The organism is Cupriavidus sp. 01L415, from assembly GCF_056400065.1.
This window is the reverse complement of the sequence record NZ_JBFTSP010000005.1, coordinates 1-57471: the sequence shown is the minus strand read 5'-3', so window position 1 is coordinate 57471 and position 57471 is coordinate 1. Positions and strand designations below refer to the sequence as shown.

47 protein-coding genes and 1 pseudogene (1 of these 48 only partly in view) are annotated in these 57471 nt (G+C 64.1%); 24 read left to right on the top strand and 24 right to left on the bottom strand.

Annotation, left to right across the window (positions count from 1 at the left end; all coding sequences use genetic code 11):
• The 9 genes from AC1DOX_RS11710 to AC1DOX_RS11670 form a co-directional block, all read left to right on the top strand.
• On the top strand, positions 1-623 hold the 3' portion of the coding sequence (locus AC1DOX_RS11710) for a D-2-hydroxyacid dehydrogenase family protein (protein ID WP_441621335.1). It extends 391 nt beyond the left edge of the window; only the last 623 of its 1014 coding nucleotides appear in the window; the start codon falls outside the window, past its left edge; it ends in the stop codon at positions 621-623.
• Between the two features lie 133 nt (positions 624-756).
• On the top strand, positions 757-1935 hold the full coding sequence (locus AC1DOX_RS11705) for an MFS transporter (protein ID WP_441621333.1): 1179 nt from the start codon (positions 757-759) through the stop codon (positions 1933-1935).
• Positions 1936-1993: 58 nt separating this feature from the next.
• Entirely contained in the window at positions 1994-2638 is a 645-nt protein-coding gene (locus AC1DOX_RS11700) for an MOSC domain-containing protein (protein WP_441621331.1), read from the top strand.
• Positions 2639-2875: 237 nt separating this feature from the next.
• Positions 2876-4108, top strand: coding sequence for an efflux RND transporter periplasmic adaptor subunit (locus AC1DOX_RS11695; RefSeq protein ID WP_441621329.1), 1233 nt, complete (start codon positions 2876-2878; stop codon positions 4106-4108).
• Between the two features lie 4 nt (positions 4109-4112).
• Positions 4113-7313, top strand: a complete 3201-nt coding sequence (locus AC1DOX_RS11690) for an efflux RND transporter permease subunit (RefSeq protein ID WP_477114020.1) — start codon at positions 4113-4115, stop codon at positions 7311-7313.
• Between the two features lie 161 nt (positions 7314-7474).
• Positions 7475-7672 carry a hypothetical protein gene (locus AC1DOX_RS11685; protein ID WP_441621325.1) on the top strand — a complete coding sequence of 66 codons (198 nt, stop codon included), beginning with the start codon at positions 7475-7477 and terminating at the stop codon, positions 7670-7672.
• Positions 7673-7748: 76 nt separating this feature from the next.
• The gene (locus AC1DOX_RS11680) at positions 7749-8258 is read left to right on the top strand and encodes a MotA/TolQ/ExbB proton channel family protein (protein WP_092138385.1); all 510 of its coding nucleotides are present in this window, start codon (positions 7749-7751) and stop codon (positions 8256-8258) included.
• Positions 8255-8608 (top strand): DUF2149 domain-containing protein, encoded by a 354-nt coding sequence (locus tag AC1DOX_RS11675; protein ID WP_092138384.1) that lies wholly within the window; start codon positions 8255-8257, stop codon positions 8606-8608. The genes AC1DOX_RS11680 and AC1DOX_RS11675 overlap by 4 nt, the downstream gene beginning before the upstream one ends.
• Entirely contained in the window at positions 8605-9480 is an 876-nt protein-coding gene (locus AC1DOX_RS11670) for a ChaN family lipoprotein (protein WP_441621322.1), read from the top strand. The genes AC1DOX_RS11675 and AC1DOX_RS11670 overlap by 4 nt, the downstream gene beginning before the upstream one ends.
• 67 nt (positions 9481-9547) lie before the next feature.
• Here the strand turns inward: AC1DOX_RS11670 and AC1DOX_RS11665 are convergent, their stop codons facing one another.
• Together AC1DOX_RS11665 and AC1DOX_RS11660 are read right to left on the bottom strand one after the other, a co-directional pair.
• Entirely contained in the window at positions 9548-11038 is a 1491-nt protein-coding gene (locus AC1DOX_RS11665) for a sensor histidine kinase (RefSeq protein ID WP_441621320.1), read from the bottom strand.
• 1 nt (position 11039) lies between these two features.
• Positions 11040-11714 carry a response regulator gene (locus AC1DOX_RS11660; protein ID WP_092138381.1) on the bottom strand — a complete coding sequence of 225 codons (675 nt, stop codon included), beginning with the start codon at positions 11712-11714 and terminating at the stop codon, positions 11040-11042.
• A 218-nt stretch (positions 11715-11932) separates the two neighbouring features.
• Here AC1DOX_RS11660 and AC1DOX_RS11655 point away from each other — a divergent pair, with 218 nt between their 5' ends.
• Complete coding sequence (locus AC1DOX_RS11655; protein ID WP_441621318.1) at positions 11933-13132, top strand: ABC transporter substrate-binding protein; 1200 nt, start codon at positions 11933-11935, stop codon at positions 13130-13132.
• Positions 13133-13142: 10 nt separating this feature from the next.
• On the opposite strand, the gene AC1DOX_RS11650 is transcribed toward AC1DOX_RS11655, so the two are convergent.
• Positions 13143-13871 (bottom strand): TetR family transcriptional regulator, encoded by a 729-nt coding sequence (locus AC1DOX_RS11650; RefSeq protein WP_441621316.1) that lies wholly within the window; start codon positions 13869-13871, stop codon positions 13143-13145.
• A gap of 500 nt (positions 13872-14371) precedes the next feature.
• Between AC1DOX_RS11650 and AC1DOX_RS11645 the strand changes: the two genes are divergently transcribed.
• From AC1DOX_RS11645 to AC1DOX_RS11635, 3 genes are read left to right on the top strand one after another with little or no spacing between them, the layout of a single operon-like run.
• Positions 14372-15628, top strand: a complete 1257-nt coding sequence (locus AC1DOX_RS11645) for an efflux RND transporter periplasmic adaptor subunit (RefSeq protein ID WP_441621314.1) — start codon at positions 14372-14374, stop codon at positions 15626-15628.
• A 36-nt stretch (positions 15629-15664) separates the two neighbouring features.
• Positions 15665-18829 (top strand): efflux RND transporter permease subunit, encoded by a 3165-nt coding sequence (locus AC1DOX_RS11640; protein WP_441621312.1) that lies wholly within the window; start codon positions 15665-15667, stop codon positions 18827-18829.
• A 2-nt stretch (positions 18830-18831) separates the two neighbouring features.
• On the top strand, positions 18832-20307 hold the full coding sequence (locus AC1DOX_RS11635; protein ID WP_441621310.1) for an efflux transporter outer membrane subunit: 1476 nt from the start codon (positions 18832-18834) through the stop codon (positions 20305-20307).
• A 110-nt stretch (positions 20308-20417) separates the two neighbouring features.
• Here AC1DOX_RS11635 and AC1DOX_RS11630 read toward each other — a convergent pair whose 3' ends face one another.
• Positions 20418-21359, bottom strand: coding sequence for a TetR/AcrR family transcriptional regulator (locus AC1DOX_RS11630; RefSeq protein ID WP_441621308.1), 942 nt, complete (start codon positions 21357-21359; stop codon positions 20418-20420).
• 494 nt (positions 21360-21853) lie between these two features.
• On the opposite strand from AC1DOX_RS11630, the gene AC1DOX_RS11625 reads away from it, so the two are divergent.
• The 3 genes from AC1DOX_RS11625 (at position 21854) to AC1DOX_RS11615 (ending at position 24971) form a co-directional block, all read left to right on the top strand.
• Positions 21854-22798 carry a LysR family transcriptional regulator gene (locus AC1DOX_RS11625; RefSeq protein ID WP_441621306.1) on the top strand — a complete coding sequence of 315 codons (945 nt, stop codon included), beginning with the start codon at positions 21854-21856 and terminating at the stop codon, positions 22796-22798.
• Positions 22799-22995: 197 nt separating this feature from the next.
• Positions 22996-23967 (top strand): Bug family tripartite tricarboxylate transporter substrate binding protein, encoded by a 972-nt coding sequence (locus AC1DOX_RS11620; protein ID WP_441621304.1) that lies wholly within the window; start codon positions 22996-22998, stop codon positions 23965-23967.
• Positions 23968-23996: 29 nt separating this feature from the next.
• Positions 23997-24971 carry a M14 family metallopeptidase gene (locus AC1DOX_RS11615; protein WP_441621302.1) on the top strand — a complete coding sequence of 325 codons (975 nt, stop codon included), beginning with the start codon at positions 23997-23999 and terminating at the stop codon, positions 24969-24971.
• A gap of 8 nt (positions 24972-24979) precedes the next feature.
• Here the strand turns inward: AC1DOX_RS11615 and AC1DOX_RS11610 are convergent, their stop codons facing one another.
• A complete protein-coding gene (locus AC1DOX_RS11610) occupies positions 24980-25228 on the bottom strand; it encodes a hypothetical protein (protein WP_441621300.1) in 249 nt (82 codons plus the stop codon).
• A 72-nt stretch (positions 25229-25300) separates the two neighbouring features.
• Here AC1DOX_RS11610 and AC1DOX_RS11605 point away from each other — a divergent pair, with 72 nt between their 5' ends.
• Positions 25301-27253, top strand: a complete 1953-nt coding sequence (locus AC1DOX_RS11605; protein WP_477112360.1) for a methyl-accepting chemotaxis protein — start codon at positions 25301-25303, stop codon at positions 27251-27253.
• Positions 27254-27335: 82 nt separating this feature from the next.
• On the opposite strand, the gene AC1DOX_RS11600 is transcribed toward AC1DOX_RS11605, so the two are convergent.
• From AC1DOX_RS11600 to AC1DOX_RS11590, 3 genes are all read right to left on the bottom strand, one after another.
• Positions 27336-27926 carry an Sbal_3080 family lipoprotein gene (locus tag AC1DOX_RS11600; protein ID WP_441621351.1) on the bottom strand — a complete coding sequence of 197 codons (591 nt, stop codon included), beginning with the start codon at positions 27924-27926 and terminating at the stop codon, positions 27336-27338.
• A gap of 180 nt (positions 27927-28106) precedes the next feature.
• On the bottom strand, positions 28107-28676 hold the full coding sequence (locus tag AC1DOX_RS11595; protein ID WP_441621296.1) for an OB-fold putative lipoprotein: 570 nt from the start codon (positions 28674-28676) through the stop codon (positions 28107-28109).
• A gap of 113 nt (positions 28677-28789) precedes the next feature.
• Positions 28790-29386 carry a TetR/AcrR family transcriptional regulator gene (locus AC1DOX_RS11590; protein ID WP_441621294.1) on the bottom strand — a complete coding sequence of 199 codons (597 nt, stop codon included), beginning with the start codon at positions 29384-29386 and terminating at the stop codon, positions 28790-28792.
• 156 nt (positions 29387-29542) lie between these two features.
• On the opposite strand from AC1DOX_RS11590, the gene AC1DOX_RS11585 reads away from it, so the two are divergent.
• On the top strand, positions 29543-30469 hold the full coding sequence (locus tag AC1DOX_RS11585; protein ID WP_441621292.1) for a ketopantoate reductase family protein: 927 nt from the start codon (positions 29543-29545) through the stop codon (positions 30467-30469).
• 46 nt (positions 30470-30515) lie between these two features.
• Here AC1DOX_RS11585 and AC1DOX_RS11580 read toward each other — a convergent pair whose 3' ends face one another.
• Genes AC1DOX_RS11580 through AC1DOX_RS11570 form a run of 3 tightly spaced genes read right to left on the bottom strand, consistent with a single transcriptional unit; the run spans position 30516 to position 33239 of the window.
• On the bottom strand, positions 30516-31025 hold the full coding sequence (locus tag AC1DOX_RS11580) for a hypothetical protein (protein ID WP_441621349.1): 510 nt from the start codon (positions 31023-31025) through the stop codon (positions 30516-30518).
• The gene (gene mnmE / locus AC1DOX_RS11575; RefSeq protein ID WP_441621290.1) at positions 31025-32452 is read right to left on the bottom strand and encodes a tRNA uridine-5-carboxymethylaminomethyl(34) synthesis GTPase MnmE; all 1428 of its coding nucleotides are present in this window, start codon (positions 32450-32452) and stop codon (positions 31025-31027) included. The genes AC1DOX_RS11580 and mnmE overlap by 1 nt, the downstream gene beginning before the upstream one ends.
• A gap of 34 nt (positions 32453-32486) precedes the next feature.
• Complete coding sequence (locus AC1DOX_RS11570; RefSeq protein WP_441621288.1) at positions 32487-33239, bottom strand: CHAD domain-containing protein; 753 nt, start codon at positions 33237-33239, stop codon at positions 32487-32489.
• A gap of 213 nt (positions 33240-33452) precedes the next feature.
• On the opposite strand from AC1DOX_RS11570, the gene AC1DOX_RS11565 reads away from it, so the two are divergent.
• Positions 33453-33890 (top strand): PaaI family thioesterase, encoded by a 438-nt coding sequence (locus tag AC1DOX_RS11565; protein WP_441621286.1) that lies wholly within the window; start codon positions 33453-33455, stop codon positions 33888-33890.
• Positions 33891-33939: 49 nt separating this feature from the next.
• Positions 33940-34329 carry a VOC family protein gene (locus tag AC1DOX_RS11560; RefSeq protein WP_441621284.1) on the top strand — a complete coding sequence of 130 codons (390 nt, stop codon included), beginning with the start codon at positions 33940-33942 and terminating at the stop codon, positions 34327-34329.
• On the opposite strand, the gene tam is transcribed toward AC1DOX_RS11560, so the two are convergent.
• From tam to rpmH, 5 genes are all read right to left on the bottom strand, one after another.
• Positions 34319-35089, bottom strand: coding sequence for a trans-aconitate 2-methyltransferase (gene tam, locus AC1DOX_RS11555; protein WP_441621282.1), 771 nt, complete (start codon positions 35087-35089; stop codon positions 34319-34321). The two genes, AC1DOX_RS11560 and tam, sit on opposite strands and share 11 nt — an antisense overlap.
• A gap of 106 nt (positions 35090-35195) precedes the next feature.
• Positions 35196-36866: a membrane protein insertase YidC gene (yidC, locus tag AC1DOX_RS11550; RefSeq protein ID WP_441621280.1), complete on the bottom strand. Its 1671-nt coding sequence runs from the start codon at positions 36864-36866 to the stop codon at positions 35196-35198.
• Between the two features lie 22 nt (positions 36867-36888).
• Positions 36889-37188 carry a membrane protein insertion efficiency factor YidD gene (gene yidD / locus AC1DOX_RS11545; protein WP_092138363.1) on the bottom strand — a complete coding sequence of 100 codons (300 nt, stop codon included), beginning with the start codon at positions 37186-37188 and terminating at the stop codon, positions 36889-36891.
• Positions 37189-37197: 9 nt separating this feature from the next.
• Entirely contained in the window at positions 37198-37647 is a 450-nt protein-coding gene (gene rnpA, locus AC1DOX_RS11540) for a ribonuclease P protein component (RefSeq protein ID WP_441621278.1), read from the bottom strand.
• 146 nt (positions 37648-37793) lie between these two features.
• Positions 37794-37928 carry a 50S ribosomal protein L34 gene (rpmH, locus tag AC1DOX_RS11535; RefSeq protein WP_008650850.1) on the bottom strand — a complete coding sequence of 45 codons (135 nt, stop codon included), beginning with the start codon at positions 37926-37928 and terminating at the stop codon, positions 37794-37796.
• Between the two features lie 813 nt (positions 37929-38741).
• Here rpmH and dnaA point away from each other — a divergent pair.
• The 3 genes from dnaA (at position 38742) to gyrB (ending at position 44674) form a co-directional block, all read left to right on the top strand.
• Entirely contained in the window at positions 38742-40445 is a 1704-nt protein-coding gene (dnaA, locus tag AC1DOX_RS11530) for a chromosomal replication initiator protein DnaA (RefSeq protein WP_477101278.1), read from the top strand.
• A gap of 365 nt (positions 40446-40810) precedes the next feature.
• A complete protein-coding gene (gene dnaN / locus AC1DOX_RS11525; protein WP_092138360.1) occupies positions 40811-41926 on the top strand; it encodes a DNA polymerase III subunit beta in 1116 nt (371 codons plus the stop codon).
• Positions 41927-42148: 222 nt separating this feature from the next.
• On the top strand, positions 42149-44674 hold the full coding sequence (gene gyrB, locus AC1DOX_RS11520; protein ID WP_441621274.1) for a DNA topoisomerase (ATP-hydrolyzing) subunit B: 2526 nt from the start codon (positions 42149-42151) through the stop codon (positions 44672-44674).
• 223 nt (positions 44675-44897) lie between these two features.
• Here gyrB and AC1DOX_RS11515 read toward each other — a convergent pair whose 3' ends face one another.
• The 6 genes from AC1DOX_RS11515 to AC1DOX_RS11490 are packed head-to-tail and all read right to left on the bottom strand — an operon-like array spanning position 44898 to position 53632.
• Positions 44898-46358: a class I SAM-dependent DNA methyltransferase gene (locus AC1DOX_RS11515; RefSeq protein ID WP_441621230.1), complete on the bottom strand. Its 1461-nt coding sequence runs from the start codon at positions 46356-46358 to the stop codon at positions 44898-44900.
• A 1-nt stretch (position 46359) separates the two neighbouring features.
• On the bottom strand, positions 46360-47163 hold the full coding sequence (locus AC1DOX_RS11510) for a hypothetical protein (protein ID WP_441621228.1): 804 nt from the start codon (positions 47161-47163) through the stop codon (positions 46360-46362).
• Positions 47160-48914 (bottom strand): AAA family ATPase, encoded by a 1755-nt coding sequence (locus AC1DOX_RS11505; protein ID WP_477112356.1) that lies wholly within the window; start codon positions 48912-48914, stop codon positions 47160-47162. The genes AC1DOX_RS11510 and AC1DOX_RS11505 overlap by 4 nt, the downstream gene beginning before the upstream one ends.
• Before the next feature lie 2 nt (positions 48915-48916).
• A complete protein-coding gene (locus AC1DOX_RS11500; protein WP_477112355.1) occupies positions 48917-50626 on the bottom strand; it encodes a restriction endonuclease subunit S in 1710 nt (569 codons plus the stop codon).
• 5 nt (positions 50627-50631) lie between these two features.
• On the bottom strand, positions 50632-53421 hold the full coding sequence (locus AC1DOX_RS11495) for a type I restriction endonuclease subunit R (RefSeq protein ID WP_477112354.1): 2790 nt from the start codon (positions 53419-53421) through the stop codon (positions 50632-50634).
• A 19-nt stretch (positions 53422-53440) separates the two neighbouring features.
• Positions 53441-53632, bottom strand: coding sequence for a hypothetical protein (locus AC1DOX_RS11490; protein ID WP_477112353.1), 192 nt, complete (start codon positions 53630-53632; stop codon positions 53441-53443).
• A 711-nt stretch (positions 53633-54343) separates the two neighbouring features.
• Here AC1DOX_RS11490 and AC1DOX_RS11485 point away from each other — a divergent pair.
• Positions 54344-54706: pseudogene (locus AC1DOX_RS11485) on the top strand (helix-turn-helix domain-containing protein); the annotation flags it as partial.
• Positions 54707-54968: 262 nt separating this feature from the next.
• On the opposite strand, the gene AC1DOX_RS11480 reads toward AC1DOX_RS11485, so the two are convergent.
• Positions 54969-56027: a S8 family serine peptidase gene (locus tag AC1DOX_RS11480; RefSeq protein WP_477114019.1), complete on the bottom strand. Its 1059-nt coding sequence runs from the start codon at positions 56025-56027 to the stop codon at positions 54969-54971.
• Between the two features lie 18 nt (positions 56028-56045).
• Positions 56046-57412, bottom strand: a protein-coding gene (locus AC1DOX_RS11475) for an IS3 family transposase (RefSeq protein ID WP_441623964.1) whose coding sequence is annotated in 2 segments (ribosomal slippage) — positions 56046-56932 and positions 56932-57412 — 1368 coding nt in all. Because the reading frame shifts where the segments join, the coding sequence is not laid out codon by codon here.
• Positions 57413-57471: the final 59 nt, after the last annotated feature.

Genomic DNA, 57471 nt, shown 5'->3' with positions numbered 1-57471 from the left:
CCTGGCAGCAGTCCGGCCTGAAATCGACCACGATGCCGCCGAACTTCGGCCTGGGCCAGGTGCTGCGCGGCCAGACGCTGGGCATCTGGGGCTACGGCAAGATCGGGCGCCTGCTGGCTGGCTACGGCCGGGCCTTCGGCATGAATGTGCTGGTCTGGGGCCGCGAGGCCTCCCAGCAGGGGGCGCGCGAGGACGGCCTGAACGTGGCCGCGTCCGCCGAGCAGTTGTTTGCCGAGAGCGACGTGCTGTCCCTGCATCTGCGGCTGGCCGACGAGACCCGTGGCATCGTCAAGCTGGCCGACCTGCAGCGCATGAAGCCGACGGCCCTCTTCGTCAATACCAGCCGCGCGGAACTGATCGAGGAAAACGCGCTGGTGGCCGCGCTCAACCGCGGCCGGCCGGGCATGGCGGCGGTGGATGTGTTCGAATCCGAGCCGATCCTGCAGGGCCACGCGCTGCTGCGCATGGAAAACTGCATCTGCACCCCGCACCTCGGCTACGTGGAGCGCGACAGCTACGAGCTCTACTTCCGCACCGCGTTCCAGAACATCCTGGACGTGCTGGCCGGCAAGCACGACAGCATCGTCAATCCCAAGGCGCTCACGCCTGCGCTGTCGCGCTGATTCATCCAGGAGACGCCGAGTCTCATCGAGCGTCTCCTTCCCCACATTGCCGCAGGTCTGACGGGCGGCAAAACCGCTACACTCGGGGCAATCTTTCCGCCCCAATCTCCTTTTTCCTTCGGTTTCGGCCCTCATGGACCCCAGGCTACTGACGCTCTGCGTCGGCAATTTCGTCATCGGCACCGGCGCGATGATCGTCACCGGCATGCTGAACGATATTGCCGCCGACTTCGGCCTGGGCGTTGCCAGCGCGGGGCAGCTGATCTCCGTATTTGCCGTGGCGACGTGCGTCGGGGCGCCGCTGTTTGCCACGCTGGGCTCGCGGATCGACCGGCGGTTGCTGCTGTGCGCGGCGCTGCTGATCTATGGCGCCATGCACCTGGCCGCGGCGTTGGCCCCGAGCTTTGCCGCCCTGATGGCGATCCGCTTCATGACGGCCATCGGCGCCGCCATCTACACGCCGCAGGCCGCCGCCACGCTGCCGCTGCTAGTCGATGCCCGCACGCGCGGGCGGGCCATCAGCTTCGTCTTCCTGGGGTGGAGCGTGGCCAGCGTGGTCGGCATGCCGATGGGCACCCTGATCGCCAGCACGCTGGGCTGGCGCTTCAGCATGGGCATCGTGGGCGTGCTGGCGCTGGCCGTCGCCGTGGCGGTATGGCGGGCCATGCCGGGAGGACTGCAGGTGGCACCGGTCGGCCGCACGGCGTGGGCCGCGGTGCTGCGCCACAAGCCGATCATGCTGGTGGTCATGACCACGATGATCCAGTCCGCCGGCATGTTCACCATGTTCACGTATATCGCCCCGCTGATGCGGGACGTGCATGGCATCGGCGGCGGTGCGCTGAGCCTGATGTTCCTGGCCTACGGCGCCTGCGGCGTGGCCGGCAACGTGCTGGCGGCATCGCGCATGGATCGTGTCACGCCCAGCCGGATCGTCCAGGTGGCGCTGCTGACGTCGCTGGCGGCGATGCTGCTGTGGCCGCTGGCCGGGCTGCACACGGTCCTGCTGGTGGCGCTGTTCATGCTGTGGGGCGTGGGCGGGTTTGCCACCAACAGCGCGCAGCAGGCGCGGCTGGTGGCCCTGGGGCCCGACAAGGCCGCCGCGTCGATTTCCCTGAATTCCTCTTCGATCTACCTTGGCCAGGCGCTGGGCGCCATGGTTGGCGCGGCCATCTACACCATGGCCGGTCCCGATGCGCTGCACTGGGGTGCGGCGGCGCTGATCGGACTGGGACTCGCGATTTCGCAGCGGGCGCGGGCGCTCGGCTGCCACTGGACACCACCAGGAAGGACGCAGCAGACATCCCCGTAGACAGTCAGCGCGGGACAGGTATCCCGCGCGGGCCCCGCCAACGCAAGGAGGGCGTACCGTGGCCGAATACGATCCCCGTCCCAACCCCGCCGGCGCAGGTGGCGCCGCGACCGGGCGCGTGCTGGCCGTGAACGTCGGCACGGCGCTGCCGCTGGTCGTGGCCGGCGCCGGCACCGAAGCCGTGGTGCTGTCCGCCATCCGCAAGCACCCGCTGAGCACCCTGCACCATCCCATCGCCGTCGGCGTCCATCGGCTCGGGCTGGCCGGCGACGAACAGGCTGACCTGACGATCCATGGCGGGCTGGACAAGGCGGTCTACGCGTATCCCATCGAGCATTACACCTGGTGGAACACGCGCCGGCGCGAGGCCGGCGTGGAGGAAGCCGAGCGCCCGCTCGCCTTCGGCGCCATGGGTGAAAACCTGACCACGCAGGGATTGCTGGAGTCCGCGCTGTGGATCCGGGATCGGATCCATATCGGCGAGGTCGAGCTCATCGTGGAGGCGCCCCGCCAGCCCTGCTACAAGCTCAACGCCGTGATGGGTTATGCCCATGCCGTGCGGGACATGCTGCAAAGCGGCTTTTCGGGCATGTACCTGAGCGTGGCGATGCCCGGCGTGATCCGCGCCGGCGACACCGCCACGGTGATCCCCGGCCCGCGCGAAGTGTCGGTGGAAAGCATCAGCCGCCACGGCCATCGTTAGTCCCGAGTGGCCCGCGCCGGGTTTTCTGCTAATGTTTTAATTCTGATACAAGCGATCCGGCCGCCTCCTCCCACGCGGGCAGGACATCCATCCCCACGGTCGCTGTAACGGTTCGTAATACAACGCGCTAGCCGGAGCGGCCAAGGCGCGGTACTAGTAGCGGTTTGCGCGGGCCAACCGGCTCCAAGAAGCCGGCGCCAGGGAGCAGCGCGCCATGCAGTGTTTGAGGGTCCTCACATGAAAACAGACGGGATCGACCAGCCGAAGGGCTTCGTCGATGGCAACTGGAGCGCGGCCGCCAGCACGGGCCGTGGCCGGACTTCGCCCTGGGTGGCAATCCTGGTGGTATTGGTGGTCGGCGGTGCCGGCTGGTACGGCTGGAAGACCTGGTTCGCGCCAAAGCCGGTGGCCAAGGTGCCGGACGCCACCGCAGTGGCGACGGCCATCGTGCAGCAGGGTGACGTGCCGCTGGAAGTGACCGCCAACGGCACTGTCACGGCGATGCAGACCGTGGAGGTGCGCCCGCAGGTGTCCAGCACAGTCCAGACCGTGCATATCAAGGAAGGCCAGACGGTCAAGCCGGGTGACCTGCTGTTCTCGCTCGATACCCGCATGGACGAGGCCAACCTCGCCAAGGCACGCGCGCAGCTGATGCGCGACCAGGCGGACCTGGCCGACGCTCGCCGCACGCTGGTACGGAGCCAGGAACTGCTGCAGCGGAATTTCATCTCCAAGAGCGCCGTGGATACGGCCCAGGCCAAGGTGGATGGCTTCGAGGCCACCATCCGTGCCGACCAGGCCGCCATCGAGGCCAGCCGCGTGGCCACCAGCTACGGCGCCATCCGCGCCACGATCGGCGGCCGTACCGGCGTCATCAACGTCTTCCCGGGTTCGCTGGTCACGCCGACCAGCGCCGTGCCGATGGTGATCGTGGCCCAGATCGCGCCGATCACCGTGACATTCACGCTGCCGGAGCGCCAGCTGGCCGCGCTGCGCGAAGCGTTGCGCGTGGGTCCGGTCCAGGTGACCGCGCTGCCCAACGATGGCAGCAAGGCGCCGGTCACCGGCAAGATCACGTTTGTGGATAACACTGTCGATCCGCAATACGGCAGCATCCGCATCAAGGCGACGTTCGACAACGCCGAGCATCGCCTCTGGCCCGGCACCTATGCCAACGTGAACGCCACGGTGCAGGTGCTCAAGGGCGCGCTGTCCGTGCCGCCGCAGGCCGTGGTGACGGGCCCCGAAGGGCGCTTCGTCTACACCGTGCAATCGGACAACAAGGTGGCGCGCGTGCCGGTGCAGGTGGTGGCAACCACCGCCGCCGCCGCGATCATCGAAGGCGTGCAGCCCGGCACCCGCGTGGTGACCGAGGGCGCGCAGAACCTGCGCCCGGGCAGCCAGGTGCGCGAGGCCCGCGCGCGCGGTGCCTCGGCGCCGGCCGCCCCGACCACCGCCGACAAGCACTAAGACCATGACGCTGTCCGAGCTCTGTATCCGCCGGCCCGTCATGACGGTGCTGCTGTGCCTGGCCGTCATCGTGACGGGCATCGTGCTGTATCCGACGATCCCCATCGCGGCGCTGCCCAGCTTCAACTCGCCGGTGATCCAGGTCACCGCCACGCTGCCCGGGGCCAGCCCCGAGACCATGGCGGCATCCGTGGCGACCCAGCTGGAAAAGCAGTTCGCCACGATTCCGGGCGTGACGGTCATCAGTTCGTCCAACACGCTTGGCAATTCCAGCATCACGATCGAATTCAACAGCGACCGCGACATCGACGCCGCCGCCGTGGACGTGCAGGCCGCGCTGTTCCGCGCCCAGCGTTCGCTGCCGATCGAGATGACGGTGCCGCCGTCGTACCGCAAGGTGAACCCGGCCGATGCGCCGGTGCTGCTGCTGGCCATCAACTCGCCGGCCATGAGCCTGGCGGAGCTGAATGCCTTTGGCGACAACCTGATCTCGCCCACGCTGGCCACGCTGCCGGGCGTGGCGCAGGTGCAGATCTTCGGCCAGAAGCGCTTTTCGGTACGCGTACGCGCCCACCCGGACGCGCTGGCCGCACGTGGCCTGACGCTCGATGAACTGGCCACCGCGCTGAATCGCGCCAACGCCAATACGCCGGTCGGCACGCTCGACGGCGCCCGGCAGACGCTGACCATCCAGGCCAACCGGCAGATGACCAGCGCCGACGCGTTCCGCAACATCATCGTGGCCAGCCAGCCCAGCGGCGCCATCGCGCGCCTGTCCGACGTGGCCGACGTGGAAGACAGCGTCGAGACGATCAAGACCGGGAGCTGGCTCAATAACGAACGCTCCATTGTGCTGGCCGTGCTGCGCCAGCCGGACGCCAACACGGTGGCCGTGGTCGACTCGATCAAGGGCGCCCTGCCGCGCCTGATCCAGCAGATGCCGGGCTCGGTCAACGTGAGCGTGGTCAACGACCGCTCGATGTCGATCCGCGAGTCGATCCACGACGTGCAGTTCACGCTGGCGCTGACCGTGGCGCTGGTGGTGATGGTGATCTTCCTGTTCCTGCGCCGCGCGGCCGCCACGCTGATCCCCACCGTGTCGCTGCCGATCTCGCTGATCGGCACCGTGGCGCTGATGAAGGCCTTCGGCTACAGCCTTGACAACGTGTCGCTGCTGGCCATCACGCTGGCCGTGGGCCTGGTGGTGGACGACGCCATCGTGATGCTGGAAAACATCGTCCGCCACATCGAGGAAGGCGTGCCGCCGCTCAAGGCCGCGCTGGTCGGATCGCGCGAGATGGGCTTCACCATCCTGTCGATCTCGATCTCGCTGGTGGCGGTGTTCATTCCCATCTTCTTCATGCCGGGGGTGATCGGTCTGCTGTTCCACGAGTTCGCGGCGGTGGTGTCGCTATCGATCCTGGTGTCCGCGCTGGTGTCGCTGACGCTGATCCCGATGCTGTGCGCGCGCTTTCTCTCCGCCGAGAACGTGCCGGTGGACGAGTCGCAGCACGCTTATGGCGAGCATGCGGGCGGCGCGCCGGCGCATCGCGTGCAGCAGAAGCAGACGCTGGGCATGCGCTCCACACAGTGGTTCGAAGACCTGTTCGAATGGACGCTGCACAACTACGCGCGCGGGCTCGACTGGTGCCTCGTGCATCGACGCGTGGTGTTGGCGGCCGCCGGCCTGACGTTCGTGCTGACCGCCGTGCTGTTCGCCAAGATTCCCAAGGGCTTCTTCCCCGAGGAAGACATCGGCCAGATCCAGGTCAACGCCGAAGGTCCGCAGGACATTTCGTTCGATGCGATGGCCGACCGCCTGCGCGACGCCGCCGAGCGCATCCGCGCGAACCCGGCCGTGAAAAGCGTGGTGGCGTCGATCGGTGGCGGCCCCTCGCCCGCCATCAACACGGGCCGGATGTTCGTGGAGCTGAAGCCGCTCGGCGAGCGCCCCAAGATGCCGCGGGTGGTGGAATCGCTGCGCAAGGATGTCGCGGGTGTGCCGGGGCTGGCGGTGTATTTCTCGCCCGTGCAGAACCTGCGGCTGGGCGGCCGCCAGAGCAAGAGCCGCTACCAGTACACGCTGCAGAGCGTGAAGGCGGGACAGTTGCAGGAGTTCAGCGACAAGCTGATGGCGAAGATGCGCGCCGAGCCGATCTTCCGCGATGTCACGAGCGATTCGCAGCAGTCGGGTCTTGAGGCGCAACTGACGATCGACCGCGACAAGGCCAATGCACTCGGCGTGCAGATGCAGGACGTGCGTACGGCGCTGTACACGGCGTTTGGCGAACGGCAGGTGTCGACCATCTACACGCCGATTGACAATTACTACGTGATCCTGACCGCGGCCGATGTAGACCGTGAGGACGAGACCGCCTTCTCCAAGCTCTACGTGCGCAGCAAAACGGGCCAGATGGTGCCGGTTTCCGCATTCGCCACGACCGAGCGCCGGGTGGGCCCGATCGCCGTGAATCACCAGGGCCAGCTGCCGTCGGTGACGGTGTCGTTCAACCTGGCGCCGGGCGCGGCACTCGGTGACGCGTCGACAAGGATCGACCGGTTCCGCCAGGAGATCGAGATGCCGTCGGCGATCTTCACGAGCTGGGGCGGGGATGCCGCCGTGTTCCAGTCGTCGCAATCCACGCAGATTGTGCTGCTGGTGGCGGCCATCGCGGTGATCTACACCTTGCTGGGCGTGCTCTACGAGAGCTACATCCACCCGCTGACGATCCTGGCCGGCCTGCCGTCGGCAGCCATCGGCGCGTTGCTGACGCTGTTCCTATTCAACGTGGAGTTGTCGCTGATCGCGACGATCGGTGTGCTGATGCTGATCGGCATCGTCAAGAAGAACGCGATCATGATGATCGACTTCGCGCTGGCGGCGCAGCGCGAGCAAGGCATGGCGCCGGCCAAGGCAATCCGACAGGCGTGCCTGCTCCGGTTCCGGCCGATCATGATGACGACGTTCGCCGCCGTGATGGGCGCCCTGCCCCTCGCGCTGGGCCTTGGCGCCGGCGCGGAGCTGCGCCAGCCGCTGGGCCTGGCCGTGGTGGGCGGCCTGCTGTTCTCGCAGGTCATCACGCTGTTCATCACGCCGGTCATCTACCTGGCGCTGGATCGCTTCTCCGGCACCGGCCCGCTGCAGATCGACGCGGAAGGCAATCCGCTGCAGGACCCTGAGCCGGTAGCCGTCACGCAGCACTGAGTACGCGGCGGCCCACTGCCGACCCGCCCAAGGGCGCCCCATTGCGGGCGCCCTTTTTCTTGCATGCGCCCCGGCAGCCACTCGCGCTGCCCGGAGAGTGTGTCTCTTTGTAACAACACGTCGCGGCGGCTCCGCATTTCAAAGTCTTTACGGCTCGGCCAGTGGCCGAAGAAGCTGGCGTTCTCGCTCTGGAGTGTGGAAACGATGCGCCACCAGACGTCCAGGGCATGGAAGGGGTGCCGCGCAAGGCGCCGGCGGCGGACATCGTGCCAGTGCTATCGTGGCTGGCTGGCGGTATCGCGTTGGCGGCGGCAGTCATTGGCGGCGCCATCAGCGCGCGCCGAAGACTGAGCGGCTGATTAGCGGCACGAATGATCGCATCCCGTATTCGAGTATTGCCATCCATCGCAACGATTTTGATTCTGTCGATTCACCATGACGCCTACCCTGCTTGAAACCCTGATGTACGACGTCGGCCAGCTGTTCCTGTATCCGACGCTGGCCCTGATCGGGCTGCTGTTCCTTTACGCGTTCTGGGCGCTGGGCGAATTCGCCATGCAGGCCTGGCTGCGGCGGCGCCATCCGATCCAGTCCGGCCGCGGGTACGTGCTGGTGGCCTGGGCCCGGCGCAACAAGGTCAGCCACCCCGACGCGCTGGACGTGACCGCCCATCGCCTGCTGGAGCGTCCGCGCATTGCCACGCGCGTGGCGCCGATGCTGGGGCTGGTGGCCACCATGATTCCGATGGGCCCGGCGTTGAAGAGCCTGTCTGGCGGCAACCTGGCCAACGTGGGCGAGAACCTCACGATCGCGTTTTCGGCGGTGATCCTGGCGCTGATCGCGGCCAGCATTACCTTCTGGGTGGTCAACGTGCGCCGCCGCTGGCTGGCGGAAGAACTGGTCTGGCTGGGACAGTCGCATCCGCAATGGGAGGCCGATGAATGAGGTTCCTCGAGGAAAGCGAAGCCGACGACCCGATCCTGTCGGTCGTCAACCTGATCGACGTCTTCCTGGTGGTGATCGCGGCGCTGCTGGTGGCCATCGCGCAGAACCCGATGAATCCGTTCACGCATGACGACGTGACGATCATCACCAACCCGGGCAAGCCGAACATGGAGATCGTGTCGCGGCAGGGAGAAAAGATCGTGCGCTACCAGGCCAGCGGCCAGGTGGGCAGCGGCGACGGCATCAAGGCCGGCGTGGCGTACCGGATGAAGGACGGATCGATGGTCTACGTGCCCGAGACGCAGGGCGCCACGCAGGCCCAGACGCAGCCGGAAGCGCCCAAGCCATGATTCGCCCACGTCGAGCATTTCGCACATGCCGGCCGCACATCGCCATCGCACTGCTGGTGGCCGCGCTGGCCGGCTGCGCGGCGACGCCTCCCTTGCCGTCGACTTCCCCGTCGCCCGAGGCCGTCGGCGCCGGGTTCGCCGGCAAGTCGTACGTGTTGCTGGGCGAGGTTCACGACAACGCGGCGGCCCAGCAGCAGCGACTGCAGGCGCTGACCCGCGCGGTGGAGACGGGCTGGCGTCCCGCGATTGCCATGGAGCAGTTTGATCGCGAGCGCCAGGCCGATATCGACCGCGCACGAGTGGCGCGGCCGCGCGACGCCGACTACCTGATCGCGCAGGCAGCCGGCGGCAAGAGTGGGTGGGAATGGCCACTGTATCGGCCGGTGGTAGCGCTGGCGTTGCAGTACGACCTGCCGCTGCTGGCTGCCAACCTGTCGCGCGCGGATGCGGCGAAGATCGTGCGCGGCGGACTGGGCGAGGTGTTCCCGACGGCGCAGCAGGCGGCGCTCGGACTGGACAAGCCGCTGCCGGTGGATATCGTCGCGGCGCAGACGGCGGTGCTTGACGCAGGGCACTGCGGGCATTTTCCGAAGGCGATGCTGCCAGGCATGCTGAACGCGCAAGCCGCGCGCGATGCGGTGATGGCGGAAACGCTGCGCCCCTACGCGGGCCGCGGCGCGGTGCTGATCGCAGGAAACGGGCACGTGCGGCGGGACCTGGGCGTGCCGCGCTGGATCGGCGGCGATGCGCGCGGCGTGGTCAGCGTTGGCTACCTGGAGCCGGACAGCCCGTCCGATGGCTTTGACGCCGTGGTGCGCGTGGCGGCAACGGAGCGGAAAGACCCTTGCGCGGGGGCGGTGGTCAAGCAGTAGCCGCGTCGCGATCGGGCTGATTGTCTGACCCCCTTGCGCAGGTGCGAGGGGGCAGGCCTACGGAGGTTCAGGCGCTGTCGGCCTGAGCGAGCGCGAGCTCCAGTTCGGCCCGAACCCCCTGCCCCTGCGTCGCATCGCGCAGGGTCACCGCGCCACCGCATCGCGCCGCCATCTCGCGCGAGATGGCCAGGCCCAGTCCCGATCCGGGTTCGGTGTTCTCCACCCGCCGGTAGAAGCGCGCGAACACCTTCTCGCGCTCGGCCTCCGGAATCCCTGGGCCGTCGTCTTCCACGGCCAGCAGCGCGCGCCCATCGACACACGATGCCGACAGCGTAATGCGGCTGCCGCGCCCCGAATACTGGATGGCGTTGTGGACAAGGTTCGCCAGCGCCTCGCGCAGCAGCGCCGCGTCGGCGCGCACCGGCAGCACCAGCCCCGTGGGGCGTTCCCAGCCAAAGTCCTGCTGCTTGCCGCGTGCGAGTGGCAGGTAGTCCAGCGCCACCTGTTCCGCCACCTTGACCGCGTCAACGATATCGACGGCATCCGCCGGGCTTGAACCATCGCGCGACGGCTGACGCACGCGCGCCAGGGCGAGAAGCTGGTTGGTCAGTCGCGCCGCCTGCTCCAGCTGCGTGACGATGCCGCCCACCGCCTCGCTGGCGGCCTCACGAGACGCCGCGCCATCGCCGCGCGAGCAAAGCTGCCGTTGCGCGAACTCGGCCTGCGTCTTCAGGATGGCGAGCGGTGTGCGGAGCTGGTGCGCGGCATCGGCGATGAACTGGGCCTGCGATTGCGCCATCGCCTCGGATCGCGACACGTGCAGGTTCACCGCATCGACCAGCGGACGCACTTCGACCGGCACGCGGTCGAATTCCAGCGGCGTCAGGTCTTCGGGCGAGCGGGCGCGCACATCATCGCGCACGCGCGACAGTGGCTTCAGCACGTAGGTGATGCCGCCCACGAGAATTGCCGCGGAAAGCACGATCAGGGCGACGTCGCGCAGCAACGCGCTACGCCAGACATTGCCGATCAGCGCCGCGCGCGGTTCGGCCGTTTCCGCCACCTGGATGATCACGCGGATGCGCGCATCGGGCCGGTAGATCGGGCGCGCCATGGCGGCGATCCGCACCGGGTCGCCACGATACGTCGCGTCGTAGAAGCGGGGCTGGTTATTGAGGAGCGGGCCTGGCGGCAGCGGCAGGTCGTCGTAGCCGGTCACGGTCTCGACGCTGCCGGCGCGCTCCATCGAGACGCGATAGAAGACGTGGGTCTGCGCGGCGGTTTCGAACATTTCCATGGCCGCGTCGGGCAGCGTGAGCTGCACGCTTTCGCCGGCCATGCCGATGGCGTTGTCGATCGTGCGGACGGAGCCGTAGAGGGAGCGGTCGTACGCGGTATTGGCCGCGTCACGCAGCGTGCCGTAGGTGAACCAGGTGTCGACGGCCATCATCAGCGCCAGCGCCGGCACCAGCAGGATCAGCAGCTGGCGGCGCAGGCTGCCGCGCAGCCACAGCCGCACCGGCAGGCGCGCGCGCTGGCGCAGGTGGCGACGCCACATCTCAGGCCTCGGCCTCGGGTTCCAGCAGGTAGCCGAACCCGCGCAGCGTGACGATGGTGACGCCGTGGCCAGTCAGCTTCTTGCGCAGGCGGTAGACGAGTACTTCGATGGCATCCGGGCTCACGTCGGCGTCGAGCGAGAACACCTTGTCGAGCAACTGGGCCTTGGTCAGGGGCTGGCCGCTCCGGGCCAGCAGGGCGCCGAGCAGCGTGGATTCGCGTGGCGTCAGGGCCAGCGGCGCGCCGCCAAGCGTAAAGCTGCGCGTCTCGCCGTCGAACACCAGCGTCCCGCATTGCAGGCGCGGATGGGCGCGGCCGCGGCTGCGGCGGATCAGCGCCAGAATGCGCGCTTCCAGTTCGGCAATGGCAAACGGCTTGGGCAGGTAATCGTCCGCGCCGAGGTTCAGTCCGCGCACGCGTTCGTCGAGCGTGTCCTGCGCGGTCAGGATCAGCACCGGGGTGCGATCGTCACGGCCGCGCATCGCCTTGAGTACGGCCAGGCCGTCCTTGCCCGGCAGGCGCAGGTCGAGGACCACGGCGTCGTACTCCTCGGCCATCAGGCGAGATTCCGCCTGCAGGCCGTCGGCCACATGCTCGATGACAAAGCCGCCCTGCTCCAGCGCGCGCGCCACCCAGCGGGCCAGTTCCACCTCGTCTTCCACCAGCAGGATGCGCATGCCCGACCTCCTCTGCCGGATCTTGAATCGAGGCCGCGGGGTGCGTCCTGAGGGCGCCTATAATACCTCCGCCCTGCCTGCCGGTGTCGGCCGGCGCCTCCGCCGGGACCGTCCGCGCCGGCTCTCGCATCGCCATGAATTCTCCGAGTCCTTTGCCGAATTCCCAGAGCCCTCCGAGTCCCCCGGTTTCCCCCAGCTCCCCCAGCCGCCCGAGTCCCTTGTCCAGTCGCCTCCCCGCATCGTTGCCGCCGCCCCTTGTCTCGCCGACCCGTCGCGAGCTGTTGCGGGCGGGCGCTGCCGTGGCCACCGTCGCCGCCACAGGTGCATCCGCCAACCCGACCTTCGCCCAAGCGCCCGCGCGGCCTGCCGTGCCCGCCGGCTACCCGGCCGACTACGACGGCATCATCCGGCGCGCGCAGCGCGAAGGCGCGGTGACGGTATACGCCTCCACGGACGTCGAAGTGGTACAGCCGTTGATTGCCGCGTTCGAGGCGCGCTACCCGGGCATCCGCGTGCGCTATCAGGACCTGAACACGGTGGAGCTGCACAATCGCTTCCTGGCGGAAAGCGTCAGCCTGGGCACGGCGCGGCCGGGGCGCGATGCCGACTATGCCGATGTGCTGTGGAGCACGGCGATGGATCTTCAGATCAAGCTCGTCAACGACGGCTACGCGCAGCGCTACGAGTCGCCCGAACGTGGTGGCTTGCCGAGCTGGGCGGTGTGGCGCGACGAGGCCTGGGGCACGACATTCGAGCCGGCCGTGATCGTCTACAACCGCAAGCATTTCGAGCGCACGCACGTGCCCGGCAGCCGCAGCGGGCTGGCGCGCCTGCTGCAGGAGCGAGCGCCGCAGTGGCGGGGAAAAGTCATTACCTACGATGTGGAGCGATCTGGCGTGGGCTACCTGCTGGCGCAGCAGGATGCCCGCATGGGCAGCGAATTCTGGTACCTAGCGCAGGCGCTGGGGCGCGCCCAGGTGCAGTTGTCGGCCTCGACGGCGGACATGATCGAGCGCATCGCCAGCGGGGAACTGGTGCTCGGCTACAACCTGCTGGGTTCGTACGCGCTGTCGTTGATGGAGCGCGGTGCCGCGATCGGCGTGATCGCACCGCGGGACTACACACTGGTGATGTCGCGCGTGGCCTTCATCGCGCGGCAGTCGCCACGGCCCAACGCGGCGCGGCTATGGCTGGACTTCCTGTTGTCGCGCGACGGTCAGGGGTTCCTGGGCAAGTCCACGTCCCAGCTCTATACGATCCGCACGGATACGGACAGCACGCATACCGCCAATGCGCTGGCGGAGCGGCTCGGCTATGCGCTCAAGCCGATCAGCGTGGGGCCGGGCCTGCTGGCCGCACAGGATGCGCTACGCAAGAAAGCCTTCCTCGCGCGCTGGCGCGAGGCATTACGGGGCTGAGGGAGGAGGCCTACTCGGCCAGTTCCTGATGGGTTTGTGTCGCTTGCTGGTGATCGCAGAACGATGCCATTTCCGCGTCGAGCGGGGCCATCGGGCGCGGCACGTAGCCCTTGCGCAGGGCGGGTGACAGCCTGAGGGTATCGATGAACGCGTCGGCCAGGCGCTCGGCGTGGTGATTCAGGTCGAAGTCTTCCGGGGAAAACAACCAGTGCGCCAGGACGCCGCCGATCGCCGCGTGGAACGCGTTGACGGCCAGCGGCAGGTCCAGGTCGGCGGAAAGCTGGCCGCGCTCGATGGCAAGGCGCAGGTGCTCATGCATCTTGATCAGGCCTTCCTGATGAGACTGGCGCTGACGCTCGAAGATGGCGCCGTTGTCCTGCACCATCTCGCACTTGTGGAAAATGATCTCGAACACCCGGCGCCACTGCGGGTTCACGACGGTCTGCCGGAAGACAAAGGCACAGATGTCGCGGATGCCGCCGAGCGGGTCTTCCTGCAACGCAAGCCGCTCGGGCGCGCAAAGCGCCTCGACGGGCAGGTTGACGCGGTCGCACATGGCCGCGAACACGTCGCTCTTGTTCTTGAAGTGCCAGTAGATGGCGCCGCGCGTGACGCCGGCCGCTTCGGCAATATCGGCGAGTGACGGGCGCGCCACGCCGCGGGCGTGGAACACGGCTTCAGCCGCATCCAGTATCCGGTTGCGCGTCTCGAGTGCTTCTTCCTTGGTACGTCTGACCATTTCCTCTTCCTGCCAGCGGCAACGCCGCCCAGGTCTCCTTGTGTCATCGCCGCGTGGGGAATCCGTGATGACTCTCTCTTTCTTGCTGTCACCGCGGGTGCCAGCGGGGCGCATCCTAACCCGTCAGCAACATTCTTGCTCACGGGTATCCCAAATCGACAAGAGAAACCGGCTACCAAAGTGTTGCAGAAGGCGCCGGAATGCTCGTATGGGCTTAACATACATGCTTGAATGTATATATACTACGCCCTCGCCTGGCATCCGGCCAGCCCGAATCTTGTGACGTCCTGCACGCCAGGTGACGCCACCGCCTGCCGGAGCGCCAGGCCAATCCTGCCTGTTTTCAAGTAATGGTCTGGCTCGCCGCCGATAACGATGCGCGGCGTGCCGTGACCAGCATGACCTGTTTTGCCGCCGCGTCCCGCCCTCGGGTCGCGTCTGCCCTGAGCCGAGGTTTGGGGCAATGCGTCAGATCTCAAATTGCCATCATGGGGTTATCGATGAGGAAGTCCCAACGTATCCGTTGCGTTGCCGCCGCCCTGGCGGTCCTGGTGTTGTCTGCCTGTGGCCAGAAGGCCCCGCAAGGCGGCGCCATGCCGCCGCCGGAAGTGGGTGTTGTTACCGTCACACCGTCCGCCGTCGCCGTTGTCAATGAACTGCCGGGCCGCCTGGAAGGCGTCCGTACCGCGGAAGTGCGCGCCCGCGTGGAAGGCATTGTCCTGTCCCGCAACTACGCCGAAGGCGGCGAGGTCAAGGCCGGGCAGGTGCTCTTCCGCATCGATCCGGCCCCTTACCAGGCCCAGCTGGCCTCGGCGAAGGCCCAGCTGGAGCGAGCGGAAGCCAATGCGGTGTCCGCCCGCCAGAAGGCCGAGCGCTACAAGCCGCTGGTGGCCGTGAACGCCGTCAGCAAGCAGGAATATGACGAGGCCGTGGCCGCCGCCGGCCAGGCCAACGCCGACATCGCCGCCGCCAAGGCGGCTGTCACCACGGCCCAGATCAACCTGGGCTACACCACCGTCACCGCGCCGATCTCCGGCCGTGCGGGCCGCGCACTCGTCACCGAAGGCGCGCTCGTCGGCAAGGGCGAAGCCACCCGGCTGACGACCGTGGAGCAGGTCGACCCGATCTGGGTGACCTTCACGCAGCCGGCCTCGGAAGTGGCCCGCCTGCGCCGGGCGATCGAGTCCGGCGCGGTCAAGGGCGTGAACGGCGGCGCGCGCGTGCACCTCTTCCCCGAGGGCGGCGAGCGCGAGTATGGCCAGACCGGCAAGCTGCTGTTCTCGGACATGACCGTCGACCCGACCACCGGTTCGATCACGCTGCGTGCCGAATTTCCCAACCCGAGGCGCGAACTGCTGTCCGGCACCTTCGTGCGCGTGAAGATCGAACAGGGCGTGGATGAGAACGCGCTGACCGTCCCGCAACGCGCACTGATCCGCAGCGCCCAGGGCGCCAGCGTGATGGTGGTGGGTACGGATGGCAAGGTGGCTGCCGTGCCGGTCAAGGCGCCGCAGGCGATTGGTGACCGCTGGATCGTCACCGAAGGCCTGAAGGGTGGTGAAAAGGTAATCGTGGAAGGCCTGCAGAAGATCAAGCCGGGCGCGCCCGCCAAGGCCGTGCCGTTCCAGGCGCCGCAGACCGCGGCCGCTCCGGTGGCACCGGCGTCCGGCGTGGCGCCGCAGGAAGCCGACAAGGGCAGCGCCAAGGACAGCAGCAAGTCCGAAGCCAGCAACCAGGCACCTGCCAAGCACGGCTAACCACAGCGCAATCGCCATACATAGGGAGCCAGATTCATGGCCAAGTTTTTTATCGACCGGCCGGTGTTCGCGTGGGTGCTCGCGCTGATCATCGCGCTGGGCGGGTTGCTGGCGATCCTGCAGCTGCCGATCGCCCAGTACCCCAACATCGCTCCGCCGATCATCTCGGTGACCACGAGCTACCCCGGTGCGTCCGCCAAGACCATCGAGGACTCGGTGGTGTCCGTGATCGAGCAGGAACTGAACGGCGCGCCGAACCTGCTGTATTACGAGTCGACCAGTGAGGCGTCCGGGCTGGCGTCGATCAACATCGCGTTTGCCCCCGGCTCCAACGTCGACCTGAACTCGGTGGAAGTGCAGAACCGCCTGAAGCGCGTGGAAGCACGTCTGCCCGCCGAGGTACGCCAGCAAGGCGTGAAGGTGGACAAGGCCGGCAACAACTACATGATGTTCATCACGGTCTCGTCCAAGTCCGGCAATTCGGACGCGATCGCGCTCGGCAACTTCGTCTCCGCGCAGGTGGTGGATTCCATCCGCCGCGTGCCTGGCGTGGGCTCGGCCGACCTGTTCGGCACCGAGTACGCCATGCGGATCTGGCTGGACCCGGCCAAGCTGACCGGGTTCAACCTGACGCCGCTGGACGTGACCGCCGCCGTCGCCGAGCAGAACATCCAGGTTGCCGTGGGCGAGCTGGGCGGCACGCCGTCGCCCAAGGGCACGGAGCTCAACGCCACCGTCAACACGGAAAGCCGGCTGACCACGCCGGAGCAGTTCGCCAACATCCTGCTGCGGGTCAATCCGGACGGTTCGTCGGTGCGCATCAAGGACGTGGGCCGCGTGGAACTGGGCGGCGCGGACTACTCGACGCTGGCCCGTACCAACGGCAAGCCGGCATCCGCCATCGCCATCAAGCTCGCGCCGACCGGTAACGCGCTGGCCACGGCCACGGCCGTGCGTGCCAAGATGGAGGAGCTTGCCAAGTACTTCCCGGCGGACTACGAGTTCAGCGTGCCGTACGATACCTCGGCCTTCGTCAAGATCTCCATCGAGGAAGTGGTCAAGACGCTGCTGGAAGCCGTGGTGCTGGTGTTCCTGGTGATGTACCTGTTCCTGCAGAACTTCCGTGCCACGCTGATCCCGACCCTGGTGGTGCCGATCGCGTTGCTGGGCACGTTCGGCGCGCTGCTCGCGTTCGGGTTCTCGATCAACGTGCTGACGATGTTTGGCATGGTGCTGGCGATCGGTATCCTGGTGGACGATGCCATCGTGGTGGTGGAGAACGTCGAGCGGATCATGAGCGAGGAAGGTCTCTCGCCGCGTGACGCCACGCGCAAGGCGATGGGCCAGATCACCGGCGCCATCATCGGCATCACACTGGTGCTGACTGCGGTGTTCGTGCCGATGGCGTTCTTCTCCGGCTCGGTCGGCAACATCTATCGCCAGTTCTCGCTGTCGCTGATCGCCTCGATGGCGTTCTCCGCGGTGCTGGCGCTGACGCTGACTCCGGCGCTGTGCGCGACCCTGCTCAAGCCGGTCGAGGCTGGCCATCATCACGAGAAGACGGGTTTCTTCGGCTGGTTCAACCGCACGTTCGCCACGGCATCCACTGGCTATCAGGGGATCGTGGCGCGCATCCTCAAGCGCTCGGGCCGTTACCTGATCATCTACCTGGTCATCATCGCTGGCGTGGTGGTGCTGTTCAAGCGGCTGCCGTCGTCGTTCCTGCCTGATGAAGACCAGGGCTACATGATCACCGTGGTGCAGCTGCCGCAGGGCGCCACGCAGGAGCGGACCATAGGCGTGCTCAAGCAGATCGAGGACTACTACCTGCAGAAGGAATCCAAGGTGGTGGACCAGATGATCACGGTCGCGGGCTTCTCGTTCTTCGGCCGCGGCCAGAACGGTGGTATCGCGTTCGTGCGGCTGAAGGACTGGAAGGAGCGCACCGGCGCGGACGAAACGGCGCAGGCGCTGGTCGGTCGTGCGTTTGGCACGCTGTCGTTCATCAAGGACGCGATCATCTTCCCGCTGAATCCGCCGGCGATCGCCGAGCTGGGCAATTCGTCGGGCTTTGACTTCCGCCTGCAGGACCGTACCGGCCAGGGCCACGCCAAGCTGATGGAAGCGCGGAACATGATGCTCGGCATGGCTGGGCAGTCGCCGGCGCTGATGGGCGTGCGCCCCGAAGGCCAGGAGGACGCGCCGCAGCTCAAGATCGACATCGATCGCGAGAAGGCGCGCACGCTGGGCGTGTCGGTGGCGGACATCAACTCCACGCTGACCATTGCCTTCGGTTCCTCGTACGTGAACGACTTCATCTACGAAGGCCGCGTGCGTCGCGTGATCGTGCAGGCCGAAGGCGCGGACCGCCGTCTGCCCGATGACCTGACCAAGCTGCGCGTGCGCAATGCCAACGGCGACATGGTGGCATTCGCGTCGTTCGCGACGTCGCAGTGGATCATGGGTTCGCCGCGCCTGGAGCGTTACAACGGCATGCCGGCGGTGAAGATCGCTGGTCAGGCCGCACCGGGCAAGTCCACGGGCGAGGCCATGCGCGAAATGGAGCAGAACTTTGCCAAGCTGCCGCCGGGCTTCGGCTTCGAGTGGTCTGGCCAGTCGTACGAAGAACGCCTGGCGGGATCGCAGGAGCCGATTCTCTATACGCTGTCGCTGGTGATCGTGTTCCTGTGCCTGGCGGCGCTGTATGAGAGCTGGTCGATTCCGGTCGCGGTGCTGCTGGTGGTGCCGCTCGGCGTGCTGGGCGCACTGCTCGGCGTGACGATGCGCGGCATGCCCAACGACGTGTACTTCAAGGTGGGCCTGATCGCGACGATCGGCCTGTCGGCGAAGAACGCCATTCTGATCGTGGAGTTCGCCAAGGACCTGCAGGCGCAAGGCAAGGGCCTGATCGAAGCCACGCTGGAGGCGGTGCACTTGCGGTTCCGCCCGATTCTGATGACGTCGATGGCGTTTATCCTGGGCGTGCTGCCGCTGGCGATTGCCACCGGCGCGGGCTCGGGTAGCCAGCGCGCGATCGGTACGGGTGTGATGGGCGGGATGATCACGGCCACGCTGCTGGCGATCTTCCTGGTGCCGGTCTTCTTCGTCGTGGTGCGTGGCTGGTTCAAGGGCAGCGAGCGTCAGCGCAAGCTGGAGCAGGCGCGCCTCGAGGCTAACGTCGACGGCCAGGAGAAAATCTGACTATGACCAAGACACTGACCACATTGTTGTTGGTGGCGGGCGTACTGAGCGGCTGCACGATGGCGCCGCACTATGACCGCCCCGCCCCGCCGGTGGCCGGCGGCTACCCGGCCGCGCCGGAAGGCTACGCGACCGCCGAAGTGAAGAGCGGCGAGACGCGCCGCGCCACGGATATCGGCTGGCGCGAGTTCTTCCGCGACCCGCGCCTGCAAGGCCTGATCGCGACGTCGCTCGAGAACAACCGCGACCTGCGCCAGGCCGCGCTGCGGATCGAGGAAGCCCGTGCGCTGTATCGTGTGCAACGCGCGGACTTGCTGCCGACGCTGAACGGTAACGCCAGCTTCACGCGCGGCACGGCGCTCGGATCGCAGACGCCGCTCGTTCAGTCGGCCACGGGCAACACCTATCAGGTGGGCTTGTCGGTGACGCAGTGGGAGCTCGACTTCTTCGGCCGCGTGCGCAGCCTGTCCAATGCCGCGCTGGCGCAGTACTTCGCCACCGAGGAAGCGCACCGCGCCGTGTATATCTCGCTGGTATCGGAGGTTGCCAAGGCCTATCTGTCGGAGCGCGCCTTCGCCGAGCAATACGAACTGGCCCGCGATTCCCTCACGGCACGCCAAAGCACGTTCGAGCTGGCCCAGAAGCGGTTTGACGCGGGCGCGACGTCCGCACTGGACCTGCGCGATAACGAGTCGCTGGTGGCCCAGGCCCGGGTCGCCGCCGCGCAGTTGGCCCGCCAGCGCGCGCAGGCGCAGAACGCGCTCGAGGTGCTGGTCGGCAAGCCGATCGCCCAGATCCCGAACCTGCCGGAGCCGATGCGTCTGTCGGACGAGCGGATCATCAGCGACATCCCCGAAGGCCTGCCTTCGGACCTGCTGACGCAGCGCCCAGACATTCGCCAGGCGGAGCAGGAACTGCTGTCCGCCAACGCCAACATCGGCGCGGCGCGTGCGGCGTTCTTCCCGCGCATCACGATGACGGCCAGCGCCGGCACGATCAGCCCGACCTTCTCGGGGCTGTTTGACGCCGGCACGCACGCGTGGTCCTTCGCGCCACAACTGGTGCTGCCGATCTTCGACTATGGCCGCAACCTGTCGAATCTGGACGTAGCCAACGTCCGCAAGAACATCCAGATCGCCAACTACGAGAAGACCATCCAGGTGGCCTTCAGCGAAGTGGCGGATGCACTGGTGGCGCGCGGCACGCTGGAAGAACAGGTATCGGGCCAGGAGCAGCAGCGCAACGCCGAGTCAGCGCGGTACGAGCTGTCGCGCTTGCGCTTCCGCAGCGGCGTGGCCAGCTATCTGGACGAGCTCGACGCGCAGCGCCAGTTGTTCACGGCGGAGCAGGCACTGGTGCAGGCGCGCCAGTTGCGGCTGGTCAACGCGATCGATCTCTATCGCGCGCTTGGCGGCGGACTGAACGAGAGCGGACCCGTGGCACAGGCGACACCGCCGCAAGGCACCACGACGCAGTAGGCATCGCGTCGGCAGCATGCAAAAAGGGCGAAGCTTCGGCTTCGCCCTTTTGCGTTGATGACTTCGGTTATTGGCCGCGCGGCGAGCGGCATGGAGACCGCCGCGCGTGGCTATGTCCTGGAGCGGGTGCGCATCCAGTCGTCGAGCGGATTGCTGGGGAAGGTCGGGCAGTGCTCGCGACGCACGGTCAGGCTGGCAGTGGCCGATCGCGTTGCGCCCTCGTTGCGGACGGTACGCGCACCGCGGCGGGCACGACCCACGACGGCGGCAGTCGCTATCGCTGCCTGGTGCGCTTCGTTCTGCACGGTGTCGGCCAGCGCGGCAATATGGGCCTGATCGTCGGCCTGCTGGGCCTCGCCGATTTCGACCACATCCTGCAGCGCGTCGAGCTGCCGGGTCTCGGGCGCGGGGGCCTTGAGGGCGGCCACCACCATCGACGTCAGATGCGCCAGCAGGTGCGCATCGCTCATATGCCTGCCTTGCGTGAACGTCGGCATGAGGTTGCCGAGTTCATCGCCGGCCAGCACGCCTGCAAGGGCCTTGAGCGCGAAATGCAGGCGCCAGCCCAGTTCCTGGCGAGGCACTTCCGGCAGCGCGCGGGAGAATGCTTCGAAGAAGCGGCCGAACACGGGCGCGTAGTGTCCAATCAGGTAGGACTGAATGAATGGAGAGGTGTCCGAATACACGCGCCCGAGCAGGCGCAGAAACGAGGGGCCGCCGATTTCGGGTTGTCGCGCCATCTGCAGCGCGGGCACAAAGAGTGCCCCCATGACGCGCTCGCAGCAGATCTCGTTGCCAGGCCAACGCGCTTCGCATGCATCGAGCAACGCTAGTCGGCGCGCATTGAGGGGATCCAGCCGGCGGCCAAGCACCGACTGCATCATGATTTCCTTGCTGCGGAAATGGTAGTTGACGGCGGCCAGATTGACGATCGCGCGCGACGTTACCTGCCGCAAGGATGTCCCTTCGTAGCCGACTTCGATGAACAGCTTCTCGGTCGCATCCAGAATCCGCGCCTTGGTATCTCCTGCCGTGCTTTTGCCGGTCTTCATGGGTGTCTCTCGCAAAGTTACCGCTGTGGATCCCTGCAGAACATTCCACGACCGTTTTGCTCCGTGCTCTGTCGGCATACGGATGCTTGAAACAGCTGTACGAAGCCTATCTACGCGCCCGGCCGTTTCACAAGGTGAATATTCGAAGGGTTCTTCTAAATTGCGGGGCCCCGATTGCCCTGCAGAATGCGCGTGAAACCTGTCGCGCGCGGCGGTCTTCGGATGCCCCGACCGACGAGGTCTGACGGGCATCCGTGCCGCACCGCATTTTCCCGCCCTCTCCGCTTCCCACCTCTTCCGCGGGACGCTGGCGTCGTATCACGTCATGATGCGACTGTCCGGCGCGGGGACATTTTGCGCCGTCAACGCAAGGACTGACAACTGAGGGTTCGCCCCGATACGGGTGTGGAAACTGAGCCGTCAAACACTGACGGATTGGCCAGTCGTCTGCGATGACAGCCACGTACAATGTCCCCTCACCGCCCTCCGTCCCCATGCACACCCGTTGGCTTGAAGATTTTGTCTGCCTGGCCCAGGCCGGCAGCCTTGCGCGCGCTGCCGAGTTGCGTAACGTCACGCCGCCAGCATTTGGCCGCCGCATGCAGGCGCTTGAGGTCTGGGCCGGCGCGCCGCTGATCGATCGCAGCGTTTTCCCCGTGCGCCTGACCACCGAGGGGCGGCAGTTTCTCGAAGCCGCCCAATCGGCGCTGCGCACACTCGACGAAGCACGCCTGTCGCTGCGCGCGGCGCATCGCGCCGATGCCAGCACGCTTACCATCGCCACGGGCAAGACGCTCGCCCGATCGATGGTGCCGGCATGGCTGGCCAGCCTGCGCGAGGCGCTGCGCGACGACCCGGCCGGCGCCGGCTTTCGTACGCGGCTGACGACCCATGCCACGCACGATGCGATGGAGATGTTCACCGAGGGCGACGCCGATTTCCTGCTCTGCTACAGCCCGCACGACTTGCCGGTGATGCTCGACGATGCCCGCTACATGTTTCATCCGGTGGGCGTGGAGCGGCTGGTCTGCGTGGCTGCCGCCGATGCGCGCGGCGGTCCCGCGCATCGCCTGCAAGGGCCGAAGGCCGGTACGCGTGCCGCACCGGTGCCGATGATCGCCTATGCCGAGACGCTGACGATGGGCCGGATGGTCAACCAGGAGATTGCGCGCCGCAAGCTTGCCAGCCGCCTCGATGTCATCGCGATCAGCGACTTCGCCGAATCGGTGCATGAGATGGTGCGCCAGAAGATGGGGCTGGCCTGGCTGCCGGCGCGGCTGATTGCCGACGACCTGCATGCGGGCCGCCTCGTGCGTGCTGACGTGCAGGGCGGCGACCCCGCCGACCTGGCGCTGGAAATCCGCCTCTACCGCCCGCGCGCGACGATGCGGCCACTGGCCGAGGCGTTCTGGCGCGCCGCTATCGGCCTCGGCGGCTGACGCTGTTTTCCGCGCTCCGGGCCCTCGCGCTGGTCCGGGCGCGGCACGCCGTGGCGGAGGCCGTTTTTGTGCGCGCCGATGCACCATTGCGGACCATTGCCGAAATGGCAACCCGCGTTGCCAAAGCCGCATGTCGCGGCGGCCCACGCTCTCTACCATCGCCGGACAACATCCACACCACTGCCGGAAGAGAAATCATGAAAACCCTGCTGCGCGCGGCCGTCGCCGCCACCCTGAGCTGTTGTGCACTGGCTGCCACCGCGGCCGGCAACTATCCGACCAAGCCGATCACGCTGGTGGTGGGCTACACGGCGGGCGGTAGCGTGGATCTGGTGGCGCGCACCGTGGCGCCGGAACTGGCCAAACGGCTCGGGCAGAGCGTGGTGATCGAGAACCTCGGCGGAGCCGGTGGCACGATCGGTGCGCAAAAGGTGGTCAAGGCGGACGCCGATGGCTATACGTTGCTGATGGGCTCGGGCAGCGAGGTTTCCATCGCCCGGCTGACCAACTCGGCGGTGCGCTATGACGGCGAGCGCGACCTTGCGCCGATCACTTTTGTCGGCACGCAGCCGATGGTGCTGGTGGGCAAGCTGCAGCTGCCGGCCAAGGACGCGGGCGAGCTGATCGCGCTGGCCAAGGCGCAGCCGGGCAAGCTGTCGTACGCGTCGTCGGGCGTGGGCACGCCGCTAAACCTGGCTGGCGAGCTGATCAAGCAGCAAGGCAAGGTCAATATCACGCACGTGCCGTACAAGGGCGCCTCGGCGATGGCGACCGACCTGCTCGGCGGCCAGATCGACCTGGCCGTCATGGTGCTGTCCTCCGCGCTGCCGCATATCCAGGCTGGCCGCGTGAAGGTCTACGGCGTGACGGAGGCCAAGCGCGCCAGCGTGGCGCCGAACGTGCCGGCCCTGGCGGAAACCCCGGCACTCAAGGGTGTGGACATGGGGGTCTGGTTCGGCCTGATGGCACCGGCCGCGACGCCGCGCCCCGTGATCGATCGCCTCAATACGGAAATGCAGGCCGTGCTGGCCTTGCCGGACGTGCGCAAGAAGCTGGCGGAAGCCGGCGTGGAAGTGGCGCCCGCCAACCCGGCCCAGTTCGGCAGCTTCATCAAGCGCGAAACGAGCCGCTACCGCACGATCGTGCAAGCCGCCGATATCCACGAATAAAGACTAGCGAGCCATACAAGGACGTTTTTATGACGCAGTCGTCTCCTTCCTTCGATGCCTATCCGGTCGAGGTCGGGTTTCCCGACATCCGGCCCCATGCCGAGGGCAACACCGGCATCGCCTACGTGCACACGTTCGACAGCGGCCTGCCGGGCCCGCATGTGATGATCAACGCGCTGACACACGGCAACGAGGTCTGCGGCGCCATTGCCGTGTCCGGCCTGCTGGAGCACGGCCTGCGTCCGCGCCTCGGCCGGCTGACGCTGGCGTTCGCGAACGTCGATGCCTACGCACGCTTTGACGCGGCCCGGCCCGATGCATCGCGCTTCGTCGACCAGGATTTCAACCGCGTCTGGACCGCTGCCGTGCTGGACGACACCACGCAGGATTCGTCCGAACTGCGCCGTGCACGCGCGATGCGTCCCGTCATCGACACCGTGGACCTGCTGCTGGACCTGCACTCGATGCACGAGAAGAGCCGGCCGCTGATCGTGTCGGGTCCGCTCGACAAGGGCATCGCGCTGTCGAAGGCGCTCGGCGCACCGGCGGACATCATCGTCGACGAGGGGCACCCCGAGGGCCGTCGCATGCGCGACTACGCGGACTTTGGCGATCCGGCCAGTCCGCGCAATGCGCTGCTCGTGGAATGCGGCCAGCACTGGGAGACGGGCGCCGTGGATGTGGCGCGCGACTGCACCGCCCGCTTTCTGCTCAACGCGGGCATCGTGGAGGCAGCGGATCTGCCCGCCGGCTGGCTGCGTCCGCTGCCGGCCGCCCAGCGCGTGGTGCGGGTGACCGAGCCCGTGGTGGCTGCCAGCATGGACTTCCGCTTTGCCGGTGCCTACACCGGGCTGGAGACGTTTGCCGAGGCCGGCACCGTGATTGGCTGGCGCGACGGCCAGCCCGTGACGACCCCGTACCCGAACTGCGTGCTCGTGATGCCGTCCCTGCGGCAACTGCGCCCCGGCGTCACCGTGGTTCGCCTGGGGCGGCTGGATAGCTGAGCCGCCAGTCAGCCGATCGTTTTTCCGTGGCGCGCGCCGGCAAGTTGCTCCCTCAAGAAGGACCCCTGGTGCGCCGCCCTTTGGCTGTCGATCGAATTGTCGCAATGTGATGTAAAGCCAACAAAACGCACGAAAGCGTTATCCGCGACTAGATTAAACGCTCCCTGAAATTCAAGCCGGGCCGAAGCGAATCCGTTATCTGCGATGTGACGACTTGCCGAAAGAGCGGGCGTTGCCCATGCGTCCATGAGGTGCATGGAAATGCCACGGAGCGCCCCTTGTCTTCTTACTCTCTATCCCGACCCTCGCCGGTCGGTCGAGCGCGCGCGATTGCTGGCGGCTGGAGCATCGGCACGCGCATCGCGCTGGTCGTGCTCGCCGTCCAGATTGTCGCGTTCGGCGCCTATGCGCTGGCGCTGTCGTTCAGCAGCATGCGCCAGCTCGAGGCGCAGGCGCGTGACGCCATCACCGCCGAAAGCCAGACCTTGCGCGAACTCGTCGGCCAGCTCGACGACACCATGCTGCAGGAGGCGGATCGCTTCATGCTGAGCTTTGCGGCCGTGTTGCCCGGCCCGTACGCGGTGGATGCCTCCCAGACCGTGGAGGTGGCGGGCAAGGCCACGCCGGCCTTCCGCAGCGGCGACGCGGTGCTCAACAACAGCTTCGAGGTGCCGGATCGCTTTTTTGTCACGACCGGTGGCGTGGTCGCCACGGTGTTTGCACGCACCGGTGATGACTACATCCGCGTGACCACCTCCCTCAAGAAGCAGAACGGCGAGCGCGCCGTGGGGACGCTGCTGGACCGGGCCAGCCCGGCGTATGCGGCGGTCTCGTCCGGCAAGTCGTATCGCTCGCTGGCCTGGCTGTTCGGCAAGCCCTACATGAGCAAGTACGAACCCGTGCGCGATGCCGCCGGCAAGATCGTCGGCGCGCTGTATGTTGGCGTGAACGTCGAGTCCGAGCTGGCGATGCTGAAGAACCGCATTCGCCGCAAGACCATCAATGGCGACGGCCATTTCCTGGTGATCGACGCCAAGGCGGGTGCGGACCAGGGCAAGGTGCTGGTCGACCGTAGCGGCAGCGAAGGATCCGTGCAGATCGACGCCAGGGATGCGGACGGCAAGACCTGGGTACGCGACATGATTGCGGCCAGGGATGGGGCGATGGTCGGTACCGTGGCGCTCGGCAACGGCCCCGCCATCGAACGGATGACCGCTTTCGTGACCTACCCCGACTGGCAATGGCTGATTGCCGGCACGGTGCCCATGGCATCGCTGCGCGACGAACTGGTGGCGAGCCGCAATCGCTTCCTGGCCGCCGGGCTGCTGGTGGCGCTGGCGGTATCCGCCGCGTTCTGGTGGCTGCTGCGCCGGATGGTCAGCCAGCCGCTGGCCCATGCGGCGGGTGCGGCATCGCGTCTGGCGTCGGGCGATCTGACTGCCCGGCTGGACAACGCGCGCAACGACGAGATCGGCGCTCTGATGCGGGCGATTGACGGCGTGGGCCAGGGCCTGTCCGACATCGTCGACAAGGTGCGCGGCAGCGTGGGTGCCATTGCTGGCAGCACGAGCCAGATTGCCAGCGGCAATGCGGACCTGTCGGCGCGCACCGCGTCGCAGGCCGGCAGCCTGGAGCGCACCGTGGCGAGCATCGAGCAACTGGCCGCCACCGTGAAGCAGAACGCCGACAACGCCCAGGACGCCAACTCGGCGGTGGCCAGCGCGGCCGACGCGGCACGCGCCGGCGGCAGCACCGTGGGGCGCGTGGTGGATACGATGGCCGATATCCATCGCAACGCACAGCAGGTGGTGGACATCATCGGCATGATCGACGGCATCGCCTTCCAGACCAATATCCTGGCGCTGAACGCCGCCGTGGAAGCCGCCCGCGCGGGCGAGCACGGCCGTGGCTTCGCGGTGGTGGCGGGCGAGGTGCGCAGCCTGGCGCAACGCAGCGCCAACGCGGCCGGCGAGATCAAGCAGTTGATCGAGCGGACGGTGACGGACCTGAAGTCCGGCAACGAGGCCGTGCAGCAGGCGGGTACGGCCATCGACGACATGGTGCGCCGCGTGGAAGGCATTGCCGCGCTGATGAGCGATATCAGCGTTGCCTCGCGCGAACAGTCCCAGGGGCTGGCGCAGGTCAGCAGTGCCGTCGCGGAGATGGATACGACCACGCAGCAGAATGCCGCCCTGGTCGAGGAAGCCGCCGCCGCCGCCGAAAGCCTGCACTATCAGGCGCAGGAACTGAGCCAGGCGGTCGAGGTGTTCAGGCTGGCCTGACGGCTGTCAGGGGGCAGGCGGGCCGGATGCCCGCCTGTGCGAAGCGCGCAGCCGGCGCTCGAGGCGGCGCTCGAGGTGAAGTTCAGGCGGCGGGGGTTTGTGCCGATGCAGGCGCTGGCGTAGCCGGTGCCGCCTGTGCCGGCGCGGGTTGCGGCTTCAGGCCCGGGAACAGCTGGTCGACCAGTTCCTCGATCTTCATGCCGGGCTGGATCAGGTGGCTCAGGTTCACGCCGCCCGCGCTGCGGTTGGCGTTGTAGACGGCCTTGCCGACGCGCTCGCCGTTACGGAAGACCGTGATGTCGGCGGACACCAGGAACGGCGTCAGGAAGGTCTGGCGCTGGGCGGTGTAGGTTGCCGTCATCGGGCACGACGCCACGGAGGCGTACGGCGGCAACATCTTTACCTCGAAGTTGCGTGCGCGCAGCGATGCCGCAAAGTCTTCCAGGTAGGCGTTGCCATTCACCTGGTTGGTGATCACGCAAAACAGCGCGCCGTCGGCGCCGATCATCTGGTTGCCATCCACGCGGAACTGCGCCGGGCCGCCATAGGCACCGGGCTGGTAGCCGGCGATGGGATCGGGCTGGCCCGCGCGGTCGACCGGCGTCACCGCCTGGTAGGTGGAACAGCCAGTGGCCAGCAGGGCCAGCGCGGTGGCAATCGTTGCTCTCTTCATCATGTGTCCTGGATCGCGTCGGCGAGGGCGCCGGCCGCCCGGACTCGGATGAGGGGCGCATTGCCGGCAGCATGCCTGCGTACTGTAGGCGCAGGGATGGCCGGGCAAAGCGGGAAACAGAGGGGAAAAACCGGGCCGTCAGATAAAAAGAGACGATTGCGTGGTATCCGGGGCGCGCATTCAGTTTGCGCCGCCGCGCAGCAGGCAGTCGGCCAGCAGCGGCGTGCCGCCTTCGCCCAAACCTGCGCCGGTGCATTCCACGGCCACCTTCTGTCCGCGCCGGACCATCGTGGCGCGGGCCTCCACCTCGCACGTCCGGCCCGCCGGGCCGCAGATCTGCTGTTGCAGCAGGTCCGCCCGGACCACCTGGCCCGGATCGTTCGTGCGGATTTCCAGGAATACCTTGGCGGCATCGCGCCGGATGCCGCTGGCTACGCCTTCCACGATGAAGTACTTGCCGCGATAGCGGTCATCGGCCGCGCCGGCATTGTCGCGATAGTCGTCCAGCAGCGCGTCGGCGGGATACTGGGGCAGCAGGTCGGCGGAACGGTTCGGATCGATGCTGATCGGGTCCAGCGTACCGTTGCGGGGAATGCCGCGTGGCACGCTGGCCGGCTGTTCCGCCTCGGACGGTGCGGCGGCGGTGTCCACGGGGACGATCTCACCCTTGTCATTGCCGACAAACCACAACATGCCAATAACTACCACGGCGACGATGGCGATGAGGGTTTGCTGGAGACGGGACATCATGGGAGGCGGCTGAGGGCAGGTAAGGCGACGAATGCGACGAATGCGTCGATGAACGACCGGATGCTCTGCGCTACCGGAGGGGGCGTGCAAAGCAAACCGCAAGTGTACCGTGCCTATTTTTCGGCGACATGCGCCAGCAGACTGGACTTCGTCGCCGCCAGCACTTCATTGGACAGCGCCGTGCCCTGCGTGGCCCGCGCCAGGACGATCGCGCCGACCAGCGTGGCCATCTGCGCGATGGCCCCCGCACGGCGATCGTCGGCATCGTCACCCGGCTGGATGCCCTCCAGGATGGCCAGCAGGCTCTCGATTCCGGTCTGGTATGCCGCCCGCACGGGTTTGTCGTCGGACTCCCGCGCCACATCGATGGCCAGCGCGGGTGCAGCGCAGCCCGTACCGGCCGCATTGCGGTTGCGCGCGGAGAGGTAGGCTTCGATCAGGCCGGTCAATGCCGTCGCCTTGTCTGGCGCTTCGTCCACGCGCTTGCGCCAGCGCGCACTGGATTCCTCGAACGCGCGCGTGCAAGCAATGGCTGCGAGTGCGTCCTTCGATTCGAAATGGCCGTAGAAGCCACCGTGCGTCAGCCCTGCGGCGCCCATGAGGTCCGCCACGCTGATGCCGTGGAATCCTTGCTCGCGGAACAACCGGGACGATACCTGCTCAATGATTTCGCGGTTCTTCTCCGCCTCCGCTTTCGATACGCGTGGCATGGTGTGCTCCCGTCCTTCCGACCTGTCTGATGTATGTGCGTCGATGGTCGGCTACATCTTCGTTCAAGTCAACGCGGTAATCATTTCACGGTCTTAATAAAAGTTGATCATCATGTATTATGGGCGCCTGCACTCACCCACCATGCGAGACAACCCATGAAGATCCTTGTCCTTGGCGCAGGCGCCATCGGCGGCTACTACGGTGCCCGGCTCATCGAAGCTGGCGCGGACGTCACGTTTCTCGTCCGCCCGGCGCGTGCGGCGAAGCTGGCGGCGAGCGGCCTGGTGGTGAAAAGTGAGCTGGGCAACTTCGCGCAGCCGGTGAAGACCGTGGACAGCACGACCGTGCGGCCCGACTACGATCTCGTGTTGCTGGCCTGCAAGGGATACGACCTGGAATCGGCGATGGATGCCATCGCACCCGCGATGAACGCGCGCACCGGCGTTCTGCCATTCCTGAATGGCATGTCCGTCTACGACCGGCTCGATGCACGCTTTGGCCGCGCGCGCGTGCTGGGCGGGGTATCGCAGATCGCGACGATGCTCGAGGCCGACGGCACGATCGGTCACTACGGCGCGCTCGACACCGTGATCGTCGGCGCGCGCGATGCCAGCCAGCCGCCGCTGGTGGAAGCGTTCCACGCGCTGATTCGCACCACACCGGGTTCCCGGGCCACTTCCGATGACGTCGAACAGGCGCTTTGGAATAAATGGATGATGATTGCCACCGGCGCGCTGATGACCTGTCTGATGCGTGGCACGGTCGGCGCGATCTGCCGGACCCAGGATGGAAAGGGGTTGATGCGCCGCGCCATGGCCGAGTGCGCCGCCGTTGCCAACGCCGAGGGGCACGCGCTTCCGGATGCGGTGATGGCGCAGATGGAGAAGCGTCTGCTGGACGAAACGCTGGAGTGGTCCGCGTCCATGGCGCGCGATATCGCGCAGCACGCATCGCGACTGGAAGCGGAGAACATCGTCGGCGACCTGGTACGACGCGCGAAAGTGTTCGCAATCGATACGCCGATCGCGCAGGCGGCCTACTGCAACCTGCAGGTGTACGAGGCGCAGCAACAGACGAGGTAAGCGGAAAGGCAAGACGCCAGTTCGGCAGGCCCGCACTGCGCGGGCGCTATGCCACGTAGTTGTCGTCAGACGATCTGGAAATATCACCAAGCGCGGCGACGTACTCGCGGGCCGGATACGGCGCCGGCATACCTTGCTGGCCGAAGAAGGCGTCGCGCACGATATCGCCCTGCTGCTCGATGTTGTACGACGCAAGGGTCTTGCCGGGTTCCAGCGTGTACGCGTACTGGTTGCTGATCAGGAAGTGCCTGATCTGCTGGATGGCGCCGACCAGCAGCACATGGATGCCTTGCTGGTATTGCCAGACGTGGGTCATTTCGTGGATGAACAGTCCCTGCGCGGGCAGGTCGGCCGCGCTGAAATCCGTGTAGTGACGCAGGTTCCTGCCGAGGTAGATTTCCCCGTTCGGCGTGATGATGTAGTTCCCGCCTTGCCAGGGCACGTAGTTCTTGCTGTGGACGCGCACCAGCGTGTAGTCGATGCTGTCGGCAAACATCCGTCGAGCCAGCTCGACCTCGCCCGCCGTCAGCGGGCGTGCCTTGGCGTCCTGGCGCATCACTTGCCGATACAGAACCGCGTGAAGATCGTCCCCAGCAAATCATCACTGGTAAATTCGCCCGTGATGCTGTTGAGGTGATCCTGCGCGAGACGCAGTTCCTCCGCGAACAGGTCCAGCGCCTGCGCCTGCTGCGCCGACCGTTCCGTGGCGACGTCGAGGTGCGATTGCGCGTTGCGAAGCGCGGTCAGATGCCGCTCTCGTGCCAGGAACGTGCCTTCGTTCCCCGATTGCCAGCCAATCAGCCTCAGTAGTTCGCGGCGCATCAGCTCGATGCCGGAGCCCGTGCGCGCGGAGATCCAGATCTCGGTTGGGTTTGGTCCGTTGGCGGCCACCACGTGCGGGCGGTTGCCACCAAACATCGTCTCGCCCGCAGCCGGTGCCAGGTCGATCTTGTTGACCACGCGTACGATCGGCGCACCGGGCGGCAAGTGACCGCTCAAACGGTCGTCGATGTGATCGTCGATCTCCGACAGGCCGTGTTCGATGTAGTCCGTGGCGTCGACCAGATGCAGCACGATGTCCGCGCGACGGATCGCATCCCACGTGCGCTCGATGCCGATGCGCTCCACCTCGTCGACAGCATCGTCGCGCAGGCCGGCGGTGTCGATGATATGCAACGGAATGCCGTCAATCTGGATGGTCTCGCGCACGCGGTCGCGCGTGGTGCCTGCAATCGGCGTGACGATGGCGAGCTCGGCGCCCGCCAGCGCGTTCAGCAGCGACGATTTGCCGACGTTGGGCTGGCCCGCCAGCACCACCGACAAGCCTTCACGCAGCAGCGAGCCCTGCCGCGCCTGCTTGAGGACACCGGCGAGGTCGTGGCGAATGCTGGCCAACTGGCCGCGCGCGTCGGACGCTTCCAGGAAGTCGATCTCTTCTTCCGGAAAATCCAGCGTGGCTTCCACCAGCATGCGCAGGTGGATAACTTTTTCCACCAGGGCGTGAATGGCGTTGGAGAACTCGCCTTCCATCGACCTTGCCGCCGATCGTGCGGCGGCCTCGGTGCTGGCCTCGATCAGGTCGGCGACCGCCTCGGCCTGCGCCAGGTCCAGCTTGTCGTTGAGGAATGCGCGGCGCGTGAACTCGCCGGGCTCCGCGACGCGCAGGCCGATGTCCTTGCCTGCTTCCAGGCAGCGCGCCAGCAGCATCTGCATGACGACCGGGCCGCCGTGGCCTTGCAGTTCCAGGACCTCTTCGCCGGTGTAGGAGTTGGGCGCGGCAAAGTACAGCGCGAGGCCGTGGTCGATCACACCCCCGTGGGCATCGAGAAACGGCAGGTAGGTGGCATGTCGCGGCTTGAGCGCTTGTCCGCAGACGGCGCGCATGACGGCGCTGACATCGGGCCCGGACACGCGCACCACGCCGATGCCGCCACGACCGGGCGCGGTGGCGATCGCGGCAATAGGAAGCTGGGTAGCAGTCATAGGCGGTATTGTCGCAGATCGTTTTTGGCGCGGCTCACGCCGACAGGCATTCGGACATCAGGCGGCGCGCCACGGCGCCATCGATGATCGCGCCCAGTTCCGATTGCCGCGTCACCAGCTTCTTGCGCAGCCGTTTGCGGTAGCGCCCCGGAAGGACGTCCGAGAGCGCCTCGATCGAGTAGCGCAGCCGCTTGTTGCCGATGCGCAGCTTGTGTACGTGCCGGGTCTGGCCGTCGCGGGCAACTCGCGCCAGCTCTCGCGTGCGGTTGCGGGCCTTGCGGATGCGTTTCGTTGCGAAGGCACCCAGGCGTCCGCCTCCTGAGGGGTCGGCGGCGATGTGCAGCAAGTCCCGATGCAGGGTAGGCAATGGGGACTGTCGATACTGTGACAACCTTGCCGTCATCGCGCCGCGCGCCTGGCTGCGGCGCGCCTGCGCGACGTCGATCAGGGCCGCGAGCACCGGGTCCTGCGGTTGCATCGTCAATGCCGGAGCTAGCGTTTCCGCAATGAATACATCCCAATCGCGCACCTCGCTCGCGGCGTCGGCCACGTCACAAAGCGCCTGCTTCCATCGTGCCTCGACGCGCTGCGGCAGCACCGGACCGAACGCCCAGGTCACGGCGCGCAGATGTCGTACCGCCACGCGCAGCGCATGGACGTCTTCGACGTCGTCACGGTGGAACAACGTGTCGATACGCTCCGCGATGGCACGCAGGCCCTCCTCGCCCAGCGCCACGAAGGCGGCGGACGGGCGCATCTTCCTGTGCAAGGCAGGCGGGCCGTTCATGGCAGCGGACTCTGTGATTGAAAGAAAGACGATGCAGTGCCTTTCCCAGTGTAGGCGATAGCGCACGCTCGCCAGCTCTGAAGTGTCTGTTGCGCCGCACTACGCATTGACAGGCCCGACGCTTTCGCGCTGCAATGGCCGCATTCATGGTGACTGCCATGGATGCATTCATCGCCACCCTTGCCGAACCCCCGTTTGCCGAGAGGACCGATCATGTCGACCGATCAGGAAAAGCTGCTGCTGCGCGAGACCATCGAGGCGGGATTCCGCCAGGCGGCGTTTGTGAGTGAGGTGGGCATCCGGCTGGTGGACTGCGGGCCCGCCTGGTGCGAGTCTGAACTGATGGTCACGCCGCGCCACTTGCAGCACGGCGGCGTGGTCCATGCGGGCGTGCAAGCGACAATGGCCGACCACACGGCTGGTGCCGCTGCGACGACCATCCTCGAGACGGGCCGCCACGTTGTCACGGCCGAGTTCAAGATCAACCTGCTTCGCGCAGTGCGCAGCGACCGGCTGCGTTGCCGCGCCGACGTGCTCAAATCAGGCCGTTCGATCATCGTGGTGGAAGCGGACGTCTTTGCGGACGTGCATGGCGAAGCGGTGTTGGTGAGCCGCTTCAACGCGACCATGAGCGTGCTGGACCTGGCCTGATGCAACACGTCTTCCCAGCCTGTGGCGGTACTTTTACCGAAAGCTAACGATGATTGATCACACTGGCGTCAATGTCAGGGACTATGCAAAAAGTCGCGCGTTCTATCAGGCGGCGCTGGGCGCCATCGGCTTCGAGATCGGCAAGGAGTTCCCGGCCAGCGTAACGGGCAGTGCCGATGTGGCCGGCTTTGGCCCGCCAGGCAAGCCCGAGTTCTGGATCGCCAGCGGAAAGCCCAACGAGCCGCCGGTGCACGTAGCGTTCCGCGTGGACAATCGCCACGCCGTGGATGCGTTCTACCAGGCTGCGATGGCCGCCGGCGGCCGGGACAACGGCAAGCCGGGGCTACGGGAGATCTACCACCCCGACTACTACGGCGCCTTCGTGCTGGACCCTGACGGACACAACATCGAGGCGGTGTGCCACGGCCCTAGCGCGTAGCGACGATGAACACACGCGGGAACGGCAGCAACACCGTGCCATCGGGCAAAGCCGGAAATACCTTGGCGATGGCCGCTTCGTACTGGCGCAGGTAATCGGCCTTTTCCGCTTCATCGAGCGGTGCCAGGAATGGCCGCAGCCCGCTGCCCTTGAACCATTCCACCACCGCGGCCGCGCCACCCTTGAGCGGATGCTGATAGATCGTGCGCCAGATATCCACGCGCGTGCAGTGCGGCTTCAATAACTCGTAATACCAGCGCTCGGATGCCAGCGGCGTGCGCGCTTCCGCTGCGGCGCTCAGCTTGGGCGACCACCGACCATTCATCGCGGTGTCGCGCATCAGCAGATGGGGCGGCTCATTGAGGTTGTCGGGCATCTGCACCGCCAGGCTGCCTCCGGGGGCGAGTTTCTTGATCAGCGACGGAAACAGCGTGGCGTGGTCGGGTACCCACTGGAACACCGCGTTGGCCAGGATCACATCGTACGGGCCCGGGTCGTTCCAGGTGGCGACGTCGGCGATGTCGAACCGGATGTCCGCCAGCCGCTTGCGCGCCGCGGTGACCATGTCCTGATCGCTGTCGAGCCCGGTGGCTTCCGCATCCGGGTAGCGGGCGGCCAGCACCTCGGTGGAGTTGCCGGGGCCGCAGCCGATATCGACCACACGCTTCGCCTGTTGCGTGGGAATGGCGCCCACCAGATCCCGCACCGGGCGGGTTCGTTCATCCTCGAACTGCACGTATTGCGTGGCCGACCACGTCATGGTGTTCCCCTTCACTGCGTGTTGGTGCGAAATGCAGGGCATAAGCATACGCCCCAATGAAAAAACCCGGCACGATGACCGGGCTTTTTCAGAGATGTCTCAGCGATCAGCCCTTGGCCGTCACTGCCGCCTTGCCCTTGCCGAGCATGCGGTTGATCTGCCATTGCTGGGCGATCGACAGGATGTTGTTCACGACCCAGTACAGCACGAGGCCGGCCGGGAAGAAGAAGAACATGAACGAGAACACCAGCGGCATGATCATCATGACCTTGGCCTGCACGGGGTCCGGCGGCGTCGGGTTCAGCTTGGTCTGCACGAACATCGAGACGGCCATCACGACCGGCAGGATGTAGAACGGATCCGGCACCGACAGATCGTGAATCCAGCCCAGCCACGGCGCGCCACGCATTTCCACGGACGACAGCAACACCCAGTACAGCGCGATGAACACGGGGATCTGGATCACGATGGGCAGGCAGCCGCCGAGCGGGTTGACCTTCTCGGTACGGTACAGCGCCATCATCTCCTGGTTCATCTTCTGCGGATCGCCCTTGTGGCGTTCGCGGACGGCCGTCATGCGCGGCTGCAGGTCCTTCATCTTGCCCATCGACTTGTAGCTGGCAGCCGACAGCGGGAAGAACACCAGCTTGATCAGCACGGTCAGCGCGATGATCGACCAGCCCCAGTTGCCCAGGAAGCCGTGCAGCTTTTCCAGCAACCAGAACAGCGGCTTGGCCAGGATCGTCAGCCAGCCGTAGTCCTTCACCAGTTCCAGGCCCGGGGTGATCTGCTCGAGCATGCGCTCTTCCTGCGGACCGGCGAACAGGCGGGCATCGGTGGTCGCCGTGGCGCCCGGGGCCAGCTGGCCCAGCGGCTGCTGGATGCCCACGCGGTACAGGTTGGGGTCGATCTGTTCGGCGTAGAAGCTGTGTTGCTTGCCGTTTTGCGGAATCCAGGCCGAGGCAAAGTAGTGCTGCACCATCGCCACCCAACCATTGGTGGTCGCGGCCGGCACGCTGGCCTTGCCCTTGGCGATGTCTTCGAAGCTGAGCTTGTGGTACTTGTCCGCGTCCGTGTAGATGGCCGGGCCGGTGAACGTGCTGTAGAACTGCGACTGCTCCACCTTGCTGCCGTCACGTGCCAGTTCCAGGTACAGCGTCGGCGATACCGGCGCGGTGCCCGTGTTGGTCACGTCGAAGCGGGAATCCACCACGTAGCTGCCCTTGTGGAAGATGTAAGTTTTCACAAACTTCACACCGCCCTTCTCGGCAGTCAGTACGACTTCCAGCTTGTCCTTGCCATCCAGCGTGCGCGGGCCAGGAGTGGCCGTGAACACAGTGGTGTGGTTGGGCAGGTCGCCGCCGATCAGGCCCGAGCGTGCCAGATAGGTGCGCGTGGCGTCACGTTCGAACAGCACCACCGGCTTGCCGTCCTTCTCGTGCTCGTTCAGCAGTTCGAGGCGCGAGAGGATGCCGCCGGCCGTGTCGATCTCGGCGCGCACCTCGTCGGTGGTCACGATGACCTTCTCGCCTGTCGGCTGGGCGGCCGCCTGCGGCGCAGCCGGGGCAGCGCCCGGTGCCGAGGCACCCGTGGCATTGGCCTTGGGCACGTCGCCCTGGGCCGCGGCACCGCTTGCGCCGCCGGCCGTGGCAGCCTGCTGCGTGTTGGTGCTCGGGAAGAACATCGACGCGTGGCCGTTGGCGCGCTGCCAGTTGTCGTAGAGCAGCACGAGGGACATCGAGAAGATGACCCACAGGATGGTGCGTTTGATATCCATGTCTCGCTATGGTCGGAGGAAATCAGGGTCTGGGGAGCCGGACCGTGACAGGCGGGCGGCCTGGCGCGGCGGAGGCGGGGGTCGCCGTGGCGACATTCCCGTGTGTTTCAGGCTCGGGCACGGGATCATACCCGCCCGCAGTGAAAGGGTGGCAGCGGCACAGTCTGCAAGCGGCCATCCAGGTGCCGCGCGCCGGGCCATGTTGCACGATGGCGTCGCGGGCGTAGTCGGAACACGTCGGCAGGAAGCGGCACTGCGAGCCCAGGTACGGACTCAAGGCGATCTTGTAGATGCGCAGCAGGGCAAGCAGGATTCGCTTCATGGCGGATGGTCAGGCGGGCGCGGCGGGGGCGGCCGTCGCGGGCGGCTCGGCCGGAGGATCAGCAGGCGGTGCGGCCGGGGGTGCGGCGGGCAGAGGCTTTGCCGCAACGTCCAGCAGGCCGGTGATTTCCGCGTGACATGCCTGTCGGACGGCGGTCCGGCTGGCAAACTCCGCGCGGGGAAACTTGGCCTGGAGCCGCAACAAAATGTCGCGGCCCGCGAGTTGGGCCTGCCGGCCCCGGAACAGTTCCCGCGCCATGCGCTTCACCAGGTTGCGCTCGGCGGCGCGCGGCGCGAACTTCTTGCCGACGACGATCCCCAGCCGGGCCTGTTCCTGGCCGTTGGCGCGCACATACAGCACGAAGTGCGTGCTGCGGCGGCGCGGCCGCAAAGCAAAAACGGATGAAAACTCATCCGTCTTTGTGAGCCTCGCGGCTTTGGGAAAGGCATAGGTAGACACGCTGTGAGAAAGCTAGCGACAAGGCTGCGCTTCGGCGGCGGCGTTCCCGGCCATCCTGAGTGCGAGGCGGTGGGCAGGGACGGTGACGTGCGGGTGCGATGGCAAGCCATCGCCACGACGTGCCGTCCTGGCCGGTCGCCCGGCGCTCAGATGGCCAGGCGCTTGCGGCCCTTGGCGCGGCGGGCGTTGATGACGGCACGGCCGCCACGGGTCTTCATGCGCACGCGGAAACCATGGGTGCGCTTGCGGCGGGTAACGGAAGGTTGGTAGGTACGTTTCATGTTGCACTCTCTGGTTGATCCGGGCTTTCCGGGCGCCGGCCGGTGCCGGGGCGCCTTGGCCGCCGCGTATGGTTCGCATGGGGCTGCCGCAATGCAGGTCTGTGGATTGCTGCGGTCTTGCCGACGATTCTGGTTCTGTCTTGCTGCCGGCCGCCGCTGGTTTCGCCGCAACGGGCGAGACACTGGCGGGGATCAAGCCGCTTGCCTGATGCCGCACATGTAAACATGGTCGGTACGGGCCAGACCCGGCGATGCGCATACGTGATCCCCTGCGGCATCGCAGAACCCGCCATTTAACCGATTTTCGCGCCGACTGTCAAGGCGACAAACGGCCAGTTCCGCCATGGGAGCCACAATGGCAACGGATGTCACGGTGCGCCATTGTCCACAACATTCGGTGGGTAACTTTATGGGCCGTCACGGTCACCCATATGGATTACTCGCACCGGTCAAGCCCTTGTTTCCGATGAATAATCGCCGATTTGGTCAGCCGGAACCTGCCTTGTCCTTTACGGGTTGTGCACAACAATCCACTGAATTTTCACAACTTGTCCACAGGGTTATCCTTTGTGGATAACTTGAGGCGGGGGGTACAATCCCGGTCCAAACACTACACGGGCCGCGTGGCGCACGCACAACCCGGACTTCCTGCCTTGGTATACCTCCCTTTCGGGCGCTGCATGCAGCACGCCAATGGGAGGCATTGCCGTCGATGCTTCGGCCCGCAGGGCCGATGGCTGGGGAGCCGATGGAAAGCACGCGCCGCGACACTCGTGACGTGCCCTTGATGGCGCGATCACTCAACAAGAACACATGCAAGATTTCTGGCAGGCGGCAGCCGCGCAACTCGAGCGCGAGCTGACGCCGCAACAGTTCAAGACCTGGATCAAGCCGTTGGCGCCCGTCGCCTTCGACGAGGAGGCGCATGCGCTGCGGATTGCCGCGCCCAATCGCTTCAAGCTGGACTGGGTCAAGAGCCAATTTTCGGGCCGCATCACGGCCCTGGCATGCGAATACTGGGAAGCGCAGGTCAGCGTTCACTTCGTCCTGGACCCCGCTGCGTCGGGCCGGTCGGCGGCTTACACCCAGCAGGGCCAGGAAAATCCGTCCGCGCACGCTGCAATGGGTACGGGCGGTGCGTCCTATCCGAACATGCAGTCGGGCGCCCACGCCTATGGCCAGCCGGCCGCACAGCACCCGGGCCAGGCAGGCGGCTATCCGGACTATCCGGGTCATGGCAACGCCGCGCCTGGCGGTCATGGCAGCATGGCCGGCCAGTCGCCCTACCCCGCGTCGCAGTCGGGTGCGCCGATGGCCAATCGTGGCCAGATGGCGCCAACCGGCCATCCGCTGCAGGGTAACGCAGGCGGCCACGTGCCCGACATGGGTGAGGTCGACGTCGCCCAGATGGACCCGGCCGAAGCCAGCGCCCGGTCCTACCGGCAGCCGCAGCAACCGCCGATGCCGGCCGCGCAGCCGAACGACACCGTGCACGAGCGCTCGCGCCTGAACCCGATCCTGACGTTCGACAACTTCGTCACCGGCAAGGCCAACCAGCTCGCGCGCGCCGCCGCCATCCAGGTGGCCAATAATCCCGGGAAGTCCTACAACCCGTTATATCTCTACGGCGGCGTTGGGCTGGGCAAGACCCACTTGATCCATGCCATCGGCAACTTCATGCTGATGGAGAACCCGCGCGCGCGTATCCGCTACATCCACGCGGAACAGTACGTGTCCGATGTGGTGAAGGCTTACCAACGCAAGGCGTTCGACGAGTTCAAGCGGTACTACCACTCGCTGGACCTGCTGCTGATCGACGATATTCAGTTCTTCTCTGGCAAGAACCGCACGCAGGAAGAGTTCTTCTACGCGTTCGAGGCGCTGATCGCCAACCGCGCGCAGGTGATCATCACCAGCGATACGTATCCCAAGGAAATCACTGGCATCGACGACCGGCTGATCTCGCGCTTCGACTCCGGCCTGACCGTGGCCATCGAGCCGCCAGAGCTGGAAATGCGCGTTGCCATTCTGATGAAGAAGGCGGCGGCAGAGAACGTGAACGTGCCGGAAGAAGTCGCCTTCTTCGTGGCCAAGCACCTGCGATCGAACGTGCGTGAGCTGGAAGGCGCGCTGCGCAAGATCCTGGCGTTCTCCAATTTCCATGGCAAGGACATCACGATCGATGTCACGCGCGAGGCCCTGAAAGACCTGCTGACCGTGCAGAACCGCCAGATCTCCGTGGAGAACATCCAGAAGACGTGCGCGGACTTCTACAACATCAAGGTCGCGGACATGTACTCCAAGAAGCGTCCCGCCAATATCGCGCGACCGCGCCAGATTGCGATGTACCTGGCCAAGGAACTCACGCAGAAGAGCCTGCCGGAAATCGGCGAACTCTTCGGCGGGCGCGATCACACCACGGTGCTCCACGCCGTCCGCAAGATCGCTGACGAGCGCAGCAAGGATGCGCAGCTCAATCACGAACTGCACGTGCTGGAACAGACGCTCAAGGGCTGATGCGCACGCGCGACGCGGAGTGGATTACGCATCGCCTGACGCAGTTTTACGATTTTGAAGGCCAGCCTTGCCGGGCTGGCATACTACTGGGTGCGCGCCCGGCGGCAAACGGGCGCCTGAATCAATGGTTGGATCGCGGGAATTTGGCCTCAGATAAGGCTTTGCGGTGAGTCGGGACGGTTTGGCAAGGGGCGGTGACGGGGCGTGGCTTTTTGTGCACAACCGGCGGCCTCGCCGGGATCGTCCCGCTTCACCGCAGCGGCTTATCCTTGGTACAATGCGCAATTAACTCCTTGATTCCAAAGTGAATTTGGAGTTGCGCGCAACCCGCGGTCGCTGACGACAAACGACGAAGGATAAATTCAATGCAATTGGTCAAAACCTCGCGAGACAATCTGCTGCGTCCGCTGCAAATCGTGAGCGGCATCGTGGAGCGCCGCCACACCCTCCCGATCCTGGCCAACCTGCTGATTCGCAAGTCCGGCTCGAACGTATCCTTCCTCTCGACCGACATCGAGATCCAGATCACGACCCACGCCGAATGCGGCGTCGGTAGCGACAGCGTAGCCACCACCGTGGCCGCCCGCAAGCTGCTGGACATCCTGCGCGCCATGCCCGACGGTGACGTCGCGCTGTCCCTGAACGACAAGCGCATGACGGTGCAATCCGGCAAGAGCCGCTTTGCGCTGCAGACGCTGGCTGCGGAAGAATTCCCGACGGTGGCCGAGGCCGCCGAGTTCAACGCGAGCGTGAGCCTGCCGCAGAAGACCTTCAAGCACCTGCTGGCGATGGTCCACTTTGCGATGGCGCAACAGGACATCCGTTACTACCTGAACGGCATGCTGCTGGTGGTGGACGGCAAGAAGGTGATGGCCGTGGCTACCGACGGACACCGCCTGGCGTACTGCGGCGTGGAGCTGGAGAACGAGGCCACTGGCGCGGGTTCGCGCCAGGAAGTCATCATCCCGCGCAAGACCATCCTGGAACTGCAACGCCTGCTGGAAGACAACGACGATCCCGTGCAGGTGCAACTGGCCGCCAACCAGGTCAAGTTCTCCTTCGCCAACATCGAACTGATCAGCAAGCTGGTGGAGGGCAAGTTCCCGGACTTCCAGCGCGTGATCCCCAAGGGCTACAAGAACGCGTTTGCGATCGACCGCGTGAAGCTGCAGCAAGCGCTGCAACGCACTGCGATCCTGACCACCGACAAGTTCAAGGGTGTGCGCTGTATCCTCGATACGCACATGCTGAAGATCAGCTCCACCAACGCCGATCAGGAAGAGGCGCAGGAAGAGCTGGAACTCGATTATTCGGGCGACGCCCTGGATATCGGCTTTAACGTGACCTACCTGCTCGACGTATTGGCCAACCTGAAGAGCGAGCAGGTGCAGGTCAGCCTCGGCGACTCCAATTCGAGTGCGCTGATCACTGTGCCGGAAGACGACAACTTCAAGTACGTCGTCATGCCGATGCGCATCTGATGACCCGGTAGACAGGACCAGCCAGGACGAAACCGGAGCATCAATCGGCACGCTACGGCAGCCCGCACGGGGCACCCACCGGGCAGACCACCGCAGCAGGGGCAGGATCGATAAAAACCGATCCGCCCCTTTTGCCGTTTTTAAGTAACCCGCCATGCGGACCATCGCACCGCGCCACTGCCGGCGCGGCGCGGATTCCGCAGCAGCCGTGAGTAGAAAGACATGACCGAACAGCAGAACCCGCAACAGGAAAACACCTACGGAGCCTCTTCGATCCAGATTCTGGAAGGCCTGGAGGCGGTACGCAAGCGGCCCGGCATGTACATCGGCGACACCTCCGACGGCACCGGCCTGCACCACCTCGTGTTTGAGGTGCTGGACAACTCCATCGACGAAGCGCTGGCCGGCTACTGCACCGAGATCCAGGTCACCATCCACAGCGACAACTCGATCTCCATCATCGACAACGGCCGCGGCATTCCGCCCTTGGTCAAGTTCGACGACAAGCACGAACCCAAGCGCAGCGCGGCTGAAATCGCCATGACCGAGCTGCACGCCGGCGGCAAGTTCAACCAGAACAGCTACAAGGTATCGGGCGGCCTGCACGGCGTGGGCGTGTCCTGCGTGAACGCGCTCTCCAAGTGGCTGCGCCTGACCGTGCGCCGCGATGGCCAGGTCCACCTGATCGAATTCGCCAAGGGCGACGTACAGAACCGTATCGTCGAGACCGTAACCGGCCCCGATGGCCAGCCCGTGGAAGTCTCGCCGATGAAGATCATCGGCGCCACCGACAAGCGCGGCACCGAAGTCCACTTCCTGGCCGACGAAGAAATCTTCACCAACGTCGAGTTCCACTACGAGATCCTCTCCAAGCGCATCCGCGAGCTCTCGTTCCTGAACAACGGCGTCCACATCAAGCTGGTCGACCAGCGCACCGGCAAGGAAGAAGACTTTGCCTTCTCCGGCGGCGTGAAAGGCTTTGTCGAATACATCAACCGCTCCAAGAGCGTCCTGCACCCCAACATCTTCTACGCCAATACCGAAAAAGACGGTATCGCCGTGGAAGTGGCCATGCAGTGGAACGACGGCTACAACGAGCAGGTGCTCTGCTTCACCAACAACATTCCGCAGCGGGATGGCGGCACCCACCTGACCGGCTTGCGCGCTGCGATGACCCGCGTCATCAACAAGTACATCGAAGAGAACGAAGTCGCCAAGAAAGCCAAGGTGGAAACCACCGGCGACGACATGCGCGAAGGCCTGTCCTGCGTGCTCTCCGTGAAGGTGCCCGAGCCCAAGTTCAGCTCGCAGACCAAGGACAAGCTGGTCTCGTCCGAAGTGCGCCTGCCCGTGGAAGAACTCGTCGGCAAGGCCCTGAGCGACTTCCTGCTGGAAACCCCGGGCGATGCCAAGATCATCTGCGGCAAGATCGTCGACGCCGCCCGCGCGCGCGAAGCCGCCCGCAAGGCCCGCGAAATGACGCGCCGCAAGGGGTTGATGGACGGCATGGGTCTGCCCGGCAAGCTGGCCGATTGCCAGGAAAAAGATCCTGCCCTGTCAGAACTCTTCCTGGTGGAGGGTGACTCCGCAGGGGGCTCCGCCAAGCAGGGCCGCGACCGTAAGTTCCAGGCCATCCTGCCACTCAAGGGCAAGATCCTGAACGTAGAGCGCGCCCGCTTCGACAAGATGCTCTCCAGCCAGGAAGTGCTGACACTGATCACGGCGCTGGGCACCGGCATCGGCAAGGACGACTACAACCTCGAGAAGCTGCGCTACCACCGCATCATCATCATGACCGATGCGGACGTGGATGGATCTCACATCCGCACGCTGCTGCTGACGTTCTTCTATCGTCAGATGCCGGACATCATCGAGCGCGGCTACGTGTATATCGCTCAGCCGCCGCTGTACAAGATCAAGCACGGCAAGGAAGAGCGTTACATCAAGGACGACAACGAGCTGAATGCCTACCTGCTGAAGCTGGCGATGGAAAAGGCCGCGCTGACGCGTCCGGATGGCAGCGAGATCAGCGGTGAAGCGCTGACCGAACTGGCTCGCCAGTATCAGCTGGCGGAAGGCGTGATCGGCCGCCTGTCGCGGATCGTCGATCCGGACGCGCTGCGTGCCATCGCCGATGGCGTGGCGCTGGATCTGGATAGCGCGGCGGCTGCGGAGGCGTCGGCGGTGGCGCTCAAGGCCAAGCTGGCCGAGATGCACGCCAAGACGCTGCTGGGCGCAGCCGTGAACGACGACGGCACCGCCGACGTGTACGCACAGTTCGACGAGAAGACGGACAAGCATCGCCTGATGATCGCGCGTCGTCATCACGGCAACGTGCGGCTGTCACATGTCGATGCGGACTTTGTGCACGGCGCCGACTACGCGGCACTGGCTCGCGCGGCGACGACGTTCCAGGGTCTGATTCCGGAAGGCACGAAGGTCAAGCGTGGCGAAGGCGAAAAGCTGCGTGACCAGACGGTGTCGGATTTCCACCAGGCGATGCAGTGGCTGCTATCAGAGGCAGAGCGTGGGGTATCGCGTCAGCGCTATAAGGGCCTGGGCGAAATGAATCCCGAGCAGTTGTTCGAAACGACGCTGGATGTCACGCAACGCCGTCTGCTGAGGGTACAGATCGAGGATGCAATTGCAGCGGACCAGATTTTCACCACCCTTATGGGGGATGAGGTGGAGCCGCGGCGGAACTTCATCGAGTCTAATGCGTTGGTTGCACGGAATATCGATGTTTGAGATCCTTGTAGGTTTTCAGAATAGTTGACAAAAATTGCAAATAGCTGATTAGCTGCAATGGCAAACTCGGGGGCTAATCGGCACAGTTTCACAGACCTGACAAGAAACCGCCCAAGGGCGGTTTCTTGGTGTGGCGTCCGCAATCGAGTGTGGATTCCACTGGAGGCTGCAACGCACTAGGCTGTTGTCATGGCGCCCGCACGGTATGAGGGCTCCACCGGAATCACTTGGGTGGCAATCCCATTGCCACATCCCGGAAAGACGCCAGTGCAGCTTCCAGATGCTCAATGATCTCCTGTTGCAGCACATCCGGTGGCGGCAGGTCATCCAGGTTGTCCAGGCTATTGTCCCTGAGCCAGAAAATATCCAGGTTCGCCTTGTCTCGGGCGATTAACTCGTCATACCGGTAGAACTTGAAACGTTCGGTCTCTTTCCGCTCGTGGCGGTTCTCAGGGTGGTAGCAGGCAATGAAGTCCTGCAGATCATCCGCCTTGAGCGTGCGCGTCTTAAGCGTGAAGTGCTTGTCGGTGCGCATGTCGTAGAACCAGACACCTTTGGTGTGCACGCGGCCATCCTTAGGCGCGTTGTCGAAAAACACCACGTTCGCCTTAACGCCATGAGCGTAGAAGATGCCGGTGGGCAGGCGCAGAATGGTGTGCACATCACAGGTCTCCAGCAATTTACGGCGGATCTTTTCGCCGGCGCCGCCTTCGAATAGCACGTTGTCGGGCAGTACCACGGCCGCCTTGCCGTCCACCTTAAGCATGCTTACGATGTGCTGCAAGAAGTTGAGCTGCTTGTTCGACGTGGTTTCCCAGAAGTCTTGGCGTTCATAGGTGAGGGCGTCACGGTCTTCCTCGCCTTCCTCGACTGTGATAGTCATGCTGCTCTTTTTGCCGAAGGGTGGGTTGGCGAGCACATAGTCCACCTTCACCTTGGGCTCGGCGATCAGTGCGTCTGAACGATCAACCGAAGGCTCCCCTTCCAATTCGCCGATGTTGTGCAGGAATAGATTCATCAGGCACAAGCGGCGCGTGTTGGGCACGATCTCGTTGCCGTGGAAGGTGGCATCGCGCAAGAACTCCTTCTTCCGCTTGTCCAGTTTGGCACCGGGACGGGTCAGCCAGTTGTAGGCGCCCAGGAAGAAGCCGCCCGTACCGCAGGCCGGGTCGGCAATGGTCTTGCCGGGCGCGGGGCGTAGGCACTCCACCATCGCCTGGATGATGGGACGCGGCGTGAAGTACTGGCCAGCACCGCTCTTGGTGTCTTCCGCATTTTTCTGCAGCAGGCCCTCATAGAGATCGCCCTTGGTGTCGGCGTCCATGCCCACCCAGCTTTGCTCGTCGATCATCTGCACCAGGCGCGAAAGCTTGGCCGGGTCCTGGATCTTGTTTTGGGCCTTGAAGAAGATGGCGCCCAGCATGCCCGAGCCCTGTCCCAGCTTGTGCAGCGTGGCTAGGTAGTGCGCTTCCAGCGGCTCGCCGGTCTTGCTACGCAGGCTGGCCCAATCATGGCCCTTCGGGATGCGCGTGTTGCGGTTGTAGGGCTCCTGCGCATACTCGTGCGCCATCTTCAGGAACAGCAGGTAGGTGAGCTGCTCCAGGTAGTCGCCATAGCCCACGCCGTCGTCGCGCAGGGTGTGGCAGAAGCTCCAGACTTTCTGGATGAGGGTGCTCGTGTTCATTCTAAGCTTCTATCAATTTTTGTATCCAAGGATGGTCGTCATGACGCTGCCCCTTGAGAAGAAAGATCATTTCCCCACTGAACGGCGCCTTGCGATCAATGGCTCTTCGAATCTTCTTCGCAACACTTGTGAAATGTTCTTGCAGGCCCGGTTTCCCGAAAAACAATTTTGCTTGGTCAACGTCTGCCATTAGTCGTATTGCCGCCGCGTGTCGCTGCTTGCAGGTTGGCTCGTAGTCGAGGTGATAGACGGAAATTGACTCCGCCACACGATGCTGCTCGGCAGGATCCTGGCTCGCTGCACAGGGCTTGCCATTTTCTTGCTGACAGCCTATCAGCTCCCAATCGTCGAGGTCGCAAGGATCGAGCAACGCCGGCTTCTCCTGGCTCAATGGGCCGGGCGCATACAGGCGACTGTTTTCATCAACTAGCGGGAACCGGTCGGCCTTGCCTCCAGCGGTTCCGTTCACTACGTCCTTGCGGCGGCTATTGCAGTAGGTGCATGCATAGCGGTAGTTGCGATGGTCAAACGCCAACCAACGATAGCCGGTATGAGCGTTTGCTGCGTCGCTCACTCTCCCTTTTGGACGGAAATGATCAACCGCATTATCGGCACGATCAACCTGTGATTCGCAGTACCAGCACTTCTTCTCAGGAAACAGCGCGGCCAACGCATCCTTAAGCTCCCGCCAGACATCGGCATGGGCGTTGGGGTCGGCGCCTGCCGCTACAGCGTCTGCGGCCGCCGCTGCCTTTGCGAGCCAACCCTCTGGCAAGGCGAGTTCATCTTGGTCGATGTATCTCATTGGTTGTCAGCACCTACCCGTTTGTCCTCTTCCTTTACGAGCCTGTCAATCAGCTCCGTAGCCAAAGCTTCTCGCTCGTCTCGCGTCATCGAAACTGCGCTCGTTGCAATCGCCATTGGATCGCTAACTCCGAAGCGAACCTGGAGTGCTTCATTGCGCAGCCGTAGATAGCGCGAGAACTCATCGTCAGGATGAAAGAATCTGAATCCGAGTCGACTTAGCTCGTCATTTATCTCATCCAATTTGACTTGCTCGTCAGTCGACAGATCGGGCTTTGCGGCAAAGACCCTCTGCTTTTCCAGCAGTAACTGCGTTGACGTATCGAGCGACGAAGAGATCCCGAACATATCGCTGGTCACAATAGCGGCATAGCCCATGCCTCGCGGCGCCATTTCGGGATAGCACGCCACGATCTGACGGTGACCGTCCCGCTTGTGCATCCGCAGGATCTGCACCTGCTCGCGATCCAGCTCGGCAATAGCCAGAGGGTTGTGGGTAGTCAGCAGGATGTGGCTCGCTTCTTCCTGCTTCGTACCACTGGCGATGAACTGCTTCAGGTAAGAGATGTAGTCAACACTCCAACGCGGATTCAAATGCGTGTCCGGCTCGTCTAGAAGGAACAGGCTTTCCTCCTCTGCTGTAAACCGCAGCAGACCCAGAACGGTGAGCAATTGCTGCTCGCCCTCGCTGAGCTCACGGAAGGTCACGCTGCCATCGTTTTTCTTTAGGCGAACACGGATACGCACCTCCTCGATCAACTCAGAAACGTAGGTACTTTCCAGGTCACGGAAGAACTCTCGCGGCATTTGATTGCCGACCAACCGGCGAAGCGCGGCGATGTCCTTTACGTACAGGTATTTGAACTGGAGCGTCTTCTCGTTCCAAATTGAGACCGGCACACGGCGGCTGACTTCGATTGGGGCCAGGGCGATGTCATAAAGGCGTGACAAGAAGTCGCGCACTACCCCTCGTGCGTTCCAGAAGCGCGGATCGCCGTCGGTAGCCTTGGATTTCCATGGTGGCTGCCGGAGTACGAACAGGACCGACTCGATGCCCTCGTCCGGATCAAGGCCAAGGTGATCATTGAGGAAGTCCTGTACCACGTCGGAGTGTTGGATCAGGAAGGCCAGTAACACGAACTGGCTGTGCGCTGGCATGGCATAGAAGAGCCGCTTAAGGCCTGGGTCTTCTCCATTTCGCAACCTCTTGTCGTACTTTTCAAGATACGGTCTGAACACTTCGTGCATCCGCCCGCTTTCCCCGGAGTAGTATGCAAAGACGTAGCGAGGCAAATACTTGCTATCTTCCTTCAAGAACTCTGCGAGGTGTATGCGGCAGTTGCTCAACCTGTGCGGACCTCGTTGGGCTTGTTCTTCCAAGACGTATCCCCACAGATCGTCTTGGGTTGCTTGCATCACTTCGTCCATTTCGGCCTCGGAGCCGGAATAGAACTGCAGCGGGTCAGCCTTTCTGTCCGGGTCCGAATCAATAAAGATGTGGCGATGGTCTTCACGTGAACCGGTCCGATACCTCATTTTGAAGGCAAAGGGAGGCATTCGCTTGAACGCGATTAGGTCTCTGAAGATGATGGCCAGCGCCTCAAGCACGTTGGACTTGCCAGTGCCGTTCCAGCCGATCACGACGGTGACCCAGTGATCCTGATCGAAGTCGATCGTGACGTTCTTTAGGTTCTTGAACTGGTGTGCAGGGCTGTCCTTGGCACTACCGATGATGAGCTTGTCCAGGCGCATTGTCAGCCCGCTAGCAGTTTCAGCTTGTCGTATAGCTTGCGGCCTTGCGCATCGATCACGGGCTCGACAGCCAAGCGGCCAGCTTTGTCCAGCGCGCGCAGTTCCGCATAAAGCGCTTCAATCTGGTTTGTCGACGCGCCGTCGCTCACACCACAGCGGCGGAAGGCTTCCTGTGCGCGCACCCAGTCTCCCGCTTCGGCGAGTACGTCAATCAGTTGGCTTACCACGGCGGCGATCTCCTTTTGTTGTTTGCTCTTGCGAGCCTTTGGCTGTTTGGCGCGCTCCGCCCGCTCAGCGCGGATGCGTTCCAGCAGCTCACGGGCCGGTTCGTCGTTGGGGTCCTGCGGTATAAGCTGACCGGCAAAGGCAGCACGCAAGATATTTTGGCGTTGAGCGGTCGCTTGCTTCATTGCCAAGTCTGTCGCCTGTTCCTGCCGGTCTAGGTTGTCCAGCTGTACTTGCAACTGCGCAATGATTTCTTGCTGCTCGTGGCAAGGCCCAACCGGAACAGGGAACGCCCTTAGAATGGTCATGTTGATCGACGCCAAATTAGTCGTCTGCTTGCCTGCCTTCTGAAACCAAAGCTTTCCAAAGGTGTTGCCGTGGTGCGATATCAGTTCGGGCTGCAAGTCACGCGAGTACGGCCGCATCCGGAAGACATGGTTCTGATGAATGCAGCTGGCGACTTCATCACGCCACACCCAACCTCGCCCCAACTTGTCGCGGTCGCCCCCTTCGTTGAACAGCACGTCGCCATTCACGAGCGTTAGCTCCTCGATGTCGCGCTCGGTCGCAAGAATGGTCTTCACCTCGGACAGATCAAGGTAGCCACGCTGCACGTTCGCGACTCGAAGGTAAGGCACTTCTCTAACCGGCACGGTGCCATCTCGTCTGGTCCCCTTGGCCACACCAGATGCAATTTCACCCAACATATCCAAGCTCGCCCATACCCATCCCTCTGGCAACGCCAGCAAGCCGGTGGTGTTCGGCTGCGTCGGTTCGGGGTATTTTTTTTGCCAGTCTTTGGGTGGCGCTTTGCCTTGTTCCTTGAACTTGATGAGTTGCTTAGCTTCCCAGCGGGCGCGGCGCTCGGTGAGAATGCCGTCCAGCAATTGAGCTCCAGTTTCGATGGGGGTACCTAGCTTGCGCTGCGCTTCGCGCCACTGGGCGGTAAGCGCGCCCTCGGTGGCGGCCTTGAGCAGAGACTGGCGGTATTGGTGCAGCTTATTCTTCGCAGCCTTCAATTCCGCTAGGCCGGCATCGAGGTCGGAAAGCAGTTCCTCAAGCTTGGCGACTATGCGGATTTGTTCGGCAGGAGGTGCTAAAGCAATTTCGACACCGTACAAGTCATCGCGATTCAAGCCGGGTATCGCTGTCGATCTGTCAAGGCCGACAAGGTTAACGGAACCTAGCAGATGCGCCAGGTATTGGAGGTGAACCCCATCCGGTGGGACAACATAGTAGGTTGTGTCAATTGGCCAGCTTGGCCCGTTCATCAAATGAACAGCGCCGACATTGCCCTTGCGTCCAATAACTAGGCATGGAGTCGCGACTAGGTACTCGTCATGAGTACCAACAACACCACTCGACCCCACAACGGGACGTTTTCCATTTGAACGGCGATCCTTCTCGGGCAACGCTTTCCCGTAGACGGCGTCGATGACCTGGCCAAGGGGCGTCGTTACCCATGAAGCTGGGAGACCTTTTTCCATTCCACTCACGCCACCAACTCCTCATTCATCTCATTCATCAACGTATCCAGCTCCTTGCCAAACAAGCTCCAGGCCTTTTGCAGTCCGCCCTTGTCAGCAAGTTCTGCGTAGTCAAAGTCCTCGCGCGATATAGAATATGAACTCGCGATATGATCCTTCATCAACCGCAGCCACTCGGTCTGCTCAGGTGTGAAAGACGTGCCGCGCTGCGCGTTGTGGCGGAAAATCCAAGCTTGAAAGCTGCGGTCCACCTCATCGGCAAAGGGCTTGAGTTCTGCGCCCTCGCCATCCAGCCCCAACGCAAAGCGCAGAAGGCTGACCAAATCGGTGAGCTGCCGGCGGCTCGCTACTCCATTCACTCGGCTTCCGTGCACGCGGGCATAGGCGCTCCACAGGCGCTCGGTAGTGAGCATCAACGGCGGTCGGCTCAGGTGCTCGTGCAACTCCTCGATCATCTCGAAGGTAAGCGTGCGGCGCTGATAGGGTTGCTGATAGAAAAAGCCCAGAGCAGCAATCTCGTCCTGGTGCTGGCGGATGTACTCGGCAAAGGTTTGGACCACCGTCTTCGCCTGAGCTTCGGCCTGTTCCGAGAAGTCGGAGAAGATGACCTGATCGAGATTGATGTGGTCGATGAGCTGCTCGCGATCGCGGCGGGCGCCTTCGATTTCATCGCGCAGCTCGGGCTTGTCGAACGGCGCGCAGGCGGTGGCCACGCGGCTGGCGCGGGCGGCTTCGATTTCTTCCGGCAGCAGTGTGTATTCACTGCGGGTGATGCCATTGGCCTTGGCAGTGGCGAGAGCAGTTTGCACGATGGCGTCCGGGTCGAGCGCCGTGATGAGCGCCTTGCCCAACTCACCCACGGGGATGCCGCCGCTTAGCTTTTCGATACTCGCTTTTGCGTTGTCATCGAGCTGCTTGTTCAGGCGGACGAGGCGGTTGGCCAGCGAGAGCACAGTGTCGTCGTCGTGGCTGCCCATCGCCACTCCTTGCAGCAGGTCCTTGAGCGCGACGCCGGGCTTCTTTTCCAGTGGACGGCTTTCGGTTTTGCAGGATTTTTCGACGCCCACGGCGTCGATCAGCACGAAGCGCGTCTTCGCGCCTTCGGCGCTGTTGCTCACGCGTTTGAGGCTGTCAGCATCCAGACTGCGCACGCCGCGTCCCTTCATCTGCTCGTAGTAGCCCTTGCTGCGCACGTCGCGCATGAAGAGCAGCACTTCCAGCGGCTTCACGTCGGTGCCAGTTGCAATCATGTCCACCGTCACGGCGATGCGCGGATTGTAGTCGTTGCGGAAGCTGCTGAGGATGCTGTCGGCGTCCTCCTCGGCGCGGTAGGTCACTTTCTTGCAGAAGGCGTTGCCCTGACCATAGACCTCGCGAACGATATTGATGATGTCGTCGGCGTGGCTGTCGGTCTTGGCGAAGATCAGGGTTTTTGGCGTCTCCCTGCGCACAGGGAAGATCTGCGTTTCCACCGCCGTTTTCATTGCCTGGATGACCTGGCGGATTTGGCTGGTGTTGACCACGGATCGGTCCAGCTCCTTGCCGGTATAGAGGTGGTCTTCTTCCGTCTCGGTCCAGCGCTTTTTACGCGTCTGGCGATCTCGGTGGTCCACCCATTCTTTGGCTTTGAGTACAGCGCCTTTCTGCGTGATCTCGGTGACGATCTCGAAGACGTCATAGCCGACGTTGACACCGTCGGCCACAGAGTTTTCATAGCTATACTCTGCGACGATGTTTTCGTTAAAAAAGCCGAAGGTGCGCTTGTCGGGCGTCGCTGTGAGTCCGATCAGGAAGGCGTCGAAGTAGTCCAAGACCTGCTTCCACAGGTTGTAGATACTGCGGTGGCACTCGTCGATGATAATGAAGTCGAACTCCTCGACCGGGATGTCCGCGTTGTAGCGAACGACCTTCTCCTGCTTGGCGGTTTGCTGAAGTTCGTTGAGCGAGAGGTCTTCGGCAGACTCGTCGATGGGCACACCGGACAAGACAGAGTACATACGCTGGATGGTGCTGATGCACACCTGCGCATGTGGATCGATGCTGGCGGAGGCTAGCCGCTGTACGTTGTACAGCTCGGTGAACTTCCGGCCGTCGTCGGGGGGCGTGTAGGCCATGAACTCCTGGTGTGCCTGCTTGCCGAGGTTGCGCGTGTCGACGAGGAAAAGGATGCGCTTGGCACCTCCGAACTTGAGCAGCCGGTAGACGGCGGTAATGGCGGTGAAGGTCTTGCCTGCGCCGGTGGCCATGTGGATCAGGGCGCGGGGCTTGTTCTGTGCCAGCGACTTCTCCAGGCCGGTGACAGCGCTGATCTGGCAGTCGCGCAGGCTGTGCTCGGACAGCACTGGCATGCTTTCGGCGACGCGGCTGCGCAGCGTGTCAGGCTGTGCAAGCCATTCGGAAAGCTGCTCCGGCCTGAAGAAGTGAAAGAGCTCGCGCGAGCGCGGCGCGGGATCGTCGCTGTCGGTGAAGCGAGTGATCTGGCCTGTGGCTTCAAAAAGAAAGCGCAGCGGGCTGTTGTCCTTGCGCCATTTGAGGCTAGCGGTGGCGTAGCGCTCGGTCTGGGTCTCAGTTACGGTGAGATTTTCACCGGCGTTATCCTTCTTCGCTTCGATCACTCCGCAGGCGGTGCGGTTGACGAACAGTACGTAGTCGGCCGGACCAGTGTCGGTGGGGTATTCGCGCACGGCGACGCCAACACCCGCCCACAAGTTGAGCTGCTTCATATCCTGAATGACCCAGCCGGCTTGCTCGAGCTTGTGATCGATCTGTTGACGGGCCTTGGTTTCCGGCGTCATGGCTATCCCTTGGTCTAGTTCACGTTGGCCAGTGACTTGCCAGATCGAACGAAAGCTGTCGGTAGTGGCGGATCAAGTGCAGATATACCGTGCCTTTGATCCGCGCATACAGCAGCAGGTAGTGCGTCATCACGTACTCGCGCAGTTCGCGACCTTTGGCAATGGCGTTCAATTGTTCGGTCAGTTGAGCGATGCCGTTGCTCGCTTCCACAAAGTGCGCGGGTCAGTCGAGTAAGGACTGACCTATACCGAAAAAGCCATAAATTTGGGATAACAGTATCCGCCAATTCATCCAGTAGCGCATCGAAGGTCTGCGGGGCTCTGTCTTCTTGCAGGAACGCTCTGATTTCATCGAGATCGCGCTCGAAGTCGGCGATGATTTTGACAGCGCGGCAAGTTGTCGCGGACCGAAGCGGACCGCTAATCATCTGATCGCGCGTTGTGACGCAGGCTGACAGCGGAAAAGGCGTTGCAGGACTCTTTGACCTTGCCAGCAGCGACATCAGTCAAAGCCATTGCTGGCATCTAATGCATTATATCGCAATCTGTTTGGCGAAAGCACAACGCAAGACATTGAGCCAGGGGTGTCGACGGAGCAGCAGCCTTCCATAGCAGAACTTGGCTTTTAGATTTCCCTCGCGGCATTGCGCGTCTATACAGTGCCCCTATTGAGGTGGCCAGGAGTTGGGACAGGAGGCTGCGTGGGAGAGTGCCAGACTTCCAGTCTGCCAGCTTACGACGAGCCGAGTCGCTACCGATTTCAATGAAAGCCGTCAACGATTTCAACGCCATGTTCGCAAATCGCTCATTGACGCTGCGGATTCAACCGGTCGATGCAAAACCTAGAATCTGTGCGAGCAGTGGAGGTGTTGCGAATGAAGTAAGGCCAAGGATCTATTATTCCGAGACGCAGAAGGCACTCATGTGGGACCGCTGGCGCAAGGGTGACACGATCCATGCGATCGCCAAGCTATTTGAACGTGGGCACTCTTCAGTCCAGAGGGTCTTCTCGGACATGGGAGGCATCGACCAGCATCACGCCATCGCGCTGCGCGAGCGTTGACGTTTGCCGAGCGTGAGGAAATATCGTGCTCGCTGGCGATAGGGCTTTCGCTTCGAGCCATTGCATCGCGGCTGGGTCGCCCTCCGTTTACCATTAGTCTTGAGCTCGAGCGAAACGGGGCCCGGCAGAGCTATCGAGCGAGCCAGGCCGACGCAATGGCCCGGGAACGAGGTTTGTAAGCTTGTCAGGAACTGCGTGCTGGCGCAGGTCGTAGGATCTAGGGATGAATAGATAGGTCGAAGGAGCAGGATCGAGTGGCTGAAGCCGACGTCAGTCGGTAGGGGCCCCTTCCGGTAGCGCAATTTCACGAGCGCGAACTGGCCGTCGGCGAACTCATAGTAGCTCCCAAGCCGCCATGTTCAAATCGAATCCGCCCAGTAACGGTCTTTGACTGCGACGTCTTGATAGGAGCGTTCGTCGCATGAGACTTGGCTTAAGCAGAGTCATGGAAGCTGCAGTTCGGCATTTGCGCGCTAAGCCGGGGTCAACCGCGTGCCCTTACCCGTGCTTGTTCCCGCTGCTGGACACGCTGGCGCACTTGCATGTACAGATCCGCCTCGGGATTCTCCAGATCTCGAAACGTTACGGCGAGAGCATAGGACTCCGGACCTTCACCGTGGATGTACCACGCCTCATCCTTTCTTGTGACAACGATGAACAAACGCCGCGCTTTTGATGCCTTGAAGGTCCATGTTGCGCACTGCAACGTGCCCTTAGATCGCGTCGTCGCAGTAATGTTAACGAACGACGTCGATTCCTGAAGTTTGCGCGCAGCCTCGATGCGATTGCTGTTGAACCAGCCCGTCACCTGCTCAAGGCTTTCTGCCTCAACGACGTTGAAGCTCAGTCGCACCGCTCGATACCCGAGGCGAGTCGTCTTTACCTCCGGGCAATACGCCAACGCCACGGACACTTCCCGTATGCGTTTGCGCCCACGCCAAAAATCTTCGGGCAGGGGCAGCTCATAGAAATGATGATGATCGACATGGATGGCATCCTCGCCCAGCAACGTGACGGCGCCATCTGCAGATTCAAACAGATGTCGCGGATCGATCCGGCCATAGCCACACAATGCGAGTTTGGCGTCCTCGTTGTTGGCGAACAGGATGTCCGACTCACCTGGTACGCGCGCATGCACGCCAAGTACCGCCCGGATGCAATTGACCGAGGCGTGCGGCAGGTAGCGCAGTATGGAGGCGGCAAGGTGGGCAACTTGCGGCGCCGCGAAACTTGTTCCCAGCGCGTCGTCGAACATCCGCCCGTCCACAAAGCGGTTGGACGTCGAAATCACGCCCAGACGCTGCGCGGTCCGACGGCTGCGCAGATGATGGTGGGCCATATTGCCTCCATAGGCGACAAACTCCGGTTTGACGGCGCCGGCAATGCTAGGGCCAATCCGCGTGAACGGGCTTGGCTGGTTGCGGCGCGCCAGGGGACTGGTCTCTAGGCGCTCGGGATAACGCTGCGCTTCATGATCCAGTTCAAACTCTGCCAGCCCACCTACCGTGATGGCATTGACGGCTGTCGCGTGAACTGACCCCAAGAAGTTGGACAGTTTGAGTTAGGCGGCTGAGGGCTGAGTCCTGTATTGCACGGGACTCAGCCCGTTTAGTTTGAGCTTGATGCGGTCGTGATTGTAGTAGTGAATGTATTGGCGCAGTCCGGCCTGCAGTTGCTCGATGCTGGTGAACTTGTTCAGGTAGAAGAATTCGGACTTCAAAATGCCGAAGAAGCTCTCCATGGCAGCGTTGTCGAGGCAGTTGCCTTTGCGTGACATGCTGGAACGGACACTGCGCTGCTTAAGCATCGATCGATAGGACGCCATTTGGTATTGCCAGCCCTGATCCGAATGCAGGATCGGGCGGTCCTTGGGATGGAGTCGGGCAAACGCCTTCTTGAGCATTTTGCCTACCATCTCAAACAACGGACGCCTGGCCATCTCGTAGGCGATGACCTCGCCGTTATACAAGTCCAGCACTGGCGAGAGGTATAGCTTCTCGCCGGCCACGCTGAATTCGGTCACATCGGTTACCCATTTCTGATTCGGACGCCGGGCTTGGAACTGCCGTTGCAACACGTTGGGCGCGACGCGGCCCACCGCACCCTTGTAGGAACGGTATTTCTTTGGCCGAACCAGAGACTTCAGGCCCATGACTTTCATCAGGCGCTGGACCGTCTTGTGGTTGACGATCATGCCCGCCTGCCGCAGCGCCATCGTGATGCGGCGGTAGCCGTAGCGACCTTTGTGCTGCGCAAACAGCTCACGAATTCTTGCCTTCGGTTCCGCATACTTGTCCTGCGCCTGAAGTACTGCCTGCTGATAGTAGAAGGTACTTCGTGCCAGGCCTGCGACCTTCAACAGTCCCGCCAATGGATATTGCCGCCTTAGCTCAAGCACTATTTGCGCTTTTTGGGTTGCGCAGATTTCCTGTTCGCTTGAACCAAGGCGTCGAGTTTTTTTAGGTAGGCGTTCTCCATGCGCAGGTAGTTCAGCTCATCAATGAGCTCCTCGCGTGTGCGCGTGCGATCACCAGATGGCTTCGGTGGTTTTGCTTTGGGAGTAGGTGGCGACATCTTCCTGGAACGCCCTTTGGGGCGCGATGACAAGGCCTCTATACCCCCTGCATCATACTGGCGTTCCCAAATGCCAATCGCACCGAAGTTACGGATATCGAACCATGCTGCGACTGCGCGATGCGACAACCCCCGGCTTCGCATCCGCTTGAGCACGGCAAGCTTGAACTCGGCGCTGTAGTGCGTGTATTTGCGTTTGACGCTGGCCGCGCCATGGATACGGTATGCCGCTACCCAGCGCCGTACGGTTCCGCTGTCTACGCCATGGCGGTTGGCGATCTCATCAAAGCTTGACTGACCGTCCAGATAGTCCTGGATCACTGTCAGCCTGAACTGCTCCGAGTACCGATACATAAAAAACACCCCAAAAGTTGGTGTCCAACTTTTGGGGTGCAGTTCAGGGGTGCAGTTCA

What these genes read in the sequence shown, in the direction of transcription:
- AC1DOX_RS11495 (WP_477112354.1), bottom strand. Translation starts at nt 53,421, where the DNA reads ATGACGCCGGAAACCAAGGCCCGTCAACAGATCGATCACAAGCTCGAG.
- mnmE (WP_441621290.1), bottom strand. Translation starts at nt 32,452, where the DNA reads ATGACTGCTACCCAGCTTCCTATTGCCGCGATCGCCACCGCGCCCGGT.
- yidC (WP_441621280.1), bottom strand. Translation starts at nt 36,866, where the DNA reads ATGGATATCAAACGCACCATCCTGTGGGTCATCTTCTCGATGTCCCTC.
- AC1DOX_RS11615 (WP_441621302.1), top strand. Translation starts at nt 23,997, where the DNA reads ATGACGCAGTCGTCTCCTTCCTTCGATGCCTATCCGGTCGAGGTCGGG.
- AC1DOX_RS11680 (WP_092138385.1), top strand. Translation starts at nt 7,749, where the DNA reads ATGACGCCTACCCTGCTTGAAACCCTGATGTACGACGTCGGCCAGCTG.
- AC1DOX_RS11560 (WP_441621284.1), top strand. Translation starts at nt 33,940, where the DNA reads ATGATTGATCACACTGGCGTCAATGTCAGGGACTATGCAAAAAGTCGC.
- AC1DOX_RS11510 (WP_441621228.1), bottom strand. Translation starts at nt 47,163, where the DNA reads ATGAGATACATCGACCAAGATGAACTCGCCTTGCCAGAGGGTTGGCTC.
- AC1DOX_RS11610 (WP_441621300.1), bottom strand. Translation starts at nt 25,228, where the DNA reads ATGCACCTCATGGACGCATGGGCAACGCCCGCTCTTTCGGCAAGTCGT.
- AC1DOX_RS11665 (WP_441621320.1), bottom strand. Translation starts at nt 11,038, where the DNA reads ATGTGGCGTCGCCACCTGCGCCAGCGCGCGCGCCTGCCGGTGCGGCTG.
- yidD (WP_092138363.1), bottom strand. Translation starts at nt 37,188, where the DNA reads ATGAAGCGAATCCTGCTTGCCCTGCTGCGCATCTACAAGATCGCCTTG.
- gyrB (WP_441621274.1), top strand. Translation starts at nt 42,149, where the DNA reads ATGACCGAACAGCAGAACCCGCAACAGGAAAACACCTACGGAGCCTCT.
- AC1DOX_RS11675 (WP_092138384.1), top strand. Translation starts at nt 8,255, where the DNA reads ATGAGGTTCCTCGAGGAAAGCGAAGCCGACGACCCGATCCTGTCGGTC.
- AC1DOX_RS11620 (WP_441621304.1), top strand. Translation starts at nt 22,996, where the DNA reads ATGAAAACCCTGCTGCGCGCGGCCGTCGCCGCCACCCTGAGCTGTTGT.
- dnaA (WP_477101278.1), top strand. Translation starts at nt 38,742, where the DNA reads ATGCAAGATTTCTGGCAGGCGGCAGCCGCGCAACTCGAGCGCGAGCTG.
- AC1DOX_RS11600 (WP_441621351.1), bottom strand. Translation starts at nt 27,926, where the DNA reads ATGAAGAGAGCAACGATTGCCACCGCGCTGGCCCTGCTGGCCACTGGC.
- AC1DOX_RS11660 (WP_092138381.1), bottom strand. Translation starts at nt 11,714, where the DNA reads ATGCGCATCCTGCTGGTGGAAGACGAGGTGGAACTGGCCCGCTGGGTG.
- dnaN (WP_092138360.1), top strand. Translation starts at nt 40,811, where the DNA reads ATGCAATTGGTCAAAACCTCGCGAGACAATCTGCTGCGTCCGCTGCAA.
- AC1DOX_RS11595 (WP_441621296.1), bottom strand. Translation starts at nt 28,676, where the DNA reads ATGATGTCCCGTCTCCAGCAAACCCTCATCGCCATCGTCGCCGTGGTA.
- rpmH (WP_008650850.1), bottom strand. Translation starts at nt 37,928, where the DNA reads ATGAAACGTACCTACCAACCTTCCGTTACCCGCCGCAAGCGCACCCAT.
- AC1DOX_RS11705 (WP_441621333.1), top strand. Translation starts at nt 757, where the DNA reads ATGGACCCCAGGCTACTGACGCTCTGCGTCGGCAATTTCGTCATCGGC.
- AC1DOX_RS11580 (WP_441621349.1), bottom strand. Translation starts at nt 31,025, where the DNA reads ATGCGCCAGGACGCCAAGGCACGCCCGCTGACGGCGGGCGAGGTCGAG.
- AC1DOX_RS11630 (WP_441621308.1), bottom strand. Translation starts at nt 21,359, where the DNA reads ATGAAGACCGGCAAAAGCACGGCAGGAGATACCAAGGCGCGGATTCTG.
- AC1DOX_RS11625 (WP_441621306.1), top strand. Translation starts at nt 21,854, where the DNA reads ATGCACACCCGTTGGCTTGAAGATTTTGTCTGCCTGGCCCAGGCCGGC.
- AC1DOX_RS11690 (WP_477114020.1), top strand. Translation starts at nt 4,113, where the DNA reads ATGACGCTGTCCGAGCTCTGTATCCGCCGGCCCGTCATGACGGTGCTG.
- AC1DOX_RS11505 (WP_477112356.1), bottom strand. Translation starts at nt 48,914, where the DNA reads ATGCGCCTGGACAAGCTCATCATCGGTAGTGCCAAGGACAGCCCTGCA.
- AC1DOX_RS11590 (WP_441621294.1), bottom strand. Translation starts at nt 29,386, where the DNA reads ATGCCACGCGTATCGAAAGCGGAGGCGGAGAAGAACCGCGAAATCATT.
- AC1DOX_RS11565 (WP_441621286.1), top strand. Translation starts at nt 33,453, where the DNA reads ATGTCGACCGATCAGGAAAAGCTGCTGCTGCGCGAGACCATCGAGGCG.
- AC1DOX_RS11645 (WP_441621314.1), top strand. Translation starts at nt 14,372, where the DNA reads ATGAGGAAGTCCCAACGTATCCGTTGCGTTGCCGCCGCCCTGGCGGTC.
- AC1DOX_RS11635 (WP_441621310.1), top strand. Translation starts at nt 18,832, where the DNA reads ATGACCAAGACACTGACCACATTGTTGTTGGTGGCGGGCGTACTGAGC.
- AC1DOX_RS11585 (WP_441621292.1), top strand. Translation starts at nt 29,543, where the DNA reads ATGAAGATCCTTGTCCTTGGCGCAGGCGCCATCGGCGGCTACTACGGT.
- AC1DOX_RS11640 (WP_441621312.1), top strand. Translation starts at nt 15,665, where the DNA reads ATGGCCAAGTTTTTTATCGACCGGCCGGTGTTCGCGTGGGTGCTCGCG.
- AC1DOX_RS11515 (WP_441621230.1), bottom strand. Translation starts at nt 46,358, where the DNA reads ATGAACACGAGCACCCTCATCCAGAAAGTCTGGAGCTTCTGCCACACC.
- AC1DOX_RS11570 (WP_441621288.1), bottom strand. Translation starts at nt 33,239, where the DNA reads ATGAACGGCCCGCCTGCCTTGCACAGGAAGATGCGCCCGTCCGCCGCC.
- tam (WP_441621282.1), bottom strand. Translation starts at nt 35,089, where the DNA reads ATGACGTGGTCGGCCACGCAATACGTGCAGTTCGAGGATGAACGAACC.
- AC1DOX_RS11670 (WP_441621322.1), top strand. Translation starts at nt 8,605, where the DNA reads ATGATTCGCCCACGTCGAGCATTTCGCACATGCCGGCCGCACATCGCC.
- AC1DOX_RS11695 (WP_441621329.1), top strand. Translation starts at nt 2,876, where the DNA reads ATGAAAACAGACGGGATCGACCAGCCGAAGGGCTTCGTCGATGGCAAC.
- AC1DOX_RS11650 (WP_441621316.1), bottom strand. Translation starts at nt 13,871, where the DNA reads ATGGTCAGACGTACCAAGGAAGAAGCACTCGAGACGCGCAACCGGATA.
- AC1DOX_RS11500 (WP_477112355.1), bottom strand. Translation starts at nt 50,626, where the DNA reads ATGGAAAAAGGTCTCCCAGCTTCATGGGTAACGACGCCCCTTGGCCAG.